The following is a 55,441-nucleotide window of genomic DNA, read 5'->3' on the forward strand; positions in this document are numbered from 1 at the left end:
GCCCTTGCCATACTTTGTTCGCGATGACCGTGGCCGCCTTCTCCGACCCACCGAAAACGCCCAGGACGACGTCTGATTCTTCGATGTACGAGGCGAGTCGCGCTTCCGAAACCGGGTCCCGAAAGACGATGGAGGTTTCGATCCCCAGCTCCTTCGCGAGGCTTTCGGCTCGTCCCCGTTGCTGCCCGCCGCCGACGAAGACGAACCGAAGGAGGTCAAGGTGACGGCACCGCGCGATCGAACGCAAGATGTACTCGACACCATGGAGCGGCAGGTACCCGCCGTAGTACAGCACTCGGGTCAGGGAGTCGCTCCGCTCTCGCTGCTCGATGCGCGCCGCCCACGCCGGCGCACCGACTGGAAGCGTGTAGAGACGGTTCAGGTGCGCGCCATAACGGCTGTGCAGCATCTGAACGCGGGCGTCCGTGTCCGTGACGACGATGTCGCCCAGCCTGGCCGCTACTCGGTCGACGACGTCGAGAACCCGTGCGTGAAGCGAACGATCTGGCACGAGCATCCAGTCGCCGACCCGTGTCTCGTGGAGACCGACGAACCAGTCCACGACGAGCGCTGCACCATGCCACCAAGCGACCGCTCGGGCGATCGCCGCATTTTTGTTCTGGAACTCAGCCAGTATCACGACGTCTACGCTGCGGCGAGGCAGGGACAGGCCTCTGCGCAGAAGCGTCCACGCTTTGCGGGCCGCGCCGGGCCTCGTGTCGATTGCGACCACGCTGATCTGCGCGTCGAATCGTCTCACCAAGTACTCGCGCAGACGGGCGTTCCGCGGGTACCCCTCCGATTCAACACCCAAGTAGAGGACGTGCAAGCGGCGGCCCTCCGAGAATGTCTTTCGGCTCATGACGACCTCTTGTATTCGAGCACGTCGCGGTTCAGAGCGGCGCGCAGGAACCCGACTCCTCGCAGCAAGGTCCGGTAGCCTCGCGCGGCGCGAGCAGACCTATTGACCCCTGGCGAGGTCACGACCGCGCCAGCGCCGGCTAGGACCCGCACTCCACCACGCACCGCGACTGCAAGGCGACGCCGCAACGACTCGGGCCGCCCCCATCCATTGTCGGGACGCATCAAGGCAACACGCCCGTGCGTGTTGCCGCCCCGCACCGCGCGCGTCCGTATCCAGTCTGCGCTGCACCGGCTGGCTGGGACCCGTTCGGTCACGCGTGCTGCGTTCGTCCACACGATGCGGATCCCGGCGGCGGCCAGCTGCTGCGTGAGGAAGATGTCCGAGCCTCCCGACTCGCTGAAGCGGGAATCGAACCGAGTAACCGGTCCGCGCATCAAGGACGCCCGCCTGATCGCCAAATTGTTTGTGGCAGCTTCTCCCACTCGCGCGCCTTCTGGAGTGTCCTCCGATGTGAAGAACTTGCCGAGATGGGCCCACTGCGGGATAGGTGCCTCGAAGACCGAATCCACGGGCCCCGACACAGCATCCGCTTCGCCGCGCAGGATGGGAGCGACCAACTCTTCCAGCCAGTCCTCGCTAACGGTCTCATCGTCATCGATGAAACACACGATGTCGTAATCGAGAGCCTCATCGAGCGCTCGATTTCGCGCCGCCGCGATCCCCGGCTGCGGCTCGCACACAGCAGTCACCTGGAAACTCCACTCGGACTGCATTCCTCGCACTCGTTCGGCAGTTCGCCCCTCGCTGTCGTTGTCGACGACAATGACAGCAAACGACTGCGATGTTTTGGTGCGATCGAGCGAGGCCAGCGTCTCGAGGAGAAGGTGTTCTCGTCGGTATGTGGCGATCAGAATCGCTACCGATGGCGTTCGGGTCACGAAGGCCTCCTCGCCATAGTCTTGACCAGCATCGGGTAACTCAGCTCCCGTCGGAGCGGTGAGGGTGAGCCTGATCGGAGGGAGTGGATAGCGGAAAACCGGTCCAGCGCGCGAATCGGTCCCCGCACGGCCTGCGTGAGCAGGGACAGTCTCGACGAGTTGCCCGCCAACCCCGCAGACTGCCCGTCATGCTGGCGATAGTCGATCACGGAACGATCCTGCAGGTCGAGCGCCCCCCGAGACGCCGCGACGATCGAATACCAGCGATCGTGAAGCCACCCACCGGGAGGGCGTCCCAAGCTCTTCGCGAACGCTGAACGGGCGATCATAGCCGCGCCTGTAGCCACAGACCGGCTGAGGACGACACGCAGTCTCTCCACGTCGTTCCGCTCGTTCCAGTCACGCGGAACGCCAAACGCGTCCCACAGCGTCTGACCGCTGTACGACCCGGAATCATCGATGACCGTCCCGTTTGCCGCACTGACGGCGCACGAAGGATCGTCTTGGAGCCTTGCCGCCTGCACCTCGACCCGATCCTCGCGCCACAAGTCATCCTGATCCGCAAACACGATGAAGTCGACGTCGGGCCCTGCGAGATCGACTCCCTGAGCGAAGTTGCGGCCGATGCGGCCGAACAGATCGGTTCCGGTCCCGGGCCTTGCCGGGCGGACGATGACGTCATCATGGAACTCGCGAAGTCGAGAGACCGCACGATCCACGTAACCGTCTGTCGACCGATCATCGACGATGACCACCTGGTCGAGCGGCCGGCTTTGCCTGCACATGGTATCGATTTGGTCGAGCAGACGTTGCCCACCGTTATGCGTCACCATGACCGCCGCAACTCGGGTCATAGCGCTTCCTGCTCCGACGGTGTCTCTCGCCGAGAAGCGCGACGAGTTGTGAGCGTGAGTCTCCGAAGCGCTGCCGCGTAGGCACGGCATACCAACGGCCAGGTATAGCGCTCTGCCGCTCGCGCGGATGTTAGCGCCGATAGGCGCGACTGCTCATGCGGATCCGACATGAGGCGGATCACCGCATCGGCGATGGCCTGCTCGTCGGGCTCCGAGAACAGGGCCGTGTCCCCCAGCACCTCTCGGTTGTAGACGGTATCGCGAGCGACAATCGGTGTCCCGGTAGCCATCGCTTGGACTAACGTCGGGTTTGTGCCCCCCACGCTGTGTCCATGAAAGTAGACGCCGGCGTGCTGCCACAGAGCCAGGAGCCGTGCATCGTCACTGATGTGCCCGAGCGCGCGTACGTTGTCGTGGCGGCGTGCGAGCGAATGCGCCTGTTCGTCGAGATCTCCGCCGTACCCGGAAGAGCCGACGATGACCACAGGGTACGACTCGGAGATTCTTTCGGCAGCGCGAAGAAACTCGGGGATCGTGTTCTCGGGTACGAAGCGCGCCACGACGAGCACGTAGCCACGATGCGCCAGACCCGACTCGATCGGGAGGTCAGGTGCCGGTTCCCCACCGTATGGAATGAAGACTCCGTCGCGACCGAACTCGTCATTCCAACGCCGCTCGATCTCACGTGAATCGAATACGAGATCATCCGCGAACATCGCGGTGAACCGCGCCCCCATTCTGAAGATGAATTTGGCCAGACGCCCCCACTTGGCGCGATCCCACTCGATGCCGTCCACATTGACTATCGTTCGGATGCCCCTCAACTTGAGGAGCGGCAAGAAGTAGCCGTTCGCGACGTTCATGACCAGCGCAACGTCGGGCTTATCTCTCAGGGCATGTAGAGATGCGGTCAGCCCATACGAGAGTGTGCTGAGCGACTTGCTCTCGACTCCACCTGTCACCACGGTACGGATACGCTCGTCACGTTCCGGATCGTCTGATTTGGTCGCGCCTTTGCGCCCGTAGACGGTGACATCCCACCCGTCGTCCGCCAGGTAGGGGGAGAGCTTGCGAACCGCGGTCTCGAAACCACCGTAGTAGCTGGGGTACCCCCGCGTGCCGATGATCGCGACAGATGAAGCCATGCCCTTGCTACTCCCACTCATGTTCGGATGGAGCGCACCGCAGCCGTCGGGATGCCCCGCTTACCCTACCCGCTGAGCAGCTGCGGCGAGTCATCTCCGCCTCGAACCTCTCGCGATCTGTCATTCTGCGCCGCCGAAACCTGGGCGACACGACCGCCTGGTATGAAGGGAACAGGGCGCGATCACGGTCTGCGTACGCTCCGGCAGTGTTCGGCAATGCACCCGGCACAACGGGCATCAAAGACAGTTTGGAGCATCATGAAGGGCATCATCCTCGCCGGCGGTTCCGGCACTCGGCTGCATCCGATCACCTTGGGTGTCTCGAAGCAGCTCATCCCGGTGTACGACAAGCCGATGGTCTACTACCCGTTGTCGACGCTGATGCTCGCGGGTATCCGCGACATCCTGATCATCACGACACCGCATGATGCGCCGTTCTTCGAGCGGTTGCTGGGAGATGGGTCGCAGTTCGGGATCTCGTTGACGTTCGCGCAGCAGCCGTCCCCGGACGGGTTGGCGCAGGCGTTCACGATCGGTGCGGATTTCATCGGCGACGACAAGGTGGCCCTCGTCCTGGGCGACAACCTGCTCTACGGCCCAGGCCTGGGTTCGCAGCTCAAGCGTTATGCGGACGTCGACGGCGGGGCGGTGTTCGCGTACTGGGTGGCGGAGCCGTCCGCGTACGGTGTGGTGGAGTTCGATGACACCGGGCGCGCCGTCTCGCTCGAGGAGAAGCCGGCCGAGCCCAAGAGCAATTTCGCGGTGCCGGGTCTGTATTTCTACGACAACGATGTGATCGACATCGCCCGCAACCTCGAGCCCTCGCCCCGCGGCGAGTACGAGATCACCGACATCAACAGCGCCTACCTCGAACGGGGCAAGCTGCAGGTCGAGGTCCTCCCCCGCGGAACCGCCTGGCTCGACACGGGAACCTTCGACCAGATGACCGACGCTGCCGATTACGTCCGGACGATGGAGCGGCGGACGGGTCTGCGCATCGGCGTTCCCGAGGAGGTGGCCTGGCGGCAGGGGTTCCTCACCAACGAGGAACTGCGCGAGCGCGCGGTCAAGCTCGTGAAGTCCGGGTACGGCACATATCTGTTGGAGATTTTGGAGAGGGGACGCTGATGGGAACGCTTCTCGTGACCGGCGGTGCCGGGTTCATCGGTTCGAATTTCGTTCACCACGTCATCGGCAACACCGACCACTCGGTGATCGTGCTCGACAAGCTCACCTATGCGGGCAACGCCGCATCCCTGGCGGGTCTGCCCGAGGACCGGGTGCGGCTGGTCGAGGGCGACATCGCCGACGCCGCGCTCGTGGACGAGCTGTTCGGGCAGGTCGACGCGGTCGTGCACTACGCGGCCGAGTCGCACAACGACAACTCCCTCCACGACCCCCGCCCCTTCCTCGACACGAACATCGTCGGCACGTACACGCTGCTCGAGGCAGCGCGCAAGCACGACAAACGCTTCCACCACATCTCCACCGACGAGGTGTACGGCGACCTCGAACTCGACGACCCGGCACGGTTCACCGAATCCACCCCGTACAACCCGTCCTCGCCCTACAGCAGCACCAAGGCCGGCTCCGACCTGCTCGTGCGCGCATGGGTGCGTTCGTTCGGGGTGAAAGCGACGATCAGCAACTGCTCGAACAACTACGGCCCCTACCAGCACGTCGAGAAGTTCATCCCCCGCCAGATCACCAACGTCCTGCGCGGCATCCGCCCCAAGCTCTACGGCAAGGGCGAGAACGTCCGCGACTGGATCCACGCCGACGACCACTCCTCCGCCGTGCTGACGATCCTCGACCGCGGCGTCATCGGCGAGACGTACCTCATCGGCGCCGACGGCGAGAAGGACAACAAGACCGTCGTCGAGCTCATCCTCGCCCTCACCGGCAACCCCACCGACGCGTACGACCACGTCACCGACCGCCCCGGACACGACCTCCGCTACGCGATCGACTCCACCAAGCTCCGCACCGAACTCGGCTGGACACCCCGCTACCAAGACTTCGAAGCCGGCCTGAAAGCCACCATCGACTGGTACCGCGACAACGAAGACTGGTGGGCGCCCGCAAAAGACGGCGTCGAAGCCTTCTACGCCTCGAAAGGCCAGTGAGAGTCCGGCTCGGGCGTCTCACACCTAGGCTGAGCGCATGAGCGAACGCGTCCGCCCTCCTCGCCTCGTGACGACGTGGGCGGTCGTGGTGCTCATCGTCGGCGCGGGCGTGGCAGCGTCTCTGCTCTCCGCCGGCCCGAGCGACGAGCGAGCGAGCGGGCCGGACTCCGGCGCGAGCGCACCTCCCTCCACGCCTACCGCTGCCGCGGCGGCCGAGGCCCCCCTCGAACAGTCACCCCCGGCGGAGGACCCACCGACCACGGTCGCGCCCGTCGAAGTGAATACGTCCACCGTGGATGAAGAGCTTCGTGCGGCGCTCAACATCGACGAGTACTCGGACGTCTGGAGAGAGGCGCCATCCTCCTGGGCCGGCTACATACAGGACGTCAGCGTGCAAGGCGCGAACGTGGCCGTGACGCTCGGCATCGAACCTGACCAGCGGGACAGGGACAGAATTGCAGAAGACGCTGCCCTCGCGATCTCTGTCATCCTGCCGGCTGAATTGGCAGCGGGCATCGATTGGATCATCGTGAAGGATGCAGGCGGGGTCGAACTAGCCCGGGCCGAGCCCAAACCCGCCGACGTCGGCGAGCCACCTACGCTCGGGTTCTTGGGCTGAGGAGCCGTCGCGACAATGGTCGGTATCCGGGTTGATCCGCACCAACGGTGCATCATCTGAGCGCCGAGACCCCGGCAGCCGACCCGACCGGTCAGCGCACCTCCGCCTCGAGCCGTGCGGTGGAACGCGAGCGACGTCAGCGCGCGACCGCTCCGGGCGACCAGCCGTTCCGGTTGCCCGAGACCTGTCCGCTCTGCGCGATCAGCCGCTCGACGAGCGGGATCTGCGCGGTGGGGATGCTCACCCGGCTGCGCAGCATCGCGATGCCGACGAGGGCGATGAACCCCGAGAGCATCTTGTCGATGACCGACGTGAGGATGTTGGCCGAGAAGGCCGCGGCGACGACGGGCAGGCCGAGTCCGGCGATCGACGAGGTGACGTTGTCGGAACCGTGGCCGGAGTACCCGCCGAACATGAGGACGCCCAGCGGAGCACCCACCAGCGAGCACGCCACCGCCACGAGCAGAGTGAGGTTGACGTAGCGGAAGAGGTCGGCTCCCATGCCGAACCGGCGGATGCCGTACGCCCATACGAGCGCTCCGGCGACGTTCACGAGCGCGAAGGGAGCCGCCCCCGGGGCGCCCACGACGAACCCGAACACGTTCGTGCTGAGTCCGACGACGACTCCCGCCCAGGGACCGAAGACCATCGCCGCGACCGCGGTGCCCGCCATGTCGAGGTAGATCGGCAAATGGAGCAGCTGCACCGTCGACATGCCGATGAAGTTGACGATGAGGCAGCCGAACATGATCAGCGCCTGCGTCCGCCGGGAGACGAGCGGGGGCGGCGCTGTCAGCGAGGTCGGCGAGACCGGTGATTCGCTCGCGGGGCGGGGACGCCGCGGCGGCGAGACCCGGGGAGCCACATCATCGGGCCGGCGTGCCTGCTGATAACGACGGATCCAGCGGTCGGCCTCGTCTGAATCTGCGCCGAGCGCCAGCACGATGTCGCGCAACAGCCCGATGTCGACCCGGGCCCGGCCCGGCCGGAACGCGTCGTACACCGTGGTACGCGGAGGCGTGGCAGCCGCCGGATTGATGCCCCTCTCGACGCGCAGTTGTGCGATGCGACGGACGAGTTCGGCGTACGACACCGGCCCGGCGGCATCCTTCAGCGCGAGCAGATCCCGCGCGATCGCGTCGAGTGAATCGGGCTCGCCGAATCGCGTGTCATCGTCCTGCACGTGCGCTCCCCCGCCCTCGAGCGGATGCATGTCGCAAACCGCATACGCGCGGCGGATCCCCTCGCCCCGCGGCGATCACTCTATCGACACTGGCCGCCGGGGTGTTCGGGATTGTTCGCACACGCGCGTTGCGGGCCCGAACGGCCCGCGTCGTGGGGCGACCGATGCCAGCGTGAGAGCGACGGCTCGCCGACTGGGGCGCGGGTCGCGATTCGCTCTCGATGAGGATCCATGAAGAGAAGACATCCCTCCCTCGCCGCGGCCTCGGCCGCCCTGATCGCAGCGACGCTCGTCGTCGCCGGTATGGCGCTCCCGGCGCATGCCGACGAACCGGCCGGAGGCGTTGATCCGGCGGGGCCGACCGCGGCAGCCGAAGTCGAGGTGGCAGGTGCCGAGGTGATGGCTGAGGCGCTGGTTGCGGACCCGGAAGCCGCGGAGCCGGTTGGGGAACCGGATGCCGCGGAGCGCGTCACCGCCGAAGCATCCGCATCCGCATACGCACCCGCACCCGCACCCGCACCCGCACCCGCACCCGCACCCGAGTCTGCTGAGCCCGCGGCGGTCAGTGCGGCGCCCGGCTACGTGAATGACGACGGGTCCGGTGCGGGCCACGATGACGACGACAGTGTCGCCGATCTGCCGCCGCAGACGGGAGTCACGATCAGCATCCGGGTCGATGGCGCAGAGATCGGCGTCGGCCCGATCGGCGAGCGCGGACCGATCGAGCGATACGAGCTCATCGTCCGTCCCATGGACGGCGGCGAGCCGATCACGCGCACCTCGACGACCCGAACCGTCTTCATCCTGACCGGGCTGAAGCCGGGCACTTACGAGATCGAGGCGAGCCTGCACAACAGCCACGGCTCGACGGGCGCCCGCGACATTCGATTCGCGGTGCCGGAGGTTCCCGGCGAGCCGACGGTGACGATCCGTGACAGTAGCCCCACGGCGCTGCTCGGCGAGATCTGGGCGGCCCCGCTGCAGAACCCGTTCCCGGAGGGGGTCTGGCCGTTCTATCTGCCCACCACCTACACCGCGACCCTCACGGGCGGCGGCCGCACCGAAACGCGCGAGGTCGACGACGTGCAGGGTCTCGGACGCTTCGGGTTCACCGGCCTCGAGCCCTCGACGACATACACGCTGACGGTCGTCGCCCGGAACGCCGCGGGGCAGAGCGCGCCCGTCTCGGTGCAGGCATCCACGAGTCCCGTCACCGGACCGACCGCGCCCGATCCCGACGCGCTGACCGGCGATAACCGCGGCGGGGTCGTCGTGAACGGCGCATCCGTCCCCGGCACCACGGTGACGGCGAACGTCGGACGCGAGCTGGCGGGTATGGCGATCCACGGGTGGCTGTTCTCCGAGCCGCGATATCTGGGCGTGGCCACGGTCACGGCAGACGGCATCGCGACGTTCGCCCTTCCCGCCGACATCCCCGCGGGCGCCCACCGCCTCGCACTCACCGCGGACGACGGCAGCACGCTCGGCTGGAGCCCCGTCGAGGTGCGCGCCGCTGAGGTGACCACTCCGCCCGCCACCGGTGGCCCGGGTGGGCCTGGCGCTGGGGCCGGAGCGGGTGCCGGGTCTGGGTCTGGCGCTGGGGTTGACGGGTCTGGGGCTGGGGTTGACGGGTCTGCGTCGGAGGGCCGAGACGGCGCGACCTCGGCTGCGGGTTCTGTCGCGTCGGCGGCGAAGACGCGCGCTCTGGCATCGACCGGCGGTGCGGCGCCGTGGGAGCTCGCTGTGTGGGCTGCGGCGCTTCTCGCGGCCGGCGGGCTGGTGATCGCGAGACGACGAGTCGTCGACTGACGCTCATCGAGAGAACGATGTGCGGGGCACCGACCATGGGGGGCGGTGCCCCGCACATGCTTTCACTGCGCCATTTCGCTCCGCCCGCATTTCGCTGCGTGCGCCGTCCGACAGAGGCCGCCGATTCCTCCACAATTCGACAGCGAGAAACTTCTCCACAAATGTACGGATATTCGATGTCAATGTCCGACCCCTGGGCAGAATGGGAACATGGCATCGAACGGCGACAGCTCATACGATCCGCAGGCCGGCTCGTCGGCGTCGCCATACGCCGGTGTCGTCGACCGGGTCTCCGAAGCAGACGAGCTGCTTCACGCGGCCCACATCGCGATGACGCGCGCTCTCGCCGAGGCGGGGCGCAGCGCCCTCCGGCAGGCAGCGCGCTCGCGAACGCGACCGCGCGGTATGGGCTCCGACATGGAGATGCGCTCGATCGCCGCCGAGGTCGCCGGGGTGCGACGCTCGCACGACCGTCGCGCGCAGAGCGAGATCGACCACGCACTGACCATCGTCGACGATTACCCCGCTGTCTTCGAGGCGTGGGAGCAGCAGCGCATCACGCGCGACCATGTCGATGCGGTCGTCCGGATGGGATGCGGCCTCGCCGACGACATCCGCGACGACTACGCGCTGCAGGCGATCTCGATCTGCGAGCGTGACATCGCGTCACGGGTGCGCGAGGCGCTCCGCAACCTGGCTGCGCGGATGGGATCCGAGTCCTTCGCCGAGCGGCACCGCACGGCAACGGCGAAGCGACGCGTCTGGGTGACCAACGGCACCGACGGCATGTCCGAGCTCGGCGCCACCCTGCCGACCGTCATCGCCGCAGGCATCCACGACCGCCTCACCGCCATGGCGCAGTCCGTCAAGGATGCGCGCGCCACCGCCGGGTCTCCACCCGCGGATGCTGCGCCGGGAGTTGCCGTTGCGGGTGATGGTGCCGCGGGTGCGGAGTCTGCGGATGCGGATGCCGCGGCGCCCGACGTTCGCACGATGGATCAGCTGCGCGCCGACATCCTCGGCGACCTGCTGCTCGGCGGCGCTCCGGTCGTCGACCCCACCTCTGGCAGCGACGCCGCGGGGCCGCTGGGTGCGATCCGGGCGCAGGTACAGGTGACGCTGACCTCTGAGACGGTGACCGGCGCCGACGAGGCCCCCGCCGAACTGGTAGGCGCCGCGCTCATCGACGCCGACACCGCCCGCAAGCTCGCCGGCCGCGCGAGAATCTGGAACCGGCTCTTCATCGATCCCATCACCCGCACACCGGTCGAGGTCGACACCTACCGACCCACCGCGGCGATGAGCAGACTGCTCAAGGCGAGAGATCAGCACTGCCGGTTCCCCGGATGCCGGAGGGCGGCGATCCGCTGCGAGCTCGACCACACCATCGACTACGCCCTCGGCGGGCACACCCACATCTTCAACCTCGCCCACCTGTGCCAGCGGCACCATTCGATGAAGCAATTCACGAAATGGGAAGTCAGACAGATCGGCGGCGGGGTTCTCGAATGGACCTCACCCCTCGGCCGGATCTACCGAGAAGACGTGCCGGTTCCGTCCGTGTGCTTCGTTCCCGATCCCGCCGGTCCGCCACCCGGGGCAGGCAGGGACGAGCCACCGCCCTTCTGACCCGGGCTCTTCACGAACTCGCCGGCGCCCCTCGGCGCGGCCGTCTATACGATCCGGAGGCGCTCCGCTTCAGCGAGCACGACGGGATCCTCGCATCCGCGCGCGAAGCCGGCGATCCGTCGGTCGATGTCGCGCTGCAGGATGACGCTGCCGATGCGCTCCGCGAGCGGCGCGAGCCACGCGGGGCGGCAGGCGAAGTTGTAGCGCCACACGGCCAACGAACGCGATGGGTCGCCCTCGACCGGACTGAACCGCCACCCGCCGCCCATACGCGCGAAGAACCACGAACCTTTCGTCATCTTCATCCCGACGTTCGACGGCGGGTTGTACGAGACGTACTCGCTCTCCATTGCCAGCCCGAAGCGCTGCACCGTGTACGTGCGGACGCCCTTCGCGGGCCGTTCCGCCCCGATCAGGTGCTGTCGCCGAATGAATGGATCCCACCGCTTCCGCACCGTGCCCTGCGTCTGCGACACCGCGAACGCGACGTCGGCGGGCACAGGCACGACGCAACGCGACTCGACGACCGGCACTCTCCCATCGTGGCACGGTCCGGCGCGCATACTGATAGAGCAGCACCACCGTCCCGCCCCTGAATCAACGGAGAATCATGCGCAGCGTCCCCCTCGGTCGGAGCAACATCCAGGTCCCCAACGTCGTCGCGGGCATGATGAGGATCGAGGAGCTCTCCGACGACGACATCCGAGCCCTCTACGACCGCTGCCGCGAGGTCGGTGTCGACTTCTTCGACCACGCCGACCTCTATGGCTCCTCGCGCCACGCGTGCGAGCGGCGCTTCACCGAAGCGCTCAAGCTCACGGCATCCGAGCGCGACGAGATCACGTTGCAGACCAAGACCGGCATCGTCGCCGACGACTGGCACTTCGACCACTCGTACGAGCACATCGTGACCTCCGCCGAGGAGTCGCTCGAAGCGCTCGGCACCGACCGCATCGACGTGCTGCTGCTCCATCGTCCCGACGCTCTCGTCGAACCCGACGAAGTCGCCCGCGCGTTCGACCACCTCGAGTCATCGGGCAAGGTGCGCGCCTTCGGCGTCTCGAATCACACGCCCCGTCAGATCGACCTGTTGAAGACGGCGGTGACCCAGCCGCTCGTCGCGAACCAGGTGCAGCTGTCGATCACGCACTCGACGATCATCGCCCAAGGGCTCGCGTCGAACATGGCCGGCGAAGACGACTCGATCACCCGCGACGGCGGCGGACTCGTCGACTACTCGCGTGTCAACGGCATCACGCTCCAGGCGTGGTCGCCGTTCCAGAAGGGCTTCTTCGACGGCGTCATCTTCGGCGCCGAGGAGTACCCCGAGCTCAACGCCAAGCTCGACGAACTGGCCGCCAAGTACGGCGTCACCCCGACCGCCATCGCGACCGCGTGGATCACCCGCCACCCCGCCGGGATGCAGGTCGTGCTCGGCACGACGAATCCTCAGCGCGTCGCGGATGCCGCCGAGGGCAGCGACATCCCCCTGACGCGGGGCGAGTGGTACGGACTCATCCAAGCCGCCGGGCACAAGGTGCCCTGAGCCCGGGGAGCCCTGCCTACTCGCAGCCGATGCCGTCGCCGTCGCGGTCGAGGTGCCGCCCGTAACCGGGGTCACCCGCTCGGACGGGGGCGGCACCTGCATACCGGGCCGCCGTGCAGTTGTCGTAGTACACGGATGCCGGCGCCTGAGCAACAGGCGCCTGAGCAACGGGTGCCTGAGCAACGGGTGCCTGCACCGTCCGGGCCGACAGCTGACCCTCGAGATCCGCGATCCGCGCGGCGCGGGCGTCGCAATGCGGATCGGCGGCGTCGCGTTACGCTCCGGTCAGGTCCCGCAGAACGTCTGGTAGCCGGCCGCGAAGTCCGGACCTGCGGGCTGAGCGTACCGCTCCGCGCCCGGGCGCGCTGTGAACGGCGTCGACAGGACCGTCGTCAGCCAGCCGAGCGGCTCGAGGTCCCCGGAGGTCGCCGCGGCGAGCGCCTCCTCGACGAGGTGGTTCCGCGGCACGTAGATCGGATTCGCGCCATCCATCACCTCGGCGTCGGGATCGTGGGCCCGCCACCGGCCCAACCAGCCGACCAGCGCCGCGTCCCCGCCGAGCGCCGCCTCGAGGCCGGCGGCGTCGCCTCGCGCGGCATCCGCCAGCGACCGGAACGTCGAGGTGTAGTCCGCGCTCTTCCGCTCGAGCATCTCGTGGAAGTCGCCGGCGAGCGCCTCGACGTGCTCATCGGAGATTCGCGCATCGGCGAGGCCGAGCTTGCGCCGCATGCCGGCGGCCCGTGCCTGGGCGAACCGGGGCCGGAACTCCGCCAGCACGCCCTGCGCCAGCTCGACCGCGCGTTCGAGCTCGTCGTCGAACAGCGGCAGCATCGCCTCGGCGAGCCGGGCGAGGTTCCACTCCGCGATGTAGGGCTGGTTGCCGTAGGCGTAGCGCCCGCCGGTGTCGATCGAGCTGTAGACGGTCGCCGGGTCGTACGCGTCGAGGAACGCGCACGGACCGTAGTCGATCGTCTCGCCCGAGAGGGTCATGTTGTCGGTGTTCATCACGCCGTGGATGAAGCCGACCAGCATCCATCGGGCCACGAGGTCGGCCTGTGCCCGAACGACCGCGCGGAACAGCCCCAGCGCGGCGATCTCCTCGCCCGCCGCCTCGGGGTGGTGCCGCGCGATCGCATAGTCGACGACGGAACGCAGCACCGCGATGTCGCCGGTCCCCCGCGCGAACTCGACGCTGCCCACGCGCAGATGACTCGATGCGGTCCGCACCAGCACGGCGCCCGGGAGCGCCGTCTCGCGCTGCACCTCGCGCCCGGTCGCGACGACGGCGAGCGAGCGGGTCGTCGGGATGCCAAGGGCGTGCATGGCCTCGCTCATGACGTACTCGCGCAGCATCGGGCCGACCGCGGCGAGCCCGTCACCCGCGCGCGCGAAGGGCGTCGGCCCGGAACCCTTGAGGTGCAGATCGCGGAACGAGCCGTCGGGTGCGGTCAGCTCGCCGAGCAGCAGCGCCCGGCCGTCACCCAGGCGGGGCGAGAACCCCCCGAACTGGTGACCGGCATACGCCTGCGCGACCGGCTGCGCACCGTCGGGCAGCGCGGCGCCCACGAGGAGGTCGACCCCCGCGGGGCTGCGCAGGAACCCGGCATCCAGTCCGAGCTCGCCGGCGAGCCCCTCGTTGAGCACGAGCAGCCGCGGTTCCGGCGCCGGGTCGGCCGACCACGGCCGCGCGAGCGCGGGCAACGCGTCGGCGAAGTCGTGCGACAGCGTGAGCGTGACGGGATGCATGCACCGAGGCTACGCGCGCTGCGACGACCGAGGGCCGCGCTGCGACACCGTCGTTCACGGGAGCGGTTTACACATCCGTCATGCGTTCTTGATAGGAATGTGTGGCGGTCCGCTCGGGGCCGCGGAGAGCGAGCACCATGCGTCTGTCGGTCATCGGTTGCGGTTACCTCGGAGCGGTCCACGCCGCGGCGATGGCATCGATCGGGCACGAGGTCGTCGGGATCGACGTCGACGAGCGCAAGATCGCCTCCCTCTCGAACGGAGAGGCACCGTTCTTCGAGCCCGGTCTGCAGGAGATCCTGAGCGAGGGTCTCGCGTCGGGCCAACTCCGCTTCTCGACCGACATGGCGGATGCCGCCGGCGCCGCCGTCCACTTCATCGGCGTCGGCACCCCGCAGCAGAAGGACGGCTACGCCGCCGACCTCACCTACGTCAACGCCGCCGTCGACGCGCTCATCCCGCACCTCGCCGAGGGCGACATCGTCGCGGGCAAGTCGACGGTCCCCGTCGGCACCGCCGCCACGCTCGCCGAGCGCGTGACCCCCACCGGCGCCACGCTCGTCTGGAACCCGGAGTTCCTGCGCGAGGGCTGGGCGGTGCAGGACACCGTCGACCCCGACCGTCTCGTCGCGGGGGTTCCCACCGGCGCCGAGGGCGAGCGCGCCGCCGACATCCTGCGCGAGGTGTACCACCCCTCGGTCGCCAAGAACACGCCGTTCATCGTCACCGACCTCGCTACCGCCGAGCTCGTCAAGGTCGCCGCCAACGCCTTCCTCGCGACGAAGATCAGCTTCATCAACGCCATGGCCGAGATCGCCGAGGTCACCGGCGCCGACGTCACGACGCTCGCCGACGCGATCGGGCACGACGCCCGTATCGGCCGCCGCTTCCTCGGAGCGGGCATCGGCTTCGGCGGCGGCTGCCTGCCGAAGGACATCCGCGCCTTCTCGGCCCGCGCCGAGGAGCTCGGCCGTGGCGAGTCCGTCGCGTTCCTCCGCGAGATCGACGCCATCAACATGCGCCGGCGCGATCGCGCCGTCGACCTCGTGGTCGACGCCTTCGGCGGATCGGTGTTCAAGAAGAACATCACCGTCCTCGGCGCCGCCTTCAAGCCGCACAGCGATGACACCCGCGACTCCCCTGCCCTCGACGTCGCCGTCCGGCTGCACGGCCTCGGGGCATGGGTCACCGTGACCGACCCCGAAGCGATCGAGAACGCCCGCCGCATCCACCCGCAGCTCAACTACGTCGAGGACCGCGACGAGGCGCTGCGCGCCGCCGACGCCGTCATCGTCGTCACCGAGTGGGATGAGTACCGCCGTCAGCTCGACCCGGCCCACGCCGCGACCCTCACCTCCGGCCGGCTCATCGTCGACGGCCGCAACTGCCTCGACGCCGCCGCCTGGCGTGCAGCCGGCTGGGACTACCGGGGTATGGGGCGCCCCTGATCCGACGTCGCACGGCCCGATGTTCCCGGGACGCCCAGCAGTCGCCACCCGTTGCGTCGCGGGTTCTCGACGCGGATGTCGGAGTCGCGCAGCTCCGTCGGCGAGGGCAGGTTCTCGATACGGAGCGCACGGCGAAACGCATCGATGCTGTGGAAGCCGGCCCGGCTGGCTACCTCGGCGACCGTGAGCGCGCGGTCGCGGTCGGCTCGCAACAGCTGCACCGCGAGGTCCAGCCGGAGCCGCCGCAGCTCGCCCGAGGGCGATGTCGCGTGCGCCTGGAAGGCGCGCTGCAGGTGCCGCATCGACACCGCCAGGTGCGCCGCGATCGACTCGGGCGTGACGGACGGGTCGGCGCGGGTCGCCGCCATCATCGATGAGGCCTGCGAGAACAGCGACATCGGTATTCGTGAGCGCACCCATTCCCGGGCCGCGCGCTCGGCGAACAGGCTGTCGATCATGTGCTCCGCCGCGCAGGCGAGAGAATGCTGCGTCGCCGCGTCGACGCCCGCGTCGGTGTCGAGGAGCGACTCGAGGTAGCGTCGCGTGGGTTCGACGAGATGCGTGTCCGGGAGGACCCTCGCCGGTTCCTCCCGGGCTGACACGTTCACGACGAGGAGGGTGATCTCCTCCTCCCACCACGCCATGTGCGGCACGCGCGTCGACAGGAAGATCGCTTCGCCCGTCTCGAGCCGCCGCGCAGGCTCGGTGATCGGAGCACGACTCATCAACGCGCCGCCGTCCGAGGGGAACACGACGAGCGCTGATTCCTCTCGCAGCGGCGAAAGCGTGACCGCCCCCGGGCCCAGCTGCACGCGACGCAGTTCGATGTGAGCCACGCGCACACCCTGGGTCGAGATGACGTCGAGTCGTCGCGGACCTCGTGACCAGCTATCGGATGCACCGTCCCCAGCGATGAGATCACGCACGGCTGCCCCCTCCCGTTCTCCTCATTGTCACCACCCCCGCGGTGCACTCCCCGGCGACCGGGCGACGCGTGTCGCACGACGTCACGCAATTGTCGCTGAGCGCCACCCCGCAGCTGCTCCATCGAGCGCACTCGCCCCCGGGGCGGGGAGTCGCGTCTGACGCCTGGCGACCGATCTGTGACGGATGCCGCCGGATTCCGTCATTCTCGTCACCGCTCCATCGCGTAAGCGCAACGCTTCGGGCAGACCCGATGCACGTTTACCAGGAGAACACCATGTCGCTGACCGACGGCCCTGCCGACAACGCTCCCGAAATCACCCCCGCGCCCGACGCCGGCGTGAACCGCCGGACGCTCATGAAGGGTGTCGCGTGGGCTGCCCCCGTCATCGCCCTCAGCGTCGCCGCGCCGCTCGCATCCGCCTCCGTCCAGAACGCGGGACTCGCGTGGACCGACGACGAGACAGGTCTGCTGAGCCTGCGGGTGCTCGACGGCGCCAGTGCCGTCCAGGCCGGTGCGCTCATCACTGTGCCCACCCAGTTCACGATCACCAACGGGGCCGGAGCCATCGACGACACCGCGACGATCACGATCGTCGTCGGTCGTCCTTCAGGGCTCAATCTGCCCGTCGGCCGCGCCCGTGGGTTCGGCGTCGCCACGCTGGGGGGCACCGATGTCGCAGCGCAGAACGCGGTCAGCTACAACACACTCCTCGGGGCGCGCGTGGGCTTCCCGGTGACCACCCTCGTCACGACCCGCGCCGTGTCCGTGCCCTCGAACGGGACGCTGAGCATCCCCGTCGAGTTCGGCCTGTCCGGATCCAACTCCGGAATCGCGGTGAGCGCCCTTGCGACCTTCCCGGTCACGCTGACGGTGGCCTTCGCGAGCGGCCCCACGTACCAGGCTCAGACGTCGATCAGCGTTCCGCTGGGCGCCGGCATCCTGTGACCACGAGCACGCGGGCACGCCGCGGACACGATGGACACACGTCGTGGTGGCGTCGAGAGTACGGCGGTCTTCCCGGCTGGGGGCTGGCCGTCATGCTCACCGCCATCGCGAGCACCCTCCTGTTCTCCCTCGCGATCATCCTCGACTTGTAACCCGCCCGACATCCGATCAGGCCCGAACCGGGCGTACCGTTGCCGCCATGAAGCGATCACGGCGTTCCGATTACGGCAGCCAGTCCTGGTGGACCCGCGACTACGGCGGACTTCCGGGCTGGGCCATCGTCGTCGTCGTGGTCGTCATCGTGGCTCTGGGAGTGTTCGTCACGACGCTTCTCCTGACGCCGCGGTGACGGCCGTGACCGCATGAGAGGGCGCGATGTCGCCCCAGCACTGCCTGGCGAGGCGATCGTGTCGCTCAGACGCTGATCGGCTCTGGGATCTGTCGCTGGGACGCTGATCGGAAGGCGCGGGCTGTCGGGATAATGAGCCCCACCACCGACCCGAGAGACACATGCCCCCACATCAGACAGCGCTGAACCTCGCTCTTCGCAGCGGCGTCGACCTCGGTCATGCATGGGTGCAGGAACTCGCCGACGGCCTCGGTGTCCGCGTGCTCTTCCTCAAGGGGCCGACGCTGTCGCGACAGGGACTGCGCGCCGAACGCACGTCCTCCGACGTCGACGTCCTCGTCGATCCGGTCGCGTTCGACCGGCTCTGCGCCGAGATCGTCGCGCGCGGATGGCAGGAGCGCCCGGCACCGCTCATCGGACGGCTCACGAGCGTCCACTCGCGCACGTTCCTCCACCCCTACTGGCCGTGCGACCTCGACGTGCACCGCCACTACCCGGGCATGCTCGTCGACCCCGGTGCCGCATTCGACGCCCTCTGGACCGAGCACGAGACCAGCGTGTTCGCTCAGCGCTCCTGCACCGTGCCTTCGCGCCTGTCCAACATCGTCATTCTCGCGCTCCACTCCCTGCGCGGCACTCGACGACAGGCTCGTCACGCCGCCGAACTCGATGCTCTTGTGAACGTCGTCCTGACACCCGCTGAACGGGCGCACCTGCCCGGACTCGCGTCGAGGACCGGAACGACAGTGACGCTGGCTGAGGTGTTCCGGCGCATGGGCGTGGTCGTGCCCGTCGATCCTCACGAGCGTGAGTCGGCTGCAGCGCGTCGGTGGCGCGAGCGAGTCGCTTCGGGATCGTTCGGATCGTACTTCTGGTTTGCGGCTCTGCGCGACGCTCGCGGCCTGGACCGAGCCGTCATCGCGTCCCGCGCGATCTGGCCGAGCCGCTCCGATCTCCTCCTGAGCCGGCCCGAGACCGTCGACACGACAGTCGGGCGCACCGCAGCACGCCTGCGGCGCTGGGGCCGCGGAGCCCACTCCCTGCCGCGAGCACTGGGGGCCATGACGCTGAACACTCGAAACACGAGCATCGAGCCGGGGGGACCACGGTGGAACTGAGAGATTATCTGCGGATCCTGCGGGCGCACTGGATCGCGCTGTCGTTGTGCCTCATCCTCGGCGTCGTCGTCGCGTTCGCCTGGACGCTGATCCAGCCCAAGGTCTACACCGCCGATGCGAGCGGCTATGTGACGCCGGTCAAAGCCGAGGGGCAGAACGACAGCAGCTCGGAGTACGTCAGCGACAACCTCGCGAAGTCGAAGGTCAAGTCCTACGTCGACGTCGGCACCTGGCGCGCCGTCGGCGAGCATGCTCGTGAAGAGCTCGGCCTGGATGTGAGCCCGGAGAGCCTCGTTCGCCGCGTCTCGGTCTCGAACCCGCTCGACACCGTCGTCATCAAGGTAGACGCAACGGGGCCGACCCCGGAGGCGGCGCGCGACCTCGCGGGGGCTTGGATCCGCGGCATGCAGATCGAGATCGAGAACATCGAGTCCGGCGGCACGGGTGTGAACCCGGGCATCACGCTCGTCACCGCCGACTCGGCGCGTCTTCCCACCACCCCCAGCTCCCCGAACGTCCGCCTCGCGCTGGCCATCGGTGGCCTCGTGGGCCTCGTCGTGGGCATCGGTTACGCTCTGCTGCGATTCACGCTGGATCGCCGCATCCGCTCCGCCGAGGGCGTCGAGCGGGAGACGGGGCTCAACGTCGTCGGCGCGATCCCCGAGGAGAAGTCCTTCACCGCAGAGAACCGGCTGATCCCGTTCGACGGAGCGAACACGTCGTCGAGCAGGAACGTGCACCTGTACGCGGTCTCCGAGGCCGTGCGTGAGCTGCGCACCAACATCCAGTTCATGGACGTCGACAACCCGCCCCGCATCCTGGTCGTCACCAGCCCCCTCCCCGGCGAGGGCAAGTCGACGACGGCCGCGAACCTCGCCATCACGCTCTCGGCCAGCGGGCAGCGGGTCGTCCTGATCGACGGCGACCTGCGCCGGCCGATGGTCGCGACGATCTTCCACCTCATCGGTGACGCCGGCCTGACCGACATCCTGGCGGGCCGTGCCACGTTCGACGACGTCGCGCAGCCGGTCGGCCGGTCGGGCTCGCTGCGGGTCGTGGCTGCCGGCAAGATCCCGCCGAATCCCAGCGAGATCTTGGGATCCCAGCGCATGCGCGACCTCATGGAGACCCTCAGTCGCGACGCCGTGGTCATCGTCGACGCACCGCCGCTGATCCCGGTGACGGATGCCGCGGTCCTCACCAACCGCACCGACGGGGCGATCATCGTCACCACCGTGGGCCGCACCACCTTCGACGCGTTGAAGAAGGCGCAGCAGAATCTCGAGCGCGCCGGCGGCCGTGCTCTCGGTGTCGTCCTGAACCGTGTGCCGCGCAAGGGCAGCGGCGCGGCGTACTACGGCTACCAGTACACCGGCGCCTACTACCGCACCGAGGATGCCGACACCGTGCCCGATCTGGCTCCGACGCCGGCGACCGCAGCGGTTTCACGTGTCGTCACGGTCGGCGGGCAGGTCCTGCCCGATGGGCGGCGAGCACGCCGCGCCCGGCGCTGAACCGTGACGGCCTCGCCCGACGCCGCCCCGGCACGCCGACGTTGGCGACGTGCAGCGAGCCATCCACTCGCACACCTCACGGCGGCAGTGCTGGTGATCGCGCTCGTGCAGTCGTTCGCCGTCAAGGTGTACCAGGTGCCTTCCGCCTCGATGGAGCAGACCCTCATGCCGGGCGATCGCATCCTCGTCGACCGTCTCGGCATCGCCGGCCCTCCGAGCCGCGGCGACGTCGTCGTGTTCGAGCGCCCCGAGTCATGGCGCGACGCACCACGGGCAGAGAAGAGCCCGTGGCGCGCGGCCGCCGGGTGGTTCGGCGACGTCTTCGGCTTCGGCCCGAGCAACGGCGACGCACTGGTCAAGCGCATCGTCGCCGGCCCCGGTGAGACGGTCGCGTGCTGCGACGCCGTGGGCCGACTGACGATCGACGACGAGCCGCTCGACGAGCCCTACGTCACGCACGATCTTCCGTTCGAGTCCGGTGTGCTCGATTGCGACACCGCCCCCCGTTCGTCGCGCTGCTTCCCTCCCATCCACCTCGGTTCCGACGAGTACCTTCTTCTGGGCGACAGCCGCGCGAACTCCGCCGACTCGCTCGCGGCCTGCCGAGGCGGTGCCAGCGCCGACACCGCCTCGTGCGCACGACCGGTGGATAGGGAACAGATCATCGGCGAAGCATTCTTCCGCTTCTGGCCGGTGACCCGATGGGGGATGCCGTAGGCGTCGGCCTCACGCGGGCGCCGCGGGCGCCGCGAGCGCGGGCAGAGCATGCAGACCGCGCCGGTCGGTGCGCGGGGCCCGGCGCTGCGCACGCACTCGGGTCGGCGAGGGCTCCCCTTGCAGCCGGAACGCTCGGCGAAGATCGTCGGCGCTCGTGAAGCCGGCGAATCGCGACACCTCCTCGACTGACAGCACGTCGTAGCGCTGTTCCGTCAGCAGCTGCACGGCGAGCTCGACGCGAAGGCGACGGATCTCCATAGCGGGCGAGGTGCCCTGCTCAGAGAACGCCCGCTGCAGATGCCGGGGGGACACCGCGAGCTCGGCCGCGAGCGACGGCACCGTCAGCTCGGAGTCGGCGCGCCGCGAGGCGATGAGGGCGAGGGCGCGGCGGTAGAGCGAGGGCTGCACCTTGACCGGCCCCGCTCCCACGCTCGCTCGCTCGAGGAACAGGCTGCCGACCATCTCCTCGCTCAACCGCGACAGGGCGTAGGTCGCCACACGTCCGGGCCGGGCCGCCCCGGACAGCAGGGAACGGAAGTAGGCGGTCGCGGGGGTGACCAGCGCCGAGTCGCCCGCGAACAGCGGTCCGTCGCTCTCGTCGAGAGGAGCGCCGAAGGCGGCGACCACGGCCTCGGGTGCCGACACCACGATGACCTCAGCCTCATCCGACCAGGCGAGCAGATAGTCGGAGCGCGAGCGCAGGAAGAGACCCCGGCCAGCGTCGGCACGATGGCGTCGGCGCGAATCGAGCGTCGGTGCGACACTCACGCTCCCGGCCGCGACGAGCATGCAATGCAGGACGGGGGACTCACTCGTCGGCACGACGCGCTCGGCGCCGCGTGCGAGCTCGTATCGCTTCAGCACGACCGACTCGAGGGCGAGAGTGTCGGCTGGGCGGCCCGCGAAGGGTTCGCCCGGCCGACGCGACGAGGGGGGCGGCGTTCCCGGCGCACTCGGGTAGCGCTCGTAGCTCACGCTGCACCTCCCCCCTCGATCGCCTCACAGCGTAGGAGCGACCGATCGGTCCTCCCGCACTGGATCCGCGGGCGCGGACTACGCATTCGGGGCACAGCCCGCACCCGCGGACGCTACGGTCATGACTACTTAGAGAATCCCCGCACCCACCGGGACGGTGACGCTCGAGGTGGCTGTGCGGGTCAGGCCGTTGCCGAAATCGACGACGATCGTGACCGGGAAAGTCGCGAGAGCCGAGATGGAGACACCGGTCGAGTTGCCCGCGAGACCGAGCACGAACGGCACTGTCTGCGTTCCGTTGGAGGGAATGTTCACGGGGAGAGTCGTCGTGAAGGTCGTCAGCGGGAAGCCGTACTGGCCGACGATCGCGGCGCTCTGGTACACCGCCGTCCGCTGCCCGGCTGTCGACGGCACGCCGTTGAGGCTGTAGACGCCGAAACCGCGCGCGCGTCCGACGGGCAGGTTGATACCGGCGGGACGTCCGACGGTGACCGTCACCGTCGCGGTCTGGTTGATCGCACCCGCGCCGTTGGTAATGGTGAACTCCGTCGGCACCGTCGTCAGCGCGGTCGCGGTCAGCGTGCCCCCGCCGTCCAACAGGTTCAGCGAGAGCAGGCCCGTCTGGGTGTTCGTCACCGCCAGGCCGGAGTTGTTGACGGATGCCGCAGCCAGGGGTGCTGCGACCGCAACGGCCATCACCGGGACGGCCCACGCGGCGCCCTTGATGATCGTGCGACGGTCGATGCCGTCGGACTCGCGGCGGGCGGGGGTGACGTCGGTCACGGGATCTCCTCAGGTCGGAATGAGAGGTTTTCCCGTACTTTTTCGCCGCCCACGAACGTCGTCGATGGCTGCGCCGGCATCCGTCGCTCAGGTCACGATCGGTGTCGCGAAGTGTCGGAGTCGGACGCCGCGCGGGTGTGCCGGAGCCCCGTCAGGGCAGATACGGCTCCGCGAGCCCGCGCTCGGCGAGCGACCGCAGGAACGCGCGTACGTCGCGATCGATCTCGGTGCCGTCGACGTCGCCGCGTTCCGCGATCACCCGCACCAGCGACTCCGCGGTCGCACCGCGCGCGGTCGTCAGTGCCGACCAGATGATCGCTGCCGTGTCGCGCAATGCGACCGGCTCGGGAGATCCGCCGCGCGCGAGCGACAGCGCGACGAATCCGTCGTCGCTCGACGTCCAGGCGGCATCCGCCCGGGTCCGCCAGGACGGCTCGCGCACCACGACGTCCGCGGCACCGAGCGCGTCCAGCGCGGCGCCCACGACAGCCTCGGCGTCGCCTCTCGGCGGCGCCCCGTGGGCCGCGACCACCGCCTCGGCGAGTGCTCGGGCCGAACGTCCGTCGGCCGCCCGCCAGAGGGCCGGGCCGATGCCGTCGATGATGTGGAGCGTCGCTCCGCCCGCGGGCTCCGGCTGCAACAGGGCGAGTCGCTCACCCGCACCGTCCGTCGGCGAGCCGAGCGCGATCGCGTCGAGATGGGCACCGCGCCACCAGGTCGTCCCTGTTGCCGGGTCCAGGTCGGTCTCGACCTCCGCCGTGAGCGGCTTCGCGTCCGCGACGGGCAGCGTCGCCACGACGTCGCCGGGCCGGAACAGAGGCGCCAGGGCCGCGGCGAGGGTCTCGGCCTCACTGTAGGTCACGCGATGCACCCCGCCGATGGCGGCGACGTGCGCAGCGATCCGATGAAGCGGCGCAGGCAGGTCCGCGAGATAGCTGGTCTGCTCGACGAGCTCGGGAAGCACGTCGCCCAGCGCACACGATTCCAGCACCGGAACCTCGGGCCCGCCCGGTACCCGGTGGAGCAGGACGATCGCGCTCAAGCGCAACGGTCGTGCCGCCAGGGGGCGCAGCCCGAGCTCGGATGCTGAACGCTGGGCCTTGTCCCCTGCCGGATCCTCGATGATCGACAGCGGCTTGCGGTAGGGCAGCACCGTCCCGTCGTCCGTGATCCCGACCGTTTCGTCGGTCACGTAGCCGTAGTGGGCGGCGAGCGCGCGCGTCGCGGTCGTCTTGCCCCGCCCCGACGGCCCGACGACCGCCACGACGTTTCCCTCGTCGTCGGCCAGACCACCGGCGTGCAGCATCCATAGCTCACCACGCCTCGCCTCGATCGCGGCCAGCGTCACGGCCTGCGACAGCGCGGCGAGCTCGCGCCGCAGCTCGCCCCGCGTCAGCGCAACGCTGCGGTGAGCCGCTGGCAGGGGATCGTCCGGAGTCGCCTGGGCGTCGCGCCATGCCCGGACGATCGCCTCGATGTCGCCGTCCGCGCGGTCATCGGCGTCGATCCGCACCGCGCATCCGAGCGCGGAGACGAGAGGAAGCGGCGACACCCTCGTAGCCTATGGTCGATCACACCGCCACCGCATCGGATTCCGGACGCGCGCGATGCGCGGACACGACGGACACCCCGACAAGAAGAAGAGCAGTCGCGAGGAAGGCGAACGCGATCACGGCGGTGATGTTGCCGTTCAGCGTGACCGCGGACCAGGTCGCGAGATCGACGGGGGCGAGCTCGAACGGTGCGTGGTCCAGCACGACATCGACGACCGGCCCGGCTGACACGGCCAATGCCGCGCCGATGACGCAGGCGCTCGCTCCTCGGAGCAGTCCGCGCAACGGCAGATACCGGAGCACCCCGACGACGAGCAAGGCGATGGCCGCGCCGAATCCCACCAGCGGAAGCACGATGCCGCCGAACGCATCGGCGTCGCCGGCCGCCCACAGGACCACCGCGAGGAACGCCGTCACTGCCGCAGCATCCGCGAGCACCGCGATCACGGCGGCGTGTCGACGCAACCCCGGCGACCCGAACGATCGCAGCGCGAGCGGGCCCCAGATCACGACGACCGCGAACAGGATCGCAGCGCCGGTGACGCCGAGGAACCCCGCCGAGGTCAGCGCCTCGATCGAGGCGAGCAGCAGGCCGAGCGAGCCGAGCGCCGCCGCGAGAGTCGTCCAGCCGCGCCGCCCGGTCACGAGCAGGGGCAGCGTGGTGAGCGAGAAGGCCAGGGCGACCGCCGCCGCGACGATCCAGAACCACGACAGCGTGTGCTCGACCGCGAGGTTCGTCACGAAGGTCGCGACCAGCGCGACGGCGTACGCACCGATCGTCGTCCAGAGCACGGCTGCCCGCCACCGGCGATGCACGCGGGCCTGGTGCGCGTCGAGACGTCCGCGGTCGTCTGCGCTCGCGCTGACGAGCTCGCCCTCGGTCACTCCCAGCGCTCGTGCCAGCGGGCCGAGCGTCGCGAGGTCGGGGTACGACAGCCCGCGCTCCCACTTCGACACCGCCGACTCGGTCACGAAGACGCGCGCGGCGAGCTCCTTCTGCGTCAGCCCGGCCGCCCGCCGGGCGCCGGCGAGGAAGCGCCCCACGTCGCCTTTGTGTGTTCCGACCTCGGGCGATCCGGCTTCATGCGTTTCATTCACGTCGCTCAGTGCACCATCACCGGGCTCGACGCACCAAGCCGACACGGCCCCGACACGGCCCGGGCGCGGCTCGACCATCTGGCCAGCCCGGAATCACGCGGATCGCGCACCTCAGGGCAGGCGCACCGAGTCGGTCTTCGGGTGCTCGCGCGGCATCCGGTCTCGGTCGTACGTGATGGCGGAGTAGCCGTGCGGGATCGGCTGCCCCTCCTCGTCGACGCTCACGAACACGAGCCGCTCGATCGAGAGGATCCGCTTGCGCGTGATCATGTTGCGCACGACGGCCCGCATCGTCAGCGAGGTGCGCCCGAAGTGCGTCGCCGTCAGTCCCATCTCGATGAGGTCGCCCTGCAGGGCCGACGACTCGAAGTTGATCTCCGAGATCAGCTTGGTCACCACTCGATAGTTGCCGAGCTGGATGATCGCGTAGATCGCCGCTTCTTCGTCGATCCAGCGGAGAAGGCTTCCACCGAAGAGCGTGCCGTTGGCGTTGAGGTCTTCCGGTCGCACCCACTTGCGCGTGTGGAAGTTGATGCCGCCCTCTGACCAGGGCCATTCGGAACTCGTCTGATCGCTCACGTTCATCCAGCCTAGCTCGCCATGATCGCACGGTCCGGGCGTCGCGTCGACCGGTTCCCCGCGCGCGACGGGCGGCGGATGATATGGGCATGGACAAGCCTGCGAAAGACTTCGACGCTCACGAGGTGGCGGAGGAGGTCGCCGAGCGCGTCAAGAAGCGGATGCCGGATGTCGACGACGATCTCATCCGCCGCGAGGCGGCCGCATCGGTCGAGAGCCACGCCGACGCACGCGTGACGGACTTCATCGGCATCATCGCAGAGCGCGAGACCCGCGAGCGCCTCGCCGACATCGCCGATGAGTCCTCAGGCGCCGCCTCCGACTGACCAGGCCGCCTCGATGCGGGCGATGCGCCGCTCCAGAGAGGCGAGCGCCCCCGCGACATCCACCGAGGGGCTGATCGTGTGCACCGCGATCAGCCGTCCGTCGATGCTGGCGGTGAGACTGCCCGGCATGAGATTCGCCACGAGCGCCAGCGCCGCGCGGCCCGCCGACGTCTCGAGCATCGTCGTATGCGCGACCCACTCCGGATCGATGTCGGGTCCTGGCAACCAGATCGCCCGCCGCGCGACATCGATCCCGCCGATGATCGAGCGACCGATCAGCCATGCGGCCAGCTCGACAACCCCGAGCGCTCCTCGCACCGAGCGGGTCAGCCCGGCCCGGCGCCTCGGTATTCCCGTCAGGGCATACGTGGTCGCAGTGACCGCAGGGACGGCGACCACGCCGTAACCGAGCGCCGCCAGCGACGCCTCGGTCGCCGCGATCCAGACGGCAGCGATCACGACGATCCGGCACAGCACGGAGACGATCACCGTTCCCACCCGTCCGGCCGTCATGGCACCATCACCGCCGCCAGAACCGCGACGAGCACGGCACCGCCCAAGGCGAGGGCGATCACCGCACCCGAACCGGACCAACTGCCGATCGCCCGCTGCGCGCGGTCGAGACCCGGTCCCGCGCTCGGACCGGCGGCGATCCGGGCGACGACGGCACCCCGCACCTGTCCCAGGCCGTTCGACGCGACGGTGAGACCGCGCAGAACGATCCGCGCCGCGCGCTCCTCGACCACCACGATGTCACCGGGGGGCACGGTGGGTGAGCGCTCCGGTGCGCGCCGCGTGACCCCGAGGGCGATCGCGGCGCCGGCGAGTCCGAGCAGCAGCGGCCACGTCTGCGCCCAGATGGCCGACGGATCGAGCCAGCCTGGCACGCTCAGCGGCGGCGCCCATGCTGACGCGAGCGCCGCGACCGGCACCACCGCGAGCACCGACAGGGCGACCCACGCGATGCCGCGCATGCGCGCCGTGGGCTTCGGCGTGCGCTCGCGCCGCGCCAGCGTGACGGCGAACCGAGCCAGCAGCAGCGTCGACCCCACGCCGAACCACGGCAGCACATCGGCGACGCCGAGCGCGGGCAGCCACGGCACCGGCACCTCGCCGACGGCCTCCTTCGCGACGTACTTCGCGATGAACCCGCTCGTGAACGGTGCGCCCACGAGCGCGAGGGACGCGACGGCGAGCGCCGCCGTGACGCTCCAGCGCGGCAGCCGTTCGCTGTCCCACGCCTGCACTCCCAGGAACAGAGCCCCCTTCACGAGCCCGTGCGAGACGCTGTAGACCACAACGGCGGCGATGCAGGCCGGCGCGAGCGCGGGGGCGACGAGGGCCGCACCGATGACGGACGTGAGGAAGCCCATCTGGCTGATGCTGCTGTAGGCGAGGATGACCTTGGGATTGCGCTGCAGCACGCCGGCGGGCACCGCCAGCAGCCCGCCCACGAGGCCGAGCACGAGGAACACCGCGCCCCACGTCGGCTCGCCGGTTCCCTCGCCGAGCGGCAGGAAGCGCAGCCACCCGACGATGCCGGCCTTCAGCATCGCTCCCGACAGCACCGCGCTCGCGGGACTCGGGGCTGCCGGATGCGCGAGCGGCAGCCAGACGTGCAGCGGGACGGTGCCCGCCTTCACTCCGAAGCCGATCAGCAGCAGCAGGATGATCGTCCCCTGCGCGGGCGAGGCGGAGACGGCCGCCGGAGCCTCCCCGACCGTCGTGACGCCATCCGCGGCCAGCAGCAGCAGCGCCGCGAGCACGGCGCACTCCCCGAACACCGTCAGCACCAGATAGATGGCGCCGGCACGCCGCGCGCTCGGCGTCCGGTCGTGCACGACGATCGCGTACCCGAGGAAGCTCATCGCGGCGAAGGCGAGGTAGAACGTCACGAGGTCGTCAGCGAGGAACACCGCGATGTTGCCGGTGAAGCACAGCAGCAGGAATGCCGTCAGCACATGCGGACGCTCGGCTTTCGACCGGACCACGAACGACAGGGCCATGCCGTAGAGAACGACCGCCATCAGCACCAGGGGCCGTGCGACGGCGTCGAGCCGGATGGAAGTGCCGAGCAGCATCCACGGGATCTCATGGCGGTCGCCGGCGTCGAAGACCGCCGCCATACCGGCGGGCAGCACGGCGAGCCAGGAGAAGCGGGTGATCGCCTCCCGCGTCCGGCGCGCCCGCGTACCGCCGACACCGCTCAGCACGGCGATGAGCACCGCGACGAGCAGCGGCGACGACAGTGCGGGGAGGAAGATCACAGCCACGCTCCGTCCGCGATGAACCGTGCCAGCGACCATGGCGAGAACTCCCAGCCCGCGGCGACGCCGAGTCCGACGACGGCCGCGGCTGTGATGAGGGTGGGAACGAGCAGCGCGGCGGGCGCTTCGAGGCGCCGCGCGTGGTCGCCCGGCTGGGTCAGCCGGGGCGCCCGCTCCGCCGACGCGGCGGTGGCCGCAGGCTCCGTCCACATCGCGATGATCACCGGCAGGAAGTACCCGGCGTTGAGGATCGTGCTCGTCAGCAGCACCGCGATGACCCAGGGCTCGCCGGCATCGAGGGCGCCCACCCCCAGCGCCCACTTCGAGATGAACCCGGCGAAGGGGGGCAGCCCGATCATCCCGAGCGCCGCGATCGTGAAGGCCGTCGCCGTCAGCGGCATCCGCCGTCCGACTCCGGAGAGCTCGCTGATCCTGTGGATCTTCAGCTCCTCGGCGAACAGCCCGGCGCAGAAGAAGAGGGTGATCTTCATGAACCCCTGATTGACCATGTGCACGATCGCGCCGGCGGTGGCCATCGGGGCCAGCAGCGCGGCCCCGAGCGCGATGTAGGCCACCTGAGACACGGTCGAGTAGGCGAGGCGCTTCTTCAGGTCGTCCTGGGTGAGCGCACGGAGCGAGCCGTAGACGATCGTGATCGAGGCGACGACGGCGAGCACCGCGAGCAGGCCGAGATCGGCGAACAGCTGGAAGCCGAACGTGTCCTCGACGACCCGGATGATGCCGAAGGCGCCGGCCTTGACCACCGCCACCGCATGCAGGAGGGCGCTGACGGGCGCCGGGGCGACCATCGCGACCGGCAGCCAGCCGTGCAGAGGGAACAGCGCGGCCTTGACCCCGACCCCCGTGAGCAGCAGTGCGCCGATCGCGGTCGCCGTCGCGGGGTCGCGCGCGGCGAGCGCCGCGACGGCGGGGACGCCCCCGGACACGAACTCGACCGGACCCACCTCGAGGGTCAGCCACGCGACGCCGAGCAGCAGCACGACCCCGCCCACGAGCGTGTAGCCGAGGTAGGTGCGCGCTCCGCGCATCGCCTCGGGCGTGCCGCGGTGGGCGACGAGCGGATAGGTCACGAGGGTCAGCAGCTCGAAGAAGATCAGGAAGGTGAAGAGGTTCTGCGCGAGGGCGATGCCGGTCGTCGCCGTCACGCACAGGCTGAAGAACCCGAAGAACCGGCTGCGATTCGGGGCGCCTTCGAGGTAGCCGATCGCGTAGACGGTCGTGACGAGCCAGAGTCCCGACGAGAGCGCGACGAAGAACAGTGAGAACGTGTCGGTGACGAAGACGATCTCCAGCCCGGGGATCCACTCGAACGAGGAACGGAGCTTCTCCCCCGACACGACGATGGGGATGAGCACGACCACGATCGCCGCCTTCGCGATCGCGCCGGCGAGGTTGAGCGCCGTGCGCAGCCGCCGCTGCTCCTCCTTCAGGCCGAAGATGACGAGCGCCGGCACCAGCGAGGTCAGCAGCAGCACGACCGGGATGAGGCTGGGCGAGACGATGGAACCCGGGATCATGGCGCCGCCCCCTCGATGATGGCCACGAGAGGCCCCGGGAAGACGCCGATGACGACGGATGCCGCGGCCAGGACGAACGGCACGATCGAGAGCGTGCGCCTCGGCACGCCGTTCGGGGGCGGCGGGTCATCGCCCGGCGGGGCGAACATCGCTCGGAGCATCTTCGCGACGTACGCGAAGGTCAGCAGTCCGCCCGCGAGCAGCACCGCGACCCACCACCAGGCGCCGACCGCGAGCGAGGACTCCAGCAGCTGCCACTTGCCCACGAACCCGAGGGTGGGCGGCAGGCCCGCCAGGCCGACCCCCGCGATCCCGATCGTGGCGGCCGCGAGCGGCATCCGGGCGAGCGCGCCCCTCAGCCCGCCGAGGCGGTCGCTGCCGTACGCGACCACGAGCGTGCCGGCCGCGAGGAACATCGCCGCCTTCGCGAGCCCGTGCGCGACCGCGAGCACGACTCCGCCGCTCCAGCCGGCCGCGCCCGCGTCGTCTCCGTGCGCGCCGCCATCGAGCATGAGCGGCAGCATCAGCACGAGGTACCCGACCTGCGCGACCGTCGAATAGGCGATGACGGTCTTCAGCCGATCGCGACGCAGCGCCATGAACCCGCCCCACAGGATGCCGGCGGCTCCGGCCGCGGCAGCGGTGTTCGCCAGCACGGGCCCGAGGGCGGTCTCCGGACCGATCGCGGCGAACATGCGCCACAGCACGAACAGCGACGCCTTGATCACGAGCGCCGACAGCAGCGCGCTCACCGCGGCGGGGGCAGCCGGATGCGCGACCGGAAGCCACGAATGCAGCGGGAACAGCGCCATCTTCGCCCCCATGCCGACAAGCGCCAGGGCGAGCACGGCCGCCGTGACGGGACCGTCGTCGACGCGACCCGCCGCCAGAGCGAGGTCGAGCGTCCCCGCCTGCCCGTAGACGAGCGCGACCGCCAGGAGGTAGAACAGCGAACCGGTCACCGCCACGAACAGATACCGCAGTGCCGCCGCACGCGCCCGCGCCCCTCCCAGGGCGACGAGCGCGACCGCGGCCAGGGTCAGCAGCTCGAGCAGGACGTAGATCGTGAACAGGTCCGCGGCCACGAACACACCCGAGATCGCGGCCATCGCGAAGAGCGCCAGCGGCCAGAAGCTGTCGGCGCCGATGAGACGTGGCTCTGCCGAGCCCATGACGAAGGCGGCGAGGAACACGACATGGGCGAGGGCGAGCATCGCGACCGACGCTCCATCCGCCTGCAGCGCGATGCCCAGTGGGGGGATCCATCCCGCGAGCTCGGTACGCACAACGCCGGTGTCCACGACAGCCGGCCACAGCGCCATCACGACGGAACCGCTCGCGACGACGGCCACGACTCCCACGGCAGCGCGGAACCGAGCGGGAACGAGCGCGGCGACCACAGCGGCGGCCACCGGCACGAACAGCAGCAGCGGGATCATCCGTCTCCCTGCTCGTTCTCGTCGGTGGTGTCCTCGACCCGGCGAGCGAGCGCGAGAGCGAGGCCTGTGATCGCGGCCATGACGACGATCCCCGTCAGGACGAGCGCCTGCGGCACGGGATCGGGCGCGCCGCCGTCAGCGCCCGCTGCGCCGCGGTCGGCGAGAGCCAGCAGCACGAGCATCACTCCGCCCGAGGCGACGTTCAGCGCGACGATGCGGCGGATGAGGTCGCGCACCACGAGGTGCGCCGTGGTGCCGATGACGAACACCACGACGCCCGCGCCGAGGAAGAGCAACGTCGCGTTCATGCGCGCTCCTCATCCACCGCGCCGGCGGGACTCGCGCTGTCATCGACCGCGCCGGCGGCGAAGAAGATCTCGCTGAGCGCGACGCCGATCCCGGCGGCGAGCACCGCTTCGATCGCGAGGATCGCCCCACCCGCCCACGCGGTGTCGAGCCCGAGCCAGGCGCCCGTCACGACGAGGCCGATGACGGCGAGGGCGACGAATGCGAGCAGGCTCGTGCTCACGATCGCCGTCGCGACGGGGCGGGAGACGGCGGCGGCTCGGATGCCGCACAGCCGCGCGATCACGAGAGCCGCGGCGATGAGCGCGCCCGACTGGAACGCCCCGCCGGGCTGAATGCTGCCGGCCACCAGCACCCAGATCGCGAGCACGAGGACGACCGGCACGATCACGACGGCAAGAGCCCGCCGCACCGGATCAGCCGGCCTCACGGCCCGCAGCCGCTCGCCGCCGACCGCGCCCGCGGCCACCGCGGCGACGACGAGCACGGCGATCTCGAGAAGCGTGTCGAGGCTGCGATAACTCAGCAGCACCGCCGTGACGGGGTGCGAGACGCCCGCCGCGTCCGTCGCCGCGACCGCCTCCCGGCCCAGGTCGGCGGGTTCAACGCTCACGCTGCGTACGGCCAGCAGCAGACCGACCAGACCAGCCGCACCCCCTGCGACGGCGACCCCGATCGTCACCGCCCGACCCCGCTCTTCGGCGCTCGGTCGCGGCGGCGCCCGGCGTTCGAGCGCGTCGACCAGCAACGCCCCGGCGATACCGCCGCCCAGCGCCGCCTCCGCGAGCGCGACATCGGGCGCATCGATGCGACCCCACAGCACCGCCAGCAGGATGCCGAACACGAGGAAGGCTGTCGTCGCGGCGGCCCGGCCCCGCACGAGCACCGCCACCGAGGCGACGACGACGACCGCCCCGACAGCGAGCAGATCCAGGAGGTCGACGTTCATGAGCCGCCGTCCGCGTCGCTGCGCCGCTTCCGGCGCTCACTGCCGGCCAGCAGGTGGGAGTTGCCTGCGGTGCCGAGGAGCGCGAGCATCCAGATCAGCAGCAGCTTCGCCGCGACCCCGACGATGCCGAGCCCGTCGCCGCCGCGGGCGATCGCATCGACGATGAGGGCGATGACGATGAACCCGAGGCCGAGGTTGTCGGCCTTGGCGACAGCGTGGAGGCGGGTCGGAAGATCCGGAAAACGAAGCAGCCCCAGCGTGCCGACGACAACGAACAGGCATCCGACCAACAGCAGGCCGATCACAAGGACGTCCAGCACCCCGACGTTCGCTGCGGTCACCGCTCTGCCCGCCGGGTGTAGACGACCACGACGACCGTTGCGAGGGCGACCACCGTGACCGCGACATCACGAAGAGCCGCGACGCCCAGCGCCGAGGCGAGGACGACGAAGAGCGCGGCGCCGCTCGTGCCCAGAAGCACGAAGGCCGTCAACCGGTCCTCGGGGCTCGGCCCGCGCACCGCACGCCAGAGTCCCACGACGATGCAGACGAGCAGAACGGCGGCGACCGCATGCAGCGCGATGTCCACTGCGGTCATGGCGTCTCCCCTCCGACGTCGTCACCACTGACGATATCCGGAATGCGAAGCCGCCCCGGTGCGGGGCTACCGGCGGTCGTCGGTGGTCTGTCCGTAAACGTTCTGATACCGGTCGTACAACGCATCGATCGCGTCCTGCGGGATCGGGAGCAGCTCCCCCGCCTGCCGGGCGATGTGGACCGTGCGAGCCACGTCCTCCACCATCACCGCAGCCTTGACCGCATCCTTCGCACTCGACCCGATCGTGAACGGCCCATGGTTCTGCATCAGCACCGCCCGAGAACGATGCCGCCGAAGCGTCTGCACGATCCCCCGACCGATCGAGTCATCACCGATGATCGCGAACGGCCCCACCGGAATCGGACCCCCGAACTCATCGGCCATCGCCGTGATCACACACGGGATCTCCTCACCCCGCGCCGCCCACGCCACCGCATACGTCGAATGCGTGTGCACCACACCACCCACCTCGGGCATGTTCCGATACACATACGCATGAGCGGCCGTGTCACTCGACGGCGACCGATCACTGCCCGGCGTCCCCGGCACCACATTGCCGTCCAGATCGCACACGATCATGTTCTCCGGAGCCAACTCGTCATACGACACCCCCGACGGCTTGATGACCATGAGGTCGTCGGCGGGCTCTGCGCCCAGGCGCACCCGACCCGACACGTTGCCGCCGGTCCACACGACCAGCCCGTAACGCACCAGCTCCGCGTGCAACGACGCCACCTCGGCCCGAACCCGCGCCACCGCTTCGTGTTCCATCGGACTCCTCCGCCTCTCGGGATGCCGGATCCGCCTTCGGGACCGGCGCTCGACATGTTACCGGTAACACCATGCGGGTCACGGAAACAGCCTCTCATCTGGAAGAGTTGTCGGAATGGGTGACAACGTCTTCCTCGGTGCCGTGGCGATCGGCATCGGCGCGGTCGTCGGGATCGTGCTGTTCGTTCCCTTCGTCGCGATCCAGTACCGGCGCGCGGGCCACCTCACCGCGGGGCAGCTCGTGCTGTGGAGCGCGGCCCTCGTGTACTTCTTCGCCATCTGGACGTACACCCTCCTGCCTCTCCCCGATCCCGCCGGCATGCGCTGCGCGGGGGTCAACCTCAACCCCCTGGAGCTGGTCGACGACATCCGAGGTGCCGGGCAGCGCGCGGGCGGCAGCACCCGGGCGTTCCTCACCGACTTCGCCTTCCTGCAGCTCGCGCTCAATGTCCTGCTCTTCCTGCCGCTCGGCTTCTTCGTCCGCGTGCTCGCCCGCCGCGGCATCCTCGTCGCACTCGCCGCCGGCCTCGGGATCTCCCTCATCGTCGAGTTCACTCAGCTCACCGGTGTCTGGGGCGTCTACCCGTGCGCCTACCGCGTCTTCGACGTCGACGATCTGCTCACCAACACCGTCGGCGCGGTCATCGGCTCCATCCTCGCCCTCCTCGTGCCGCGCCGGCCGGTCTCGGATGAGCCCGACGCCCCGCGGCCCGTGACCCGGGGCCGCCGCATCCTCGCGATGGTGTGCGACCTGCTCGCCTACGCGCTCGTCGGCATCTTCGTCAGCGTCGGCATCCAGGCCGCCCTCGTCGTCACCGGCAACCGCGACGTCGCCGTCGAGACCGACCTCGCCGGTCAGGTCGGCTCCGTCGCCGCCCTGATCATCGTGGCGGGATGCGTCCTGGTGTCGGGGCGCACGATCGGCGACCTGACCGTGCGCCTCCGCTACGCGGGAGGACCGGCCCCCGCCGGCGTGACGCGGCTGACCCGGCTCATCGGCGGCATCGGCGGATATGCCCTGTTGGACCAGCTCCCGGGCCCCTGGGGCTTCCTCACCTTCGCCTTCCTCGTGACGGCCACGATCCTCGCGTTCACGACCCGCGCCGGCCGGGGCCTGCCCGGAGTCCTCGGCGGCCAGGAGCTGCGCGACAGCAGAGAGCATGGTCCCGCAGGACGAGTCGAAATCACCCGTACGGGGGACGCGCGCCGGCGCTGAGGTCCGTACCGTCGAGAGCATGGACGTCGAAGCACTAGCCCACACCGCCACCGGCGCTCTCGTCGGCATCGCCCTCGGATTCGTCGTGGGGCTGCTCACCCTCAACCCGATGCTCGGCGTGATCGTCGGCGGCGTCGCGATGATCGTCCTCGCGATCGCGGCCGTCATGCTGCTCCCCCGCGGCATGTACCGCTGAGAGGGTCACGCCCGCTTGACCCTCACGCGACGTGAGGGCAGAGAGTGGTCGCATGACCGACCAGCACACCCCGTATTACGACGCTTTCGAGATCAGCCCCGTTCCCCCGCCCGGACCGGATGCCGTCGCCCCCGAGCCCTACCGCGGCATCTACGGGATGCCGGCGTTCGTGACCATCCCCACGCATGACCTGTCGACCTCGACGCAGTTCTGGACCGCGGGCCTGGGGTTCTTCGAGCTCTTCACGATCCCGGGAACGCTCGTGCACCTCCGCCGCTGGGCCTTCCAGGATGTCCTCCTCGTCGCCGCCGACCCGGCTACGCTGCCCGCGTCCGAACCACCCGCGCTGACCTACAGCTACGCCTGCATCCTCACCGAGCTCGACGGCATCGCCGCGGACTGCCGCGCCCTGGCCCCGGGGGCGGTGGGCGATCCGCGCGACACCCCATGGAACAGCCGCGAGGTCGAGATCCTCACCCCGGAGAACGCGCGTATCGTCGTCACGGCGGCGAAGCCCTACGAGCCCGACAGCGCAGCGGCACGCTCCCTCGCCGCCATCGGCATCACACCCTCGCAGGAGCACCCATGAGCGACATCAGCACGGACGGGGTGACGGTCGGGCGCGCGGCATCCGATCTCAGGGTCACGGTGCGCACCCTGCACCACTGGGACGAGATCGGCCTCGCCTCGCCCTCGCTGCGCACCGACGCGGGATACCGGCTGTACACCGCCGACGACATCGCGCGTCTGCAGCGCATCGTCGTGTACCGGGAGGTCGGACTGGGGCTCGACCAGATCCGCTCGATTCTCGACGAACCCGATCGCGACACCTCCGCCGCCCTGCGGGCGCAGCGCGACGAGGTGTCACGATCGCTCGCCCGGCTCGAAGACCTCCGCGCGGGTCTCGACCGGATGATCGAGGCGCACGAGCGCGGCGTCCTGCTCACGGCCGAGGAGCAGCTGTCGATCTTCGGCCCCGACTGGAACCCCGACTGGCCCGCGCTCGCCCGGCGCCGGTACGGTGATTCCCCGCAGTGGCAGCAGTACGTCGAGCGCGCCGCCACCCGCAGCCCCGACCAGTGGCGCGCGGTCACCGCGGCGATGACCGCGCTCGAGGGCGACCTCGCCGCGGCGGCGGGCGCCGGCATCGAGCCCGGCGCTGCCGAAGCCGATGCGCTCGTCGAGCGCCACCGCGCAGCGATCAGCGAGTACTTTCCGGTCAGCCGGTCGATGCAGGTGTGCCTGGGTCGGATGTACGAGGCGGATGCCGCATTCGCCGCGCACTACGACCGTCTCAGCCCCGGCCTCGCCTCGTGGCTGCGCCGCAGCATCGACGAGAGCGCCCGCGCCCGCGGCATCGACCCCGACACCGCGGTATGGGAGTGACGACGCGGGAGTGACGGCTCAGCGCCGTCCGCCGGTGAACGCGCGCCACATGACGGCGGCGTGCGACTCCTTCGCGTGCTCGACGCCGACCTCGTCGCCCTCCCGCGCGCTGAACCATTCCTGCACGCGATAGCGGGCCGCCCGCCACATCAGGGCGATCCCGCCGTACGCCGGGCGGGGCACGCGTGCCTCCTCCTGCGACATCTGACCGCGGCGCGGCAGGTCGCCCGCGACGAAGGCGTCCATGAGCTTGGCTACGCCGATCGCGTTGCCGTTGATGACCGAGTGCGCGGCACCGTGGATCTCCCACCGCCACGCGTCGTGCGCGACGGACAGGAGCTCCGAGTGGAAGTACCGCGGCGACGAGAAGTCGCGCGCGCCGCGGATCAGCAGCACCTGCGCAGAGACGTCCGCCAGGCGGTCGCGCAGCGGATACCGCATCATGTGCGGCAGCACCCGCATGAAGTATGCGAAACCGCAGAGCAGGTAGGCGCTGACCGCCAGCAGCACGAGACGGAACGGCTCGAACAGCGACGACTGCGCGAACCGGATCCCCTGCAGCACCACCGAGCGCTCGCGGTCGTTCACGACCGGCCCGATGAGAACGGCCTGACGGATGGCGGGGCGCCGCGCGAGCACCTCCGTCACGATCTGCGTGCCGAAGGAGTGCCCGAGCAGCACCGGGTCCTCGAGCTCGAACCGGTCGAGCACCGCCTCCACCTGGTCGGCGAAGAACGATACCGACGGCTCGTCACGCGGCGCACGCTGGCCCGCGAAGCCGGGGAGGTCGAGCGCGAAGACCCGCGCGTTCTGCGCGAGCAAGGGAGCGAGCAGGTCGAAGTACGTCGCGGCGACCCCGATCCCCGCGATCAGCACGAAGACCCGCTCCGCGTCCGCCGACGAGGCGGTCTGCACCCGCGTGACCCGCGTGCGCACCCCGTCGAACGCGACCGTCTCGACGTCGATGTCGGCCGGCTCCATATCATCTTCACCGCCGCGAGCGCGCCCCTCCACCATGTCCCTACCGTCTCACACGCTGGCCCATGCAGACTGTGCCGATGACCCTCACCTTCGCCATCGTCGGCAGCGGCTGGCGCAGCGACTTCTTCCTGCGCGTCGCCGCCGCCCTGCCCAAGCGGTTCCGCGTCACCGGTCTCGTCACCCGCAGCGCGGCGACGGCGGCCGAGACCGAGACGCGCTGGGGCGTCCGCGGCTACCCCGACCTCGACACGCTCCTCGCCGACGGCACCCCCGACCTCGTCGTCGTGTCGGTGCCGCGCGACGTGGCGCCCGGGATCATCGTCGACCTCGCCGGCCGCGGCATCCCGGTCCTGACCGAGACCCCGCCCGCGGCGGGGATCGACGACCTCGTCGCCCTGTGGGAGCACCTGGCCCGCCCGGGGATGCCGACCGTCCAGGTCGCCGAGCAGTACCACCTCTCACCGCTGCTGTCGGCGCAGCTCGCGGTCGCCCGTTCCGGCCGGCTGGGCATCCCGTCGTACGCACTCGTCGCGCAGTGCCACGACTACCACGGCGTCAGCGTCATGCGGCGGGCCCTCGGGATCGGCGCCGACGAGGTCGAGATCTCGGCATCCGTCTTCCGCTCCCCGCTCGTGGCCGGCCCCGACCGCGCCGGCGACCCGACCGCCGAGCGCGTCGTCACGGCGACGCAGACCACGGCACGGTTCGCCTTCGACGACCGCCTGGGCGTGTACGACTTCGCGAGCGAGCAGTACTTCTCGTGGATCCGCGGCAACCGCCTGTTGATCCGCGGCGAGCGCGGCGAGATCGAGAACGGCGAGGTGCGCCGCCTCCGCCGGTTCGACGAGCCTGTCTTCGACTCTCTGCGACGGGTCATGACCGGCGAGGGCGGCAACCTCGAGGGGATGTTCCTGCGCGGCATCCTCCTCGGCGACGAATGGCTCTTCCGCAACCCCTTCCTGCCCGCCCGCCTCAACGACGACGAGATCGCGATCGCGCGCATGCTCGACGGCATGCCCCACGCCATCGACGGCAGCGCACCGGTGTATTCGCTGGCCGAGGCGAGCCAGGATCACTACCTGGCGCAGCTCTCGCAGCAGGCGGCCGAGACCGGTAACACCGTGCGCTCGACGCGTCAACCCTGGGCCGATGTCGTCGACGCGGAATTGCACGCCCGGGAGGCCAGCGGGTAATTTTTCGGTATGCCGAAAAATCGACGTCGTCGCCTCTCCGCCCTGGTCGCCCTCGGCGCGGCGACCGCACTGCTCGCGGGCTGCGCGACGGGCTCGAACGCCGACGTCTCGGGCGAGCCGTCCGAGGGCCGGCCCGTCGTGCTGACGACCTTCACGGTGCTCGCCGACATCGCGCGCAACGTCGCGGGCGACCGGCTCGACGTGCGGTCGATCACGAAGGCCGGAGCCGAGATCCACGGCTACGAGCCCACCCCGCGCGACATCGCGGCGGCATCCGACGCGGATCTGATCCTCGACAACGGGCTGGGCCTCGAGTCATGGTTCGCACGGTTCGTGGAGACCGCCGACGCACCGCACGCCGTGGTCTCCGACGGCGTCGAGACGATCGACATCACCGGCGACGCCTATGCCGGCAAGCCCAACCCTCACGCCTGGATGAGCCCCCTGAACGCGCAGCTGTACGTCGACAACATCGTCGCGGCGTTCAGCGAACTCGATCCCGCGGGCGCCGACGCCTACGCCGCGAACGGCGCGGCATACAACGACGAGCTGCAGCGGATCCACGACGATCTCGTCGCCGACCTCGCGACGGTTCCTGCCGAACAGCGGGCGCTCGTCACATGCGAGGGCGCCTTTTCGTACCTCGCCCGCGACGCCGGACTCACCGAGGCCTACATCTGGCCCGTCAACGCCGAGCAGCAGGCGACGCCCCAGCAGATCCGGCAGACGATCGAGTTCGTCCAGGACAACGACGTGCCCGCCGTCTTCTGCGAATCGACCGTGTCGGACCGCCCGATGCAGCAGGTGGTCGAGGCGACGGATGCCGTCTTCGGCGGCACGCTCTACGTCGACTCGCTCTCCGAGCAGGACGGACCCGTGCCGACCTACCTCGACCTCATCCGCCACGACGCCGAGACGATCACGGCGGCGCTGACCGGGAGCGCCTCGTGAGCACCGCGAGCGGCGCATCCCCCGGGATCGAGGTCTCGGGGGTCTCGGTGCGCTACCGCGACATCGTGGCGCTCGACGACGTCGATCTCACCGTCACGCCCGGACGGGTCACCGCACTGATCGGTATGAACGGCTCGGGAAAGTCGACGCTGTTCAAATCGATCACGGGCCTCGTGCGCCCCGCGAGCGGACGGGTGAGCATCGCCGGGCAGACTCCCGCCGCCGCTCGCCGGCGCGGCCTCATCGGGTACGTGCCGCAGAGCGAGGACGTCGACTGGACCTTCCCGGTGTCGGTGCGCGACGTCGTGATGATGGGCCGATACGGACGCCTGGGCCCCACCCGGCGCCCGCGCCCCGACGACCATCGCGCCGTCGACGCCGCGCTCGAGCGCGTCGAGCTGAGCGAACTCGCCGACCGTCAGATCGGCCGACTGTCGGGCGGACAGCGCAAGCGCGCGTTCGTCGCGCGCGGCATCGCTCAGGATGCCGGCATCCTGCTCCTCGACGAGCCGTTCGCGGGCGTCGACAAGAAGTCCGAGGCGACGATCGTCCGCCTGCTGCGCGAGCTCGCCGCCGACGGCCGCACCGTGCTGGTCTCCACCCACGACCTCCACGCCCTCCCATCCCTCGCCGACGAGGCGGTGCTGCTGCTGCGCCGCGTCGTCTTCCAGGGAGCCGTCGACGAGGCGCTCCGCCCCGAGCTGCTCGCGCGCGCCTTCGGCCTGACCACCGAGGAGCGCCCGTGACCGTCATCGACATCCTGCTCGAGCCGCTGCAGTACGAGTTCATGCTGCGCGCCCTGTCGGCCACGGCCATCGCCGCGATCGTCTGCGCCGTGCTGTCGTGCTGGCTCGTCCTCATCGGCTGGTCGCTGATGGGCGACGCCGTCAGTCACGCCGTGCTCCCCGGCGTGGTGCTCGCCTACGTCCTGGGCGCCCCGTTCGCGATCGGCGCCCTGGTGTTCGGCTTCGTCGCGGTCGCCCTCATCGGCATCATCCGGGGCACGAGCCGGGTGAAGGAGGATGCCGCCATCGGCATCGTGTTCACGACGCTGTTCGCGCTCGGCCTCGTGCTCATCTCGGTCACGCCGAGCCAGACCGACCTCAACCACATCCTCTTCGGCAACGTCCTCGGGGTCTCGGCGGGCGACCTCGTGCAGATCGGCGTCCTGGCCGCCGTCGCCTTCGCGGTCCTGTTCATCAAGCGGCGCGACCTCACCCTGTTCGCCTTCGACCCGATCCACACCTTCGCCATCGGGCTCTCGCCCCGCCTGCTGTCGGGCCTCCTGCTGGGCGTCCTCGCGCTGACCGCGGTCGTCGCGCTCCAGGTCGTGGGCGTCGTGCTGGTGGTCGCGATGCTCATCATCCCCGGAGCCACGGCGCACCTGCTCACCGACCGCTTCGGCCGCATGCTCGTCATCGCCCCGGTGCTCTCGGCGGCATCCTCGATCGTCGGCATCTACTTGAGCTACTGGGTGGACGCCTCGTCGGGCGGACTCGTCGTGCTCGTGCAGGGCGTCGTGTTCGCCGCGGTGTACCTCTTCAGCCCGAGACAGGGGATCATCGGGCGTCGGATCGCCTCGCGCAAGTCCGTCGCCGAATCCGTTCCCGCTGGCTAGCGTGCCGCTATGAAGATCAGCGAGATCCACTGGAACGACGAAGCCCGCCAGAAGGTGCTCGACGACGCCGACCGTGTCCTGCAGGATGCCGTCGCCGCCGTCGCCGCGACCGACGACGCGAACGACGCCGACAAGGCCTACGCCGCGCTCGTCAGCCACATGAAGGACAAGTTCATCGACTGGGAGCCCGGCCCCGACGTCCGCACGTACGCCGACGCCCTCGCCGCCGGTGAGATCGAGCTCGAGCAGGCCGGCTGACCGGCCGGATGTCCCGGGATCGGGCCCCGCTGCTGCAGATCAGCCGCATCTACGCCGAGGAGGCCGCGCTCGCGCTGCCCCGCGGGCAGGAGATCGTGGCGCGGTGGCCCGATGCCGAGATCGTGCCGATCGACTCGCACTGGCTCGTTCCCGAGATCCACGGCGACGAGACGAACGTGCGCCGCTGGGTGCGGATCAAGACCGAGGCGCTCGTGCTCGGTGTGAAGAAGTCGGTCGCGACCCGGCTCAACGGCCGCTCGGCCGATTTCATCGCGCCGTCGACGGCGAACGGCTGCGCCATGGCCTGCTCGTACTGCTACGTGCCGCGCCGCAAGGGATACAGCAACCCCGTCACGGTCTTCGCCAACATCGACGAGATCTCCCGCCATCTCGCCCGCCACATCTCCCGGCAGGGACCGAAGACCGAGCCGAACCAGTGCGACCCCGAGGCGTGGGTCTACGACATCGGCGAGAACAGCGACTGCTCGGTCGACGCGATGATCAGCGAGAACGTCCGCGATCTGTGCGAGCTGTTCCGGATGTCGCCGACGGCCAAGGCCTCGTTCGCGACGAAGTACGTCAACCGCGACCTGCTCCACTGGGATCCGCTCGGGCGCACCCGCATCCGCTTCTCGCTCATGCCGCACGACACGGCGAAGGTCACCGACATCCGGACGTCGCCGGTCTCCGAGCGGATCGCCGCGATCAACGACTTCGTCGATGCCGGCTACGAAGTGCACCTGAACTTCTCGCCCGTCATCCTCACCCCGACCTGGGTGGCCGACTGGACGGCCCTGCTGCGGGAACTGGACGACGTGCTCTCCGACCGCGCGAAGGCGCAGCTGGCGTGCGAGATCATCATGCTCACCCACAATGAGGGCCTGCACGAGGTCAACCTCGGCTGGCATCCGCGCGGCGAGGACCTGCTGTGGACCCCGCGCATGCAGGAGACCAAGCGCTCTCAGAACGGCGCGATCAACGTGCGGTACCGCTCACCGCTCAAGGGCGAGGCCGTCGCGGCACTCTGCGCCCTCATCGAGCGCGAGCTGCCGTCGTGCCGCATCCGCTACGCGTTCTGACCCGCTCCCCCGATGCCCCTCCCTTGCGCGGACGCGCGGATCTGCGCCACCCTGGCGGGGTGTATCTGCTGCTGCCCCTGCTCGTCCTCGTCCTGATGGTCGCAGCTCTCGTCGACGCCATCACCCGCCGCGACGACCAGGTCAAGCACCTGCCGAAGTTCGCCTGGGTGCTCTTCATCGTCTTCCTGCCGCTCCTCGGATCGGTGCTGTGGTTCACCCTCGGACGCGAGTGGGACACCGCACCGCGAGAGTCGATGAGCTTCGGCGACCCGCGCCGGTGGTCCCGCGACGAGCCGGCGCCCGCTGCCCCGGCCAGCCGCCCGCAGCCCCGCGACTACCGGTCGACGGCGCAGCAGCTCGCCGACCTCGAGCGCGAGATCGAGATCGCCGAGCTCGAGGCCGAGATCCGTCGCCGCCGCGCACAGGGTCTTCAGTCGCCCGACGCCGGCTGATCCCGCCCGACGACCCACCGACGGGCGATGAGCCAGCCCGCCGTCGTGCCGAGGGTGTTGGCCACGACGTCCCACGCGCTCGCGGTCCGCTCCGCGAGCAGCACACCTTGCGCCGTCTCGATCACGACGGAGATGACAAGGCCGGCGGGGACGACGTAGGCGTGCCAGCGGGGCCAGCCGAGCGCCGCGCACCATCCGAACGGGATGAAGAGGGCGATGTTGGCCGAGAACTCGATGCGGTCGTATGTCAGCCACGGCACGGCCGAGGTGATCGCCCGGAGGATCGGGCCGGCGTCGCGATCGACGGGCGTCGGCCAGAACGCGATGAGCGCGAGGACGACGACGTAACCGATCAGCAGAGCTCGTGCGCGGCGGGTCACCGAACGATGACGGTCGGAGAACCGACGTGGGCGGCGACGCGCTCGCTGACCGATCCGAGCAGCAGGCGCGACAACCCGGTGCGTCCGTGCGAGCCGACGACGGTCAGCACGGCGCCGCGCGACGCGTCCTCGATGAGCGCGGAGGCGTCGCCGACGTCGATGCGCGAGCGCACCTCGAGCTGCGGGTGCTCGGCGTGCACCGGCTCGAGCATGCGCTCCAGCATCCCGGCCGTCGCTTCGGTGAGGTCGACGGGCATGGGACCGGTCCACAGATCGAGGCCCGGCTCGGTGCCGACCGAGACCGGTTCCCAGGCGGCGAGGGCGACGAGCGGCTCACCCGTTCGCACGGCCTCGCGGGCGGCGAAGTCGAGCGCCCGGGCCGAGACCTCGGACGCGTCGACGCCGACGAGCACACCCGTCCTCGCGACGTCGCGAGCCTCGGCATCAGCGTCGAGCCGGTCGGGGACGATCGCGACCGGGCAGTGCGCGTGTGCGAGAAGTGCGCGGTACGCATGACCGTGTTCTTCGGGGAGCACGAGGATCTCGGCATCCGCCGTCGCCGCGGCGGCACGGTCGGCATCGTCGCGCGTGGGCGCGATCAGCAGCTCGCGCAGTGTCACTCCCAGCGCCTCGGCGCGCCGGAACGCCCACTCCCGCGCACCCGTGCCGTCCGCGTCGGTCACTCCCAGGATCACGTCGCCCATGGCCCCAGGGTATCCGCCGCGGCGGACCGGCACGATGGGTCTCGCGGCCGGCAGCGGTTAGAGTCAGTGCGTGGCACAGCGACCCGGCTCCGATGCATCGCATCACGACGCCGGTAACGATGCCGGTCGCTATGTCCTCAGCGGACATTACGAACCACCGCCGCCGCCCGAACGGCCCGCTCCGCCTCGGCCCGCTCGCCGGCGCCGCCGGCTGCCGCGCTGGGGATGGATCGCGATCATCGTCGCCGCGGTGGCGCTCGTCGTCGCCGGGATCGCCCTGGTGGTATCGCTCGTGATGGGCGGGGTGCAGGCGCTCACCGCACGGCCCCCGGGCGTCGGCACCGCTTTCGTCGCGCCCGCCGAGTCGAAAGCCGCGCGCGCCGCAGCCGAGGGCGGATCGGCGGACGAGGTCGCCGCCGCCGAGTATCTCGCCGCCCAGCCGACGGCGTACTGGCTCACCCCCGAGCAGGATCCCATCGACGCGGTCGGCGAGCGCGTGCTGAACATCGCGGACGAGGCGCGCGAGTCGCGCACCGCGATGGCGGTCGTCGTCTACGGCCTGCCCGGCCGCGACTGCGGCAATCACTCCGCGGGCGGTCTCGACGAGGCCGACTACGAGACGTGGACGAAGCAGATCGGGACGGCGCTGCGTTCGGTTCCGGACGTGAAGAAGGTCGTGATCGTCGAGCCCGACAGCCTGGCCCTCGCCCCGCAGTGCGGAAACGTCGACGAGCGCGTCGACCAGCTGCGCGGGGCGCTCGGTCGTCTGACGGGCCCGGACACCTGGGTCTACGTCGACGGCGGGCACTCGAACTGGCTCGGCCCCGAGGTGATGGCGGGACTCATCGAGCGGGTCGCGGTCTCGGGGGTGCGCGGCTTCGTGACGAACGTGTCGAATTTCAACGACACCTACGACGAGTTCGCCTACGCCCACGCCCTGTCCGACCGCCTGGGCGGCATGCACGCCCTCGTCGACACCTCGCGCAACGGCGCGGGCGCTCCGGGTGACGGCGAATGGTGCAATCCGCCCGGGCGCACCGTGGGCGATCCGAGCGGCACGTTCGGTGACGACGTCGTCGACACGAACCTGTGGATCAAGCCGCCGGGAGAGAGCGACGGACCGTGCAACGGCGGGCCCGCCGCTGGCGTCTGGTGGCCCGAAGGAGCCGTCGAGCTCACGCGCGGCGTCGCGCCCTGACTCTTCGGCGTTCCTCCGGGAGTGCCGCGTCGCTCGCGTGTGGCAAAATAACCCGAACCTGAGGGAGAAGAGTGACGAACATGATGTCCGAGCAGTTGAAGACGGCGGTCATCGTCGAGGACGATCCGGACATCCGTCATCTCCTCGTCGAGGTGCTCGAGGCAGCCGGATTCTCCACCGTCTCGGTGGGCAACGGCATCGACGGCATCCAAGCCGTGCTGTCGTACCGGCCGTTGCTGACGACGCTGGACGTCAACATGCCCGGCATCGACGGCTTCGAGGCCGCGCGGCGGATCCGCGCGCAGAGCGACACATACATCATCATGCTCACCGGGCTCTCCGAAGAGGCGGATGTCGTGCTCGGACTCGGCGCCGGCGCCGACGAGTACATCGTCAAGCCGTTCCGCCCGCGCGAGTTCCGGGCGCGGGTCGACGCGCTGCTGCGGCGTCCGCGCGCCGCCGCTGCGCAGCAGACCCCCCAGCAGGATTCGGTCGGCCCGTCGTTCCCGGGCGCACGCCCCGCTCCGTCCGCCCCGGCTCCCGGCCCCGCCGAGACCGCACCTCTGTCGTACGAGGAGTACCTCGCCCGCTTCCCGGGCTCCGCCCCGCAGCAGCCCGCCCCGCCGCAGTACGCACCGCCGCCCGCGCCCCCGCAGTCATCGCCGCCGCAGCAGCAGGTGATCGTGCACCACCCGAGCGACGCCCCGGCACCGGCACCGGCACCGGCGCCCGGCGCCGACATCGTGGTGCACCAGCCCGGCGGCGATCTCGTGCCGACCACGGGCGACCACTGGCTGACGCACCGCGACCTGCAGGTCGACACCGACACGCGGCTCGCCTACATCGCCGGCCGCGAGCTGGAGCTCACCCGCACCGAGTTCGATCTGCTCTCGACGCTGATGGCCTCCAAGCGCCGGGTCAGGTCGAAGGCCGACCTGACGCTCGTCCTGCGCGGCGAGTCCTACGTCACGAGCTATTTCGTCGGCGAGGCCGACAAGCGGGCGATCGAGGCGCACATGACCAACCTCCGTCGCAAGCTGAGCGACAGCCCGACGACCCCGCGGTACATCGAGACCGTCCGGGGTGTCGGGTATCGCATGACGTCGGAGGCCGCCGCAGCGGTCTGAACCGGCGGACCCGGCTCCCGGTTCAGACCTTGTAGCCGTTCTGGCGGCGGACCAGCTTGGAGAACATCAGCAGGGTCTGCAGCACGGTGACGACACCGACGATCGGCCATCCGATCCACAGGATCGACGACTGCGCGACGGGGCCGATGATGTTCCACACGACGGCCATCGCCAGCAGCACCGCGGCGAGGATCACCAGCGGCATCCAGTGACCGATGCTGCCGCCGCCGCTCTCGGCCTTGGCCTGCATCGCCCAGTTGTCGACCTTCTTCTTCGACAGGAAGCGCGACCACGAGCGCATGAAGTGGCCGAGCCGGATCCACATGAACGCCTCGGCGGGGAACACCAGGATGGCGAAGAGGATGTCGCGCTGATTGTGGTCCTTGATACTGCGGGCCATGCGCAGGTTCAGCAGCACGGCGACCAGAGGCGGGATCAGCCAGAGCGGGGAGAAGACGAACGCGTTGATGGACAGCGAGCCGGCGAGCAGGATGAGGAACGCGACGCGCACGAACAGGTTCGTCAGCATCCCGAAGTTCTCGAACCAGCGCAGGCGCAGGTTCGGATGGAACGGCTGCCCCTTCGTGTCGCCGCGCTGGCCCGGCCACATCAGCTCGATGGCACCGTAGGTCCACTTCACCTGCTGGGCGTCGTAACCCTTCAGGGTCGTCATTCCGCCGACGTTCGCGCGGGCGTACGGGCTGATCTTCGTCAGGTAGCCCGCGCTCTTGATCTGGAGCGACAGCAGCGAGTCCTCGACCTCGGAATCCTTCACCCACGGGGTCGACTGGTGGTTCTGCTTCATCGCGTCGCGCAGCGCGTTCGTCGAGAAGATCGAGAACTGCCCGCCCAGCACGGCCATGTTGCGGCCGCGCAGCAGGTTCTGCATGTTGAAGGCGGCGAACTGGGTGCGCTGACCGGCGATGAGGAACTTCGCGATCGTCCCCTTGATGGGCTTGTCGTCGATCGAGTAGATCGCCGAGATGCCGCCGATGCGCGAGTCGCCGACGGCCTCCGACTCGAGGTACTCCACGGCACGCGAGTCGGCGATCGTGTCACCGTCGACGCCGAGCAGGTAGTCGTACCCCTCGACGAGCGAGTAGCCGTAGTTGAGCGCGCCGACCTTCTTGTCGGGGTTCTTACCGATGTCGTGGACGAACACCTCGGTGAACTGCGTGCCGAGCTCGGTCGTGACCTCGTGGGGCCCGGCGTACGCAGCGGCGATCTTCACGGTGTTGTCGGAGGTGTTGTTCGCGATGACGTGGATGACGTCCGGCACGCGGGTCTGCGCGAGCAGGCCCTCGATCACGTCGGCGATCGACTCCTCCTCGTTGTACGCGGGGATGACGCAGCCGATCGTGGAGCGGTGGACGGTGGTGTTCTCGAGGACCGACTCGAAGTCGTCGGGGAATGCCGTCGCGAAGTGATCCGCCAGCTGCACCGACGCCTCCGGGGCGGGGCGCTGCGGCTGCGCGAACGCCGGGTTCGGCGTGTACGGCGTGTACGGCGTCTGGGTCATGCGGTCACATCCTGTGCGAGGTGATGGGGCAGCTGTTGTCTGCCGCGATCCATTCTGGGGCGCCGTGTGTGCAGAGCGGACGAAGTCAACCGCAATTTCTGCGCAAGGAATGCGGGCGCCCGCGCCACCTCAGGGCGTGGTGCTGGGAGCCGGCGCGGGAACGGAGTCGGCCGCCTGCTCGTCGCTGAAGATCGCGACCGGCAGGTACTGGTAGACCGTCTGCTGGGAGAAGCTCGCATCGTCGTTCGCGTTGCCCTCGACCCACACGGTCATCGCGAACTCGAGCGTCATGCCGTAGGTGTCGGCAGGGAGCCCGCGGACGATGGTCTCGGGCACGTAGAGGCCGCCCTGGAAGCTGTTGAGCAGCAGACCCCGGTCGGAGCGGATCGTGTCGCTCGGAACGAGCGTGCGCGGGTCTGCGCTGAACTGGAACGGGTTCTGCACCTGCCCCGACGTCTGCGCGGTCTGCGAGGTGATCGAGATCGACGAGATGAACACGCGCCGTCTCTGCGACAGCACGGCCTTCTCGTCGACGCGCTTGTCGTGGACGTTGACCGCGAAGCCGAACGTCTTGTCCGCTCCGGGCGTCCATTCCTGCGTCCGCTTGGGATCCTGCGCCCACACGTCGAGGCGGAGCTCGAGGTCCTGCGCCACCTCGGACGAGAGCGACACCGATCCGTCATAGGTGAACTGGGAGTTGAACGCCATGCTGGGCGACTGCGAAGGCGCCGGTGCCGGCACAGCCGAGACCGGTTCACCTTGGACGGCGTTGATCATCCCCGTCAGTTCAGAGCAGCCCGAGAGCACGACGAGCGAGAGGGCGAGCGCGCCCGCGCGGAGCGTACGTGCGCGGAGGGTGGGGGTGCGGCGCGGAGACATGGCAAACCGGATTTCTCGAGGCGAGGGGCCAGCGTCGAATGTCGCGGGCCTCGCCATCCAAGCATCCCGGCGAGGACCGCCCCGGGCGCTTTGCGATCTCTTCAGGTCGCCTTGCGGCGACCTTGAGGTTTCAGCCGCCGTCGCTCTCGGCCGCCGCGATCGCGACCGTGATGCTGTCGGTCGCGGTCTGCTTCGCGAACTCGTCGGAGGTGGGGGTCGTCTGCACGAGGAAGTCGTACGTGAAGCGGATCGTGACGAACGTGGCCTCCGGCGGCACCTCGCCGACGTAGAACGTCTGCGAGTAGCTGTACGGCGAGAGCACGAGGTAGCCGGGATTGGTCGCCGACTGGTCGGATGTCGGTGCCAGCGGGCTGAGGTCGCCCTGCGCGTTGCCGGGCACGGCGATCATCGTCGCCTTCTGCAGGTAGACCTTCTGCCCGTCATCGGGGCTGACGGTCGTCACGAGGGAGAGGCTGACCGGCTTGAGGGCCGTCGCCGTCCACCGGTCCATCGACAGGTCGGACCAGTAGTCGAGCGATCCCGTCACGGCCCCGGCGGTCACCTGACGCTCGGTCGAGCCGCTCGAGAGGTCGTTCGGGACCGGGGGCGGCACAGCCGTGCGCGACACGCTCGGCGAGGGCGCGGGGCCGCTCGCGTCTCCCCCGCCGCCGGAGGGGAGGTTCCACGGCGCTGGGCCGCATCCCACGAGAGCCACAGCCATCACCGCAGTCGCGGCGGCCGTCCCCCAGCGTCGCATCATGTCTCCTCCGCCTTCCCTCCCCGAGTGTACGGGGGAGCCGCGGAGCCGAGCGCCACAGCCGGGCGGGCTCGATCTCACGCGGGCTCGGCCGTGACCAGGATCGGCAGGTGGTCGCTCGCGCCCTGCGGCAGCGTCTGCACCCGCTCGATGTCGAATCCGACGCTCGTGGCGAAGTCGTAGTGACCGCGGAAGAACTTGTAGCGCGTGTAGGTGCGGGCGTCGCTGAGCGTCAGCTCGTACCCCTGCTTGCGCACGACCTGCCCGAGGTTCTCCTTGAACACCGGGTAGTTGTAGTCGCCGACCATGAGGATCGGCAGCCCCTCACCGAGCTCCGACAGGGCGCCCAGCGCCGCCTGGATCTGGTTGCGGCGCAGCGAGTTCAGCGCCGTCAGCGGCGCCGCATGGAAGCTCGCCACGATGACGTCACGGCCGTCGTCGATGTCCCGCAGCCGCACGCCGAGCATCCGTTCCTCGGCGGGCTTGAGGACGCGGTCGTGGAGCGACTTCTTCAACGCGAGCGAACGGACCTCGACCGCGCGGAAGGTGTTCTCCCGGTAGTAGACCGCCAGTCCCAGGCGGTTGCGCGCCGTCGCCTCGGCGAGCCGCAGCCCGCTGATCCGGTCGGGGATGCCGCTGGTGTCCGCTTCCTGCAGGCAGAGCACGTCTGCGCCGTGCTGCTCCACGAGTTCGGAGAGCTCGGAGGCGGCGCGGTGCTTGCGCAGGTTGTACGAGATGACCTTCATGGTGCCGCCAGGCTACGCCCGCTTCCTTTCGGTCAGGTGTCCGTTGCGCGGCGGGCGCGGGTCTGCTCCGCGCGTGCGGCGAGCAGATCGTCGGCGGGGTATCCGACCTCCGTGAGCGTGAGCCCGCGCGCCGCCAGCACCGCGAAGGCGCTCGTCCGTCGGTGCGCATCGCGGAGGACCGCGACGTCCTCGACGTCGAGCCGCCCCTCGCCCACCGCGACGCACGCGCCGACGAGGGCCCGCACCATGCTGTGGCAGAACGCGTCGGCCTTGACGTTGGCGACGAGCACACCGCTCTCGTCGCGCCGCCAGTCGAACTCGAGCAGCGTCCGGATCGTCGTCGCCTCGGGCCGCGGCTTGCAGTACGCGGCGAAATCGTGGAGGCCGGTCAGGCTGCGTGCGGCGGCATCCATCGCTGCGCCGTCGAGGGCCACCGGAACGAAGGTCGTGCGGAAGCGCTCGAGCGGGTCGTAGCCCGTCGTGCGGTCGGCGACACGGTACGCGTAGCGTCGCCAGACCGCGGAGAACCGGGCGTCGAACCCCTCCGGAGCAGCGGATGTCGCCCGCACGTGGACGTCGGCGTAACGGCCCAGCACACCGTTCAGGCGCGCGGCGAGGGCGGCCGGCTCGGGCTCGCGGCCTCGTCGCAGCCGCGCCTCCTGCGCGTCGCTCAGGTCGAGGTGCGCGACCTGACCCGAGGCGTGCACGCCGGCATCGGTACGGCCCGCGACGACGAGCTGCGCGTCGCCGCCGAGAACGCGGCTGACAGCCGCCTCGATCGACCCCTGAACTGTCCGCAGGCCCGGCTGGCGGGCCCAGCCCGAGAACCCCGATCCGTCGTAGGCGATGTCCAGTCTCAGGCGCACCCGATCAGTCTTCCAGCTCGGCGCGCGTGGGCGGATTGGCCCCGGGCCGCGAGACCGTGATCGCCGCGGCGCGCGCCGCGACCCCCATCGCATCCGCGAGCGCGTCGGCGTCGGCGGGCAGGCCGCGGTCGACGAGAGTGGCGATCAGGCTCGCCATGAACGAGTCGCCCGCGCCGATCGTGTCGGCCACCGTCACCGCGACGCCGGCGACCTCGACGACCGCACCGTCGGGCGCCCGGCCGATCGCCCCCTCGCGGCCGCGCGTCATGACGACCGCCGCGGCGCCGAGGCCCGCGATCGTCTCGAGCACGCCGTCTGCATCGGCGCCGGGCCACAGCCATTCGGCATCCTCGTCGCTGAGCTTGACGAGATCGGCGGCCGCCGCGGCGCGGGCGAAGCGGGCCAGCGCCGTCTGGCGCGAGCCGACGAGCGCCGGCCGGATGTTCGGGTCCACGGTGACGATCGCTTCGCCGCGGGCGGCCTCCAGAGCCGCCAGGCAGGTCTCCCCGCCCGGATCGAGGAACAGGGCGATCGAGCCGGTGTGCACGAGAGCGGCGTCGCCGCGGGGCACGGGCGGTACAACGCCGGCCACGTCGAAGTCGTACTGCGCCGACCCGTCGGGACGGATGCGGGCGCGCGCCGTGTCGGTCGGCGCCTCGGTCCACGACGCCTCGGCGACCTCGGCGCCTGCCTCGCGCACGTGACGCGCGATCCGCTCGCCGCGCTCGTCCCGTCCCAGCCGCGTCGCCAGACGCACGGGAACGCCGAGGCGGGCGACGCCCACCGCGACGTTGGCGGGGCTGCCGCCGACGTGCTCGGTCACACCGTCGTCGGTCTCGACGATGTCGACCAACGCCTCGCCCAGCACCAGGACCTCGGGAGCGCCCATGTTCCACCTGTTCTCGAAAGCCGATACGCGGGATCCGCGCACCTCCTCCGGTCTACCACATCGCCCCCAGGCGCCCGCTCTACACTGGGAGGCTGCCGCCGCCCGTCCCCCCGACGACCCCGGATACAGCCCGATGACTTCTCCGCTTCCTCCGCGCGCCCGCATCGCGGGACTCGACGGCCTGCGCGCCGTCGCCGTGGTGCTCGTCGTCGTCTACCACCTGTTCCCCGCGGCCTTCCTGCGCAGCGGTTACGTCGGCGTCGACGTCTTCTTCGTCATCTCCGGCTTCCTCATCACGACGCTGCTCCTGCGCGAACGCGCCCGCGAGGGCCGCATCCGGCTGCGGCGGTTCTGGACGCGGCGCGCGCGACGCCTGCTCCCGGCGCTCGCGACCGTCGTCACCGTCAGCGCCTCCCTCGCCTGGCTCGTCGGTGGCGACGTGCTGGTCGACATGGGCCTGCAGGTCCTCGGAGCCGCGACCTTCTCGTACAACTGGGTGTCGATGGCCGACGGCGGCACCTACTTCTCTGCGGCCGACCCGGAGATCTTCCGGAACCTCTGGTCGCTCGCGGTCGAGGAGCAGTTCTATCTGCTCTGGCCGCTGCTGGTGCCCCTCTTCCTGCTGCTTCCGGGCCGGCGCTCGCGCGCCGCGGTCGCCCTCGTCCTCGCGGCGCTGTCGGCCGCGTGGGCATCCGCGTGCGTCGCGGCGGGGGCCGACCTCACGCGGGTCTACTTCGGCACCGACACGCACGCCTTCGGGCTCCTCATCGGTGTCGCCGTCGCCTTCGCGCTGCACGGTCTCGTCGTGCGCCGCTCTTCGGTAGCCGGCGTCGGCCCGGTCTGGGGCGTCGTCGTCGGAGCGCTCGCCACCGCCGGGATCGTCACCGCGGCCGCCGCGGGCGGTGGGGAGGCCATCACCTTCCCGGCCTCGAGCCTCGCCGCGTCGCTCCTCACCGCCGTCGTGCTGCTGGTCGCGGCGTGGCCGGGCTCGTGGTTCGGCCGGGCGCTGGATGTCGCACCGCTGCGCTGGCTGGGCGAGCGGTCGTACGCGGTGTACCTCTGGCACTGGCCGCTCCTCGTCCTGCTGTCGTTCCAGCTCGGCGGCGCCGGCCCCGAGGCGGGCGTCCCCGTCGCCACGGGTACGGTCGTCGCGATCGCCTCTGTCGCGCTGGCGGCGGCGTCCTACCGGTGGATCGAGCAGCCGGTGCGGCGTCACGGGTTCCGCGGCGCCTTCGCGATCGCGCGACGCGGGTTGCGATCACGCCCGTCTCGCCGGGCAGCGATCCTGGCGGCCGCCACGGCTGCGGCCCTCGCCCTCGGCGGAACGACGGCCGCGGTCGCGGCGGCACCGCGCGAGACGACGAGCCAGAGCGCGGTCGACGCCGGGCGCGACGCCCTCGCGCAGGCCGACCGGCATCCCACGCCTGCCCCCGCGCCGGGCGCGCAGACGGTCGACGGTACGCGCGTGAGCGCCGTCGGCGACTCGGTCATGCTCGCCTCCGCTCCCGGGCTGCTCCAAGCGATGCCGGGGATCGCGGTCGACGCCGAGGTGTCACGGTCGCTGTGGGCGGGCGTCCGCATCATCGACGACCTCGCGGCTTCCGGCGCCCTGCGCGAGTACGTCGTGGTCGGCCTCGGCACGAACGGCCCCGTCTCGACCGAGGCGCTGCAGCGCATCGCGGATGCGGCGGGACCCGAGCGCTACGTCATCCTCGTGAACGCCGCCGGCCCGCGCGACTGGATCCCCGGCGTCAACCGCGACCTCACCGCCTTCGCCGCCGCTCACCCTCGGGTGGCCGTCGCCGACTGGGCGGGTGCCGTCGCAGACCACACCGACCTGCTCGCGGGTGATCAGATCCATCCCGAGGCGGCCGGCGGCGACCTCTACGCGCGCACGGTGAAGCGTGCGGTCGACGGCGCCGCTACCCAGCTCGCGACGGCGCAGTGGGCCGCGGATCAGACGCGGACGACGCTGCTGGAGATCCTGGGACGCGCCGAGGATCGGTAATCGCGGATCGACGACCGCGGATCAGTACCGGCGCACCAGCACGCGCTCGCGCTCATAGGGCGTGAATCCGAGACCGCCGTAGAGCGTGTTCGCCCCGGTCGGACTCTCGGTGTCGACGTCGAGCACGGCTACGCCGAGCCCCGCGTCGCGCATCGCCGCGAGCGAGCGCGAGATCACGGCGGGGGCCAGGCCGCGCCGACGGTGCGAGCGGACGACCCCGACGAGGTCGATGTAGGCGTTCGGCCCGAGGACGTCGAAGTCTCCCTCGTTCACGGACGCGAGGCAGAACGCGACGATCCGCCCGTCGTCGAGTGCGAGCGTGCACAGGTCGGGCCGGAGGAACGGGCCGCCGATGAACTGCTGCCACCGCTCGGGCG

Annotated in this window: 61 protein-coding genes (2 of these 61 only partly in view); 28 read left to right on the forward strand and 33 right to left on the reverse strand. The window is 70.1% G+C overall.

What is annotated here, in order from left to right:
• The 4 genes in view from C3481_RS13610 to C3481_RS13625 are tightly spaced (each overlapping or abutting the next) and all read right to left on the reverse strand, a layout consistent with a single transcriptional unit that may run on beyond the window.
• Positions 1–862, reverse strand: partial view of a glycosyltransferase gene (locus tag C3481_RS13610; protein ID WP_103842865.1) — the 5' portion only. 266 nt of this gene lie to the left of the window's left edge; the window shows 862 of its 1,128 coding nt (coding positions 1–862); it begins with the start codon at positions 860–862; its stop codon lies beyond the left edge, outside the window.
• The gene (locus C3481_RS13615) at positions 859–1,803 is read right to left on the reverse strand and encodes a glycosyltransferase family 2 protein (RefSeq protein WP_181021942.1); all 945 of its coding nucleotides are present in this window, start codon (positions 1,801–1,803) and stop codon (positions 859–861) included. The genes C3481_RS13610 and C3481_RS13615 overlap by 4 nt, the downstream gene beginning before the upstream one ends.
• Positions 1,800–2,657, reverse strand: coding sequence for a glycosyltransferase (locus tag C3481_RS13620; RefSeq protein ID WP_181021943.1), 858 nt, complete (start codon positions 2,655–2,657; stop codon positions 1,800–1,802). The genes C3481_RS13615 and C3481_RS13620 overlap by 4 nt, the downstream gene beginning before the upstream one ends.
• Positions 2,654–3,802 (reverse strand): glycosyltransferase, encoded by a 1,149-nt coding sequence (locus C3481_RS13625; RefSeq protein WP_103842871.1) that lies wholly within the window; start codon positions 3,800–3,802, stop codon positions 2,654–2,656. The genes C3481_RS13620 and C3481_RS13625 overlap by 4 nt, the downstream gene beginning before the upstream one ends.
• A gap of 258 nt (positions 3,803–4,060) precedes the next feature.
• On the opposite strand from C3481_RS13625, the gene rfbA reads away from it, so the two are divergent.
• From rfbA to C3481_RS13640, 3 genes are read left to right on the forward strand one after another with little or no spacing between them, the layout of a single operon-like run.
• On the forward strand, positions 4,061–4,930 hold the full coding sequence (gene rfbA, locus C3481_RS13630) for a glucose-1-phosphate thymidylyltransferase RfbA (protein WP_103842873.1): 870 nt from the start codon (positions 4,061–4,063) through the stop codon (positions 4,928–4,930).
• Positions 4,930–5,928, forward strand: a complete 999-nt coding sequence (gene rfbB, locus C3481_RS13635; protein WP_103842875.1) for a dTDP-glucose 4,6-dehydratase — start codon at positions 4,930–4,932, stop codon at positions 5,926–5,928. Before rfbA ends, rfbB begins: the two co-directional genes overlap by 1 nt.
• Positions 5,929–5,965: 37 nt before the next feature.
• Positions 5,966–6,547: a hypothetical protein gene (locus C3481_RS13640; RefSeq protein WP_146053660.1), complete on the forward strand. Its 582-nt coding sequence runs from the start codon at positions 5,966–5,968 to the stop codon at positions 6,545–6,547.
• A 136-nt stretch (positions 6,548–6,683) separates the two neighbouring features.
• Here the strand turns inward: C3481_RS13640 and C3481_RS13645 are convergent, their stop codons facing one another.
• The gene (locus C3481_RS13645; protein WP_103842880.1) at positions 6,684–7,760 is read right to left on the reverse strand and encodes an ECF transporter S component; all 1,077 of its coding nucleotides are present in this window, start codon (positions 7,758–7,760) and stop codon (positions 6,684–6,686) included.
• Positions 7,761–7,961: 201 nt separating this feature from the next.
• Here C3481_RS13645 and C3481_RS13650 point away from each other — a divergent pair, with 201 nt between their 5' ends.
• Together C3481_RS13650 and C3481_RS13655 are read left to right on the forward strand one after the other, a co-directional pair.
• Entirely contained in the window at positions 7,962–9,539 is a 1,578-nt protein-coding gene (locus tag C3481_RS13650; protein WP_103842882.1) for a fibronectin type III domain-containing protein, read from the forward strand.
• 210 nt (positions 9,540–9,749) lie between these two features.
• On the forward strand, positions 9,750–11,168 hold the full coding sequence (locus tag C3481_RS13655) for an HNH endonuclease signature motif containing protein (RefSeq protein WP_258039129.1): 1,419 nt from the start codon (positions 9,750–9,752) through the stop codon (positions 11,166–11,168).
• 44 nt (positions 11,169–11,212) lie between these two features.
• Here C3481_RS13655 and C3481_RS13660 read toward each other — a convergent pair whose 3' ends face one another.
• On the reverse strand, positions 11,213–11,701 hold the full coding sequence (locus tag C3481_RS13660) for an SRPBCC family protein (RefSeq protein WP_064955436.1): 489 nt from the start codon (positions 11,699–11,701) through the stop codon (positions 11,213–11,215).
• A gap of 77 nt (positions 11,702–11,778) precedes the next feature.
• On the opposite strand from C3481_RS13660, the gene C3481_RS13665 reads away from it, so the two are divergent.
• Entirely contained in the window at positions 11,779–12,714 is a 936-nt protein-coding gene (locus tag C3481_RS13665) for an aldo/keto reductase family oxidoreductase (RefSeq protein ID WP_088380931.1), read from the forward strand.
• Positions 12,715–12,730: 16 nt separating this feature from the next.
• Here C3481_RS13665 and C3481_RS13670 read toward each other — a convergent pair whose 3' ends face one another.
• The gene (locus C3481_RS13670) at positions 12,731–12,910 is read right to left on the reverse strand and encodes an excalibur calcium-binding domain-containing protein (protein WP_308457286.1); all 180 of its coding nucleotides are present in this window, start codon (positions 12,908–12,910) and stop codon (positions 12,731–12,733) included.
• Positions 12,911–12,999: 89 nt separating this feature from the next.
• Positions 13,000–14,460 carry a YdiU family protein gene (locus C3481_RS13675; RefSeq protein WP_103842884.1) on the reverse strand — a complete coding sequence of 487 codons (1,461 nt, stop codon included), beginning with the start codon at positions 14,458–14,460 and terminating at the stop codon, positions 13,000–13,002.
• Between the two features lie 137 nt (positions 14,461–14,597).
• Between C3481_RS13675 and C3481_RS13680 the strand changes: the two genes are divergently transcribed.
• The gene (locus tag C3481_RS13680; protein ID WP_103842886.1) at positions 14,598–15,908 is read left to right on the forward strand and encodes a UDP-glucose/GDP-mannose dehydrogenase family protein; all 1,311 of its coding nucleotides are present in this window, start codon (positions 14,598–14,600) and stop codon (positions 15,906–15,908) included.
• Here the strand turns inward: C3481_RS13680 and C3481_RS13685 are convergent.
• On the reverse strand, positions 15,884–16,744 hold the full coding sequence (locus C3481_RS13685; RefSeq protein WP_137750743.1) for a helix-turn-helix transcriptional regulator: 861 nt from the start codon (positions 16,742–16,744) through the stop codon (positions 15,884–15,886). The two genes, C3481_RS13680 and C3481_RS13685, sit on opposite strands and share 25 nt — an antisense overlap.
• Before the next feature lie 365 nt (positions 16,745–17,109).
• Between C3481_RS13685 and C3481_RS13690 the strand changes: the two genes are divergently transcribed.
• The 6 genes from C3481_RS13690 to lepB all read left to right on the forward strand — a co-directional run bounded on the left by C3481_RS13690 (position 17,110) and on the right by lepB (position 21,479).
• Positions 17,110–17,781, forward strand: coding sequence for a hypothetical protein (locus C3481_RS13690; protein WP_071919077.1), 672 nt, complete (start codon positions 17,110–17,112; stop codon positions 17,779–17,781).
• Complete coding sequence (locus C3481_RS16565) at positions 17,778–17,933, forward strand: hypothetical protein (protein ID WP_157096448.1); 156 nt, start codon at positions 17,778–17,780, stop codon at positions 17,931–17,933. The genes C3481_RS13690 and C3481_RS16565 overlap by 4 nt, the downstream gene beginning before the upstream one ends.
• Positions 17,934–17,980: 47 nt before the next feature.
• Positions 17,981–18,130: a hypothetical protein gene (locus C3481_RS16570; protein ID WP_023954151.1), complete on the forward strand. Its 150-nt coding sequence runs from the start codon at positions 17,981–17,983 to the stop codon at positions 18,128–18,130.
• A gap of 161 nt (positions 18,131–18,291) precedes the next feature.
• Positions 18,292–19,248: a nucleotidyltransferase family protein gene (locus C3481_RS13695; RefSeq protein WP_103842888.1), complete on the forward strand. Its 957-nt coding sequence runs from the start codon at positions 18,292–18,294 to the stop codon at positions 19,246–19,248.
• On the forward strand, positions 19,239–20,762 hold the full coding sequence (locus tag C3481_RS13700) for a polysaccharide biosynthesis tyrosine autokinase (protein ID WP_064955443.1): 1,524 nt from the start codon (positions 19,239–19,241) through the stop codon (positions 20,760–20,762). Before C3481_RS13695 ends, C3481_RS13700 begins: the two co-directional genes overlap by 10 nt.
• Positions 20,763–20,765: 3 nt before the next feature.
• A complete protein-coding gene (lepB, locus tag C3481_RS13705; RefSeq protein ID WP_103842892.1) occupies positions 20,766–21,479 on the forward strand; it encodes a signal peptidase I in 714 nt (237 codons plus the stop codon).
• 9 nt (positions 21,480–21,488) lie between these two features.
• Here lepB and C3481_RS13710 read toward each other — a convergent pair whose 3' ends face one another.
• The 5 genes from C3481_RS13710 to C3481_RS13730 form a co-directional block, all read right to left on the reverse strand.
• Positions 21,489–22,454 carry a helix-turn-helix domain-containing protein gene (locus C3481_RS13710; protein WP_103842894.1) on the reverse strand — a complete coding sequence of 322 codons (966 nt, stop codon included), beginning with the start codon at positions 22,452–22,454 and terminating at the stop codon, positions 21,489–21,491.
• A 129-nt stretch (positions 22,455–22,583) separates the two neighbouring features.
• Positions 22,584–23,237 (reverse strand): hypothetical protein, encoded by a 654-nt coding sequence (locus C3481_RS13715; RefSeq protein ID WP_064955446.1) that lies wholly within the window; start codon positions 23,235–23,237, stop codon positions 22,584–22,586.
• 151 nt (positions 23,238–23,388) lie between these two features.
• Positions 23,389–24,789 carry a PqqD family peptide modification chaperone gene (locus C3481_RS13720; RefSeq protein WP_103842896.1) on the reverse strand — a complete coding sequence of 467 codons (1,401 nt, stop codon included), beginning with the start codon at positions 24,787–24,789 and terminating at the stop codon, positions 23,389–23,391.
• 19 nt (positions 24,790–24,808) lie between these two features.
• Positions 24,809–25,834, reverse strand: coding sequence for a helix-turn-helix domain-containing protein (locus tag C3481_RS13725; protein WP_219817671.1), 1,026 nt, complete (start codon positions 25,832–25,834; stop codon positions 24,809–24,811).
• A gap of 165 nt (positions 25,835–25,999) precedes the next feature.
• Entirely contained in the window at positions 26,000–26,473 is a 474-nt protein-coding gene (locus C3481_RS13730; RefSeq protein WP_023954135.1) for an acyl-CoA thioesterase, read from the reverse strand.
• A gap of 83 nt (positions 26,474–26,556) precedes the next feature.
• Here C3481_RS13730 and C3481_RS13735 point away from each other — a divergent pair, with 83 nt between their 5' ends.
• On the forward strand, positions 26,557–26,793 hold the full coding sequence (locus tag C3481_RS13735) for a three-helix bundle dimerization domain-containing protein (RefSeq protein WP_036304776.1): 237 nt from the start codon (positions 26,557–26,559) through the stop codon (positions 26,791–26,793).
• On the opposite strand, the gene C3481_RS13740 is transcribed toward C3481_RS13735, so the two are convergent.
• The 9 genes from C3481_RS13740 to C3481_RS13780 all read right to left on the reverse strand — a co-directional run bounded on the left by C3481_RS13740 (position 26,773) and on the right by C3481_RS13780 (position 34,661).
• The gene (locus C3481_RS13740) at positions 26,773–27,306 is read right to left on the reverse strand and encodes a Na+/H+ antiporter subunit E (protein ID WP_103842900.1); all 534 of its coding nucleotides are present in this window, start codon (positions 27,304–27,306) and stop codon (positions 26,773–26,775) included. The genes C3481_RS13735 and C3481_RS13740 overlap by 21 nt on opposite strands.
• Positions 27,303–29,066: a complex I subunit 5 family protein gene (locus C3481_RS13745; RefSeq protein WP_146053661.1), complete on the reverse strand. Its 1,764-nt coding sequence runs from the start codon at positions 29,064–29,066 to the stop codon at positions 27,303–27,305. Before C3481_RS13745 ends, C3481_RS13740 begins: the two co-directional genes overlap by 4 nt.
• A complete protein-coding gene (locus C3481_RS13750) occupies positions 29,057–30,598 on the reverse strand; it encodes a complex I subunit 5 family protein (RefSeq protein WP_103842904.1) in 1,542 nt (513 codons plus the stop codon). The genes C3481_RS13745 and C3481_RS13750 overlap by 10 nt, the downstream gene beginning before the upstream one ends.
• Positions 30,595–32,037 (reverse strand): complex I subunit 5 family protein, encoded by a 1,443-nt coding sequence (locus tag C3481_RS13755; protein ID WP_103842906.1) that lies wholly within the window; start codon positions 32,035–32,037, stop codon positions 30,595–30,597. The genes C3481_RS13750 and C3481_RS13755 overlap by 4 nt, the downstream gene beginning before the upstream one ends.
• A complete protein-coding gene (locus tag C3481_RS13760) occupies positions 32,034–32,345 on the reverse strand; it encodes an NADH-quinone oxidoreductase subunit K (protein WP_023954123.1) in 312 nt (103 codons plus the stop codon). The genes C3481_RS13755 and C3481_RS13760 overlap by 4 nt, the downstream gene beginning before the upstream one ends.
• Entirely contained in the window at positions 32,342–33,292 is a 951-nt protein-coding gene (locus tag C3481_RS13765; protein WP_103842908.1) for a hydrogenase subunit MbhD domain-containing protein, read from the reverse strand. The genes C3481_RS13760 and C3481_RS13765 overlap by 4 nt, the downstream gene beginning before the upstream one ends.
• Entirely contained in the window at positions 33,289–33,633 is a 345-nt protein-coding gene (locus C3481_RS13770; protein WP_258039130.1) for a monovalent cation/H(+) antiporter subunit G, read from the reverse strand. The genes C3481_RS13765 and C3481_RS13770 overlap by 4 nt, the downstream gene beginning before the upstream one ends.
• The gene (locus C3481_RS13775) at positions 33,630–33,890 is read right to left on the reverse strand and encodes a multisubunit Na+/H+ antiporter MrpF subunit (RefSeq protein ID WP_023954117.1); all 261 of its coding nucleotides are present in this window, start codon (positions 33,888–33,890) and stop codon (positions 33,630–33,632) included. Before C3481_RS13775 ends, C3481_RS13770 begins: the two co-directional genes overlap by 4 nt.
• Before the next feature lie 66 nt (positions 33,891–33,956).
• Positions 33,957–34,661 (reverse strand): L-ribulose-5-phosphate 4-epimerase, encoded by a 705-nt coding sequence (locus tag C3481_RS13780; protein WP_103842910.1) that lies wholly within the window; start codon positions 34,659–34,661, stop codon positions 33,957–33,959.
• Between the two features lie 115 nt (positions 34,662–34,776).
• Between C3481_RS13780 and C3481_RS13785 the strand changes: the two genes are divergently transcribed.
• Genes C3481_RS13785 through C3481_RS13795 form a run of 4 tightly spaced genes read left to right on the forward strand, consistent with a single transcriptional unit; the run spans position 34,777 to position 37,459 of the window.
• Positions 34,777–35,877, forward strand: a complete 1,101-nt coding sequence (locus C3481_RS13785; RefSeq protein WP_023954113.1) for a VanZ family protein — start codon at positions 34,777–34,779, stop codon at positions 35,875–35,877.
• Positions 35,878–35,896: 19 nt separating this feature from the next.
• Positions 35,897–36,073, forward strand: coding sequence for a hypothetical protein (locus C3481_RS16575; RefSeq protein ID WP_157096452.1), 177 nt, complete (start codon positions 35,897–35,899; stop codon positions 36,071–36,073).
• Positions 36,074–36,125: 52 nt separating this feature from the next.
• Entirely contained in the window at positions 36,126–36,662 is a 537-nt protein-coding gene (locus C3481_RS13790) for a VOC family protein (RefSeq protein ID WP_023954109.1), read from the forward strand.
• A complete protein-coding gene (locus C3481_RS13795) occupies positions 36,659–37,459 on the forward strand; it encodes a MerR family transcriptional regulator (RefSeq protein ID WP_103842912.1) in 801 nt (266 codons plus the stop codon). The genes C3481_RS13790 and C3481_RS13795 overlap by 4 nt, the downstream gene beginning before the upstream one ends.
• Positions 37,460–37,477: 18 nt before the next feature.
• On the opposite strand, the gene C3481_RS13800 is transcribed toward C3481_RS13795, so the two are convergent.
• A complete protein-coding gene (locus tag C3481_RS13800; protein ID WP_023954105.1) occupies positions 37,478–38,440 on the reverse strand; it encodes an alpha/beta fold hydrolase in 963 nt (320 codons plus the stop codon).
• Positions 38,441–38,517: 77 nt separating this feature from the next.
• On the opposite strand from C3481_RS13800, the gene C3481_RS13805 reads away from it, so the two are divergent.
• Genes C3481_RS13805 through C3481_RS13835 form a run of 7 tightly spaced genes read left to right on the forward strand, consistent with a single transcriptional unit; the run spans position 38,518 to position 43,991 of the window.
• The gene (locus C3481_RS13805; protein ID WP_258039131.1) at positions 38,518–39,633 is read left to right on the forward strand and encodes a Gfo/Idh/MocA family protein; all 1,116 of its coding nucleotides are present in this window, start codon (positions 38,518–38,520) and stop codon (positions 39,631–39,633) included.
• A 9-nt stretch (positions 39,634–39,642) separates the two neighbouring features.
• Complete coding sequence (locus tag C3481_RS13810) at positions 39,643–40,584, forward strand: metal ABC transporter substrate-binding protein (protein WP_103842916.1); 942 nt, start codon at positions 39,643–39,645, stop codon at positions 40,582–40,584.
• Positions 40,581–41,330: a metal ABC transporter ATP-binding protein gene (locus tag C3481_RS13815; RefSeq protein WP_023954099.1), complete on the forward strand. Its 750-nt coding sequence runs from the start codon at positions 40,581–40,583 to the stop codon at positions 41,328–41,330. Before C3481_RS13810 ends, C3481_RS13815 begins: the two co-directional genes overlap by 4 nt.
• 5 nt (positions 41,331–41,335) lie before the next feature.
• Positions 41,336–42,202 carry a metal ABC transporter permease gene (locus tag C3481_RS13820; protein ID WP_071919502.1) on the forward strand — a complete coding sequence of 289 codons (867 nt, stop codon included), beginning with the start codon at positions 41,336–41,338 and terminating at the stop codon, positions 42,200–42,202.
• A 9-nt stretch (positions 42,203–42,211) separates the two neighbouring features.
• Positions 42,212–42,460, forward strand: a complete 249-nt coding sequence (locus C3481_RS13825) for a hypothetical protein (protein ID WP_023954097.1) — start codon at positions 42,212–42,214, stop codon at positions 42,458–42,460.
• Positions 42,461–42,468: 8 nt separating this feature from the next.
• Positions 42,469–43,539: a spore photoproduct lyase family protein gene (locus C3481_RS13830; protein ID WP_103842918.1), complete on the forward strand. Its 1,071-nt coding sequence runs from the start codon at positions 42,469–42,471 to the stop codon at positions 43,537–43,539.
• 59 nt (positions 43,540–43,598) lie between these two features.
• Positions 43,599–43,991 (forward strand): PLD nuclease N-terminal domain-containing protein, encoded by a 393-nt coding sequence (locus C3481_RS13835; protein WP_308457287.1) that lies wholly within the window; start codon positions 43,599–43,601, stop codon positions 43,989–43,991.
• On the opposite strand, the gene C3481_RS16580 is transcribed toward C3481_RS13835, so the two are convergent.
• On the reverse strand, positions 43,970–44,371 hold the full coding sequence (locus C3481_RS16580; protein WP_181021944.1) for a VanZ family protein: 402 nt from the start codon (positions 44,369–44,371) through the stop codon (positions 43,970–43,972). The two genes, C3481_RS13835 and C3481_RS16580, sit on opposite strands and share 22 nt — an antisense overlap.
• Positions 44,368–45,075: a universal stress protein gene (locus tag C3481_RS13845; protein ID WP_023954093.1), complete on the reverse strand. Its 708-nt coding sequence runs from the start codon at positions 45,073–45,075 to the stop codon at positions 44,368–44,370. The genes C3481_RS16580 and C3481_RS13845 overlap by 4 nt, the downstream gene beginning before the upstream one ends.
• A gap of 70 nt (positions 45,076–45,145) precedes the next feature.
• On the opposite strand from C3481_RS13845, the gene C3481_RS13850 reads away from it, so the two are divergent.
• A complete protein-coding gene (locus C3481_RS13850; protein WP_258039132.1) occupies positions 45,146–46,273 on the forward strand; it encodes a glycoside hydrolase family 6 protein in 1,128 nt (375 codons plus the stop codon).
• A gap of 80 nt (positions 46,274–46,353) precedes the next feature.
• Entirely contained in the window at positions 46,354–47,400 is a 1,047-nt protein-coding gene (locus C3481_RS13855) for a response regulator transcription factor (RefSeq protein ID WP_181021945.1), read from the forward strand.
• Between the two features lie 22 nt (positions 47,401–47,422).
• On the opposite strand, the gene C3481_RS13860 is transcribed toward C3481_RS13855, so the two are convergent.
• The 6 genes from C3481_RS13860 to C3481_RS13885 form a co-directional block, all read right to left on the reverse strand.
• Positions 47,423–48,919, reverse strand: coding sequence for a glycosyltransferase (locus C3481_RS13860; RefSeq protein ID WP_103842922.1), 1,497 nt, complete (start codon positions 48,917–48,919; stop codon positions 47,423–47,425).
• A gap of 129 nt (positions 48,920–49,048) precedes the next feature.
• Entirely contained in the window at positions 49,049–49,798 is a 750-nt protein-coding gene (locus C3481_RS13865; RefSeq protein ID WP_103842924.1) for a fructose 1,6-bisphosphatase, read from the reverse strand.
• Positions 49,799–49,928: 130 nt separating this feature from the next.
• Positions 49,929–50,558 carry a hypothetical protein gene (locus tag C3481_RS13870; protein ID WP_103842926.1) on the reverse strand — a complete coding sequence of 210 codons (630 nt, stop codon included), beginning with the start codon at positions 50,556–50,558 and terminating at the stop codon, positions 49,929–49,931.
• A 74-nt stretch (positions 50,559–50,632) separates the two neighbouring features.
• A complete protein-coding gene (locus C3481_RS13875; protein ID WP_023954087.1) occupies positions 50,633–51,301 on the reverse strand; it encodes an endonuclease/exonuclease/phosphatase family protein in 669 nt (222 codons plus the stop codon).
• A 32-nt stretch (positions 51,302–51,333) separates the two neighbouring features.
• The gene (gene truA, locus C3481_RS13880) at positions 51,334–52,167 is read right to left on the reverse strand and encodes a tRNA pseudouridine(38-40) synthase TruA (protein WP_088380715.1); all 834 of its coding nucleotides are present in this window, start codon (positions 52,165–52,167) and stop codon (positions 51,334–51,336) included.
• A gap of 4 nt (positions 52,168–52,171) precedes the next feature.
• On the reverse strand, positions 52,172–53,056 hold the full coding sequence (locus C3481_RS13885) for a PfkB family carbohydrate kinase (RefSeq protein ID WP_103842928.1): 885 nt from the start codon (positions 53,054–53,056) through the stop codon (positions 52,172–52,174).
• Between the two features lie 133 nt (positions 53,057–53,189).
• Here C3481_RS13885 and C3481_RS13890 point away from each other — a divergent pair, with 133 nt between their 5' ends.
• Positions 53,190–55,064, forward strand: a complete 1,875-nt coding sequence (locus tag C3481_RS13890; RefSeq protein WP_071919057.1) for an acyltransferase family protein — start codon at positions 53,190–53,192, stop codon at positions 55,062–55,064.
• A gap of 21 nt (positions 55,065–55,085) precedes the next feature.
• Here C3481_RS13890 and C3481_RS13895 read toward each other — a convergent pair whose 3' ends face one another.
• A protein-coding gene (locus C3481_RS13895; RefSeq protein ID WP_071919056.1) for a GNAT family N-acetyltransferase crosses the window boundary here: on the reverse strand, positions 55,086–55,441 show its final stretch. The gene runs 646 nt beyond the window's last position; only the last 356 of its 1,002 coding nucleotides appear in the window; its start codon lies beyond the right edge, outside the window — the gene reads right to left on this strand; it ends in the stop codon at positions 55,086–55,088.

This window comes from Microbacterium sp. Ru50 (assembly GCF_002920555.1).
GTDB classification, from domain to species: Bacteria; Actinomycetota; Actinomycetes; order Actinomycetales; family Microbacteriaceae; genus Microbacterium; species Microbacterium arborescens.

Coding starts and splice junctions, on each gene's coding strand:
- C3481_RS13865 (WP_103842924.1), bottom strand. CDS start 49,798: ATGTCTCCGCGCCGCACCCCCACCCTCCGCGCACGTACGCTCCGCGCG.
- C3481_RS13870 (WP_103842926.1), bottom strand. CDS start 50,558: ATGATGCGACGCTGGGGGACGGCCGCCGCGACTGCGGTGATGGCTGTG.
- C3481_RS13775 (WP_023954117.1), bottom strand. CDS start 33,890: ATGACCGCAGTGGACATCGCGCTGCATGCGGTCGCCGCCGTTCTGCTC.
- rfbB (WP_103842875.1), top strand. CDS start 4,930: ATGGGAACGCTTCTCGTGACCGGCGGTGCCGGGTTCATCGGTTCGAAT.
- C3481_RS13825 (WP_023954097.1), top strand. CDS start 42,212: ATGAAGATCAGCGAGATCCACTGGAACGACGAAGCCCGCCAGAAGGTG.
- C3481_RS13765 (WP_103842908.1), bottom strand. CDS start 33,292: ATGAACGTCGACCTCCTGGATCTGCTCGCTGTCGGGGCGGTCGTCGTC.
- C3481_RS13830 (WP_103842918.1), top strand. CDS start 42,469: ATGTCCCGGGATCGGGCCCCGCTGCTGCAGATCAGCCGCATCTACGCC.
- C3481_RS13730 (WP_023954135.1), bottom strand. CDS start 26,473: ATGAACGTGAGCGATCAGACGAGTTCCGAATGGCCCTGGTCAGAGGGC.
- C3481_RS13800 (WP_023954105.1), bottom strand. CDS start 38,440: ATGGAGCCGGCCGACATCGACGTCGAGACGGTCGCGTTCGACGGGGTG.
- C3481_RS13755 (WP_103842906.1), bottom strand. CDS start 32,037: ATGATCCCGCTGCTGCTGTTCGTGCCGGTGGCCGCCGCTGTGGTCGCC.
- C3481_RS13760 (WP_023954123.1), bottom strand. CDS start 32,345: ATGAACGCGACGTTGCTCTTCCTCGGCGCGGGCGTCGTGGTGTTCGTC.
- C3481_RS13855 (WP_181021945.1), top strand. CDS start 46,354: ATGATGTCCGAGCAGTTGAAGACGGCGGTCATCGTCGAGGACGATCCG.
- C3481_RS13655 (WP_258039129.1), top strand. CDS start 9,750: ATGGCATCGAACGGCGACAGCTCATACGATCCGCAGGCCGGCTCGTCG.
- C3481_RS13750 (WP_103842904.1), bottom strand. CDS start 30,598: ATGATCCCGGGTTCCATCGTCTCGCCCAGCCTCATCCCGGTCGTGCTG.
- C3481_RS13785 (WP_023954113.1), top strand. CDS start 34,777: ATGGGTGACAACGTCTTCCTCGGTGCCGTGGCGATCGGCATCGGCGCG.
- C3481_RS13795 (WP_103842912.1), top strand. CDS start 36,659: ATGAGCGACATCAGCACGGACGGGGTGACGGTCGGGCGCGCGGCATCC.
- C3481_RS13640 (WP_146053660.1), top strand. CDS start 5,966: ATGAGCGAACGCGTCCGCCCTCCTCGCCTCGTGACGACGTGGGCGGTC.
- C3481_RS13890 (WP_071919057.1), top strand. CDS start 53,190: ATGACTTCTCCGCTTCCTCCGCGCGCCCGCATCGCGGGACTCGACGGC.
- C3481_RS16570 (WP_023954151.1), top strand. CDS start 17,981: ATGAAGCGATCACGGCGTTCCGATTACGGCAGCCAGTCCTGGTGGACC.
- C3481_RS13845 (WP_023954093.1), bottom strand. CDS start 45,075: ATGGGCGACGTGATCCTGGGAGTGACCGACGCGGACGGCACGGGTGCG.
- C3481_RS16575 (WP_157096452.1), top strand. CDS start 35,897: ATGGACGTCGAAGCACTAGCCCACACCGCCACCGGCGCTCTCGTCGGC.
- C3481_RS13885 (WP_103842928.1), bottom strand. CDS start 53,056: ATGGGCGCTCCCGAGGTCCTGGTGCTGGGCGAGGCGTTGGTCGACATC.
- C3481_RS13690 (WP_071919077.1), top strand. CDS start 17,110: ATGTCGCTGACCGACGGCCCTGCCGACAACGCTCCCGAAATCACCCCC.
- rfbA (WP_103842873.1), top strand. CDS start 4,061: ATGAAGGGCATCATCCTCGCCGGCGGTTCCGGCACTCGGCTGCATCCG.
- C3481_RS13675 (WP_103842884.1), bottom strand. CDS start 14,460: ATGCATCCCGTCACGCTCACGCTGTCGCACGACTTCGCCGACGCGTTG.
- C3481_RS13875 (WP_023954087.1), bottom strand. CDS start 51,301: ATGAAGGTCATCTCGTACAACCTGCGCAAGCACCGCGCCGCCTCCGAG.
- C3481_RS13680 (WP_103842886.1), top strand. CDS start 14,598: ATGCGTCTGTCGGTCATCGGTTGCGGTTACCTCGGAGCGGTCCACGCC.
- C3481_RS13735 (WP_036304776.1), top strand. CDS start 26,557: ATGGACAAGCCTGCGAAAGACTTCGACGCTCACGAGGTGGCGGAGGAG.
- C3481_RS13860 (WP_103842922.1), bottom strand. CDS start 48,919: ATGACCCAGACGCCGTACACGCCGTACACGCCGAACCCGGCGTTCGCG.
- C3481_RS13625 (WP_103842871.1), bottom strand. CDS start 3,802: ATGGCTTCATCTGTCGCGATCATCGGCACGCGGGGGTACCCCAGCTAC.
- C3481_RS13810 (WP_103842916.1), top strand. CDS start 39,643: ATGCCGAAAAATCGACGTCGTCGCCTCTCCGCCCTGGTCGCCCTCGGC.
- C3481_RS13790 (WP_023954109.1), top strand. CDS start 36,126: ATGACCGACCAGCACACCCCGTATTACGACGCTTTCGAGATCAGCCCC.
- C3481_RS13695 (WP_103842888.1), top strand. CDS start 18,292: ATGCCCCCACATCAGACAGCGCTGAACCTCGCTCTTCGCAGCGGCGTC.
- C3481_RS13780 (WP_103842910.1), bottom strand. CDS start 34,661: ATGGAACACGAAGCGGTGGCGCGGGTTCGGGCCGAGGTGGCGTCGTTG.
- C3481_RS13805 (WP_258039131.1), top strand. CDS start 38,518: ATGACCCTCACCTTCGCCATCGTCGGCAGCGGCTGGCGCAGCGACTTC.
- C3481_RS13620 (WP_181021943.1), bottom strand. CDS start 2,657: ATGACCCGAGTTGCGGCGGTCATGGTGACGCATAACGGTGGGCAACGT.
- C3481_RS13665 (WP_088380931.1), top strand. CDS start 11,779: ATGCGCAGCGTCCCCCTCGGTCGGAGCAACATCCAGGTCCCCAACGTC.
- C3481_RS13650 (WP_103842882.1), top strand. CDS start 7,962: ATGAAGAGAAGACATCCCTCCCTCGCCGCGGCCTCGGCCGCCCTGATC.
- C3481_RS13740 (WP_103842900.1), bottom strand. CDS start 27,306: ATGACGGCCGGACGGGTGGGAACGGTGATCGTCTCCGTGCTGTGCCGG.
- C3481_RS13645 (WP_103842880.1), bottom strand. CDS start 7,760: ATGCATCCGCTCGAGGGCGGGGGAGCGCACGTGCAGGACGATGACACG.